The 57,671-nt window shown below is 42.0% G+C and carries 49 protein-coding genes and 1 pseudogene; 31 read left to right on the top strand and 19 right to left on the bottom strand.

What is annotated here, in order from left to right; all coding sequences use genetic code 11:
• Window positions 1–549: 549 nt before the first annotated feature.
• Both ACM5QX_RS20605 and ACM5QX_RS20600 read left to right on the top strand, forming a co-directional pair.
• Window positions 550–2,850 (top strand): NACHT domain-containing protein, encoded by a 2,301-nt coding sequence (locus ACM5QX_RS20605; protein ID WP_414755212.1) that lies wholly within the window; start codon window positions 550–552, stop codon window positions 2,848–2,850.
• Window positions 2,851–2,940: 90 nt separating this feature from the next.
• Window positions 2,941–3,396, top strand: coding sequence for a rhodanese-like domain-containing protein (locus tag ACM5QX_RS20600; RefSeq protein WP_011318713.1), 456 nt, complete (start codon window positions 2,941–2,943; stop codon window positions 3,394–3,396).
• 70 nt (window positions 3,397–3,466) lie between these two features.
• On the opposite strand, the gene ACM5QX_RS20595 is transcribed toward ACM5QX_RS20600, so the two are convergent.
• The 4 genes from ACM5QX_RS20595 to trpB form a co-directional block, all read right to left on the bottom strand.
• On the bottom strand, window positions 3,467–4,096 hold the full coding sequence (locus ACM5QX_RS20595) for a ribonuclease H-like domain-containing protein (protein WP_414755211.1): 630 nt from the start codon (window positions 4,094–4,096) through the stop codon (window positions 3,467–3,469).
• A gap of 82 nt (window positions 4,097–4,178) precedes the next feature.
• Window positions 4,179–4,730 carry a CAP domain-containing protein gene (locus ACM5QX_RS20590; RefSeq protein WP_041456159.1) on the bottom strand — a complete coding sequence of 184 codons (552 nt, stop codon included), beginning with the start codon at window positions 4,728–4,730 and terminating at the stop codon, window positions 4,179–4,181.
• A 361-nt stretch (window positions 4,731–5,091) separates the two neighbouring features.
• Entirely contained in the window at window positions 5,092–5,886 is a 795-nt protein-coding gene (locus tag ACM5QX_RS20585; RefSeq protein WP_414755210.1) for a CAP domain-containing protein, read from the bottom strand.
• Between the two features lie 287 nt (window positions 5,887–6,173).
• Window positions 6,174–7,415, bottom strand: a complete 1,242-nt coding sequence (trpB, locus tag ACM5QX_RS20580) for a tryptophan synthase subunit beta (RefSeq protein ID WP_414755209.1) — start codon at window positions 7,413–7,415, stop codon at window positions 6,174–6,176.
• 208 nt (window positions 7,416–7,623) lie between these two features.
• Between trpB and ACM5QX_RS20575 the strand changes: the two genes are divergently transcribed.
• Both ACM5QX_RS20575 and ACM5QX_RS20570 read left to right on the top strand, forming a co-directional pair.
• Window positions 7,624–7,971: a translation initiation factor gene (locus ACM5QX_RS20575; protein WP_011318708.1), complete on the top strand. Its 348-nt coding sequence runs from the start codon at window positions 7,624–7,626 to the stop codon at window positions 7,969–7,971.
• A 94-nt stretch (window positions 7,972–8,065) separates the two neighbouring features.
• Window positions 8,066–8,224: a YqaE/Pmp3 family membrane protein gene (locus ACM5QX_RS20570; protein WP_011318707.1), complete on the top strand. Its 159-nt coding sequence runs from the start codon at window positions 8,066–8,068 to the stop codon at window positions 8,222–8,224.
• A gap of 232 nt (window positions 8,225–8,456) precedes the next feature.
• On the opposite strand, the gene ACM5QX_RS20565 is transcribed toward ACM5QX_RS20570, so the two are convergent.
• Complete coding sequence (locus ACM5QX_RS20565) at window positions 8,457–9,242, bottom strand: fasciclin domain-containing protein (protein ID WP_414755208.1); 786 nt, start codon at window positions 9,240–9,242, stop codon at window positions 8,457–8,459.
• A gap of 617 nt (window positions 9,243–9,859) precedes the next feature.
• On the opposite strand from ACM5QX_RS20565, the gene ACM5QX_RS20560 reads away from it, so the two are divergent.
• From ACM5QX_RS20560 to ACM5QX_RS20545, 4 genes are all read left to right on the top strand, one after another.
• Complete coding sequence (locus ACM5QX_RS20560) at window positions 9,860–10,651, top strand: glutathione S-transferase family protein (protein ID WP_414755207.1); 792 nt, start codon at window positions 9,860–9,862, stop codon at window positions 10,649–10,651.
• A gap of 116 nt (window positions 10,652–10,767) precedes the next feature.
• On the top strand, window positions 10,768–12,507 hold the full coding sequence (locus ACM5QX_RS20555; RefSeq protein ID WP_414755206.1) for a helicase HerA domain-containing protein: 1,740 nt from the start codon (window positions 10,768–10,770) through the stop codon (window positions 12,505–12,507).
• A 543-nt stretch (window positions 12,508–13,050) separates the two neighbouring features.
• A complete protein-coding gene (locus ACM5QX_RS20550) occupies window positions 13,051–14,034 on the top strand; it encodes an RNA polymerase sigma factor, RpoD/SigA family (RefSeq protein ID WP_414755205.1) in 984 nt (327 codons plus the stop codon).
• Window positions 14,035–14,668: 634 nt separating this feature from the next.
• Entirely contained in the window at window positions 14,669–15,298 is a 630-nt protein-coding gene (locus ACM5QX_RS20545; protein WP_414755204.1) for a hypothetical protein, read from the top strand.
• Between the two features lie 192 nt (window positions 15,299–15,490).
• Here the strand turns inward: ACM5QX_RS20545 and cobO are convergent, their stop codons facing one another.
• Window positions 15,491–16,174 carry a cob(I)yrinic acid a,c-diamide adenosyltransferase gene (cobO, locus tag ACM5QX_RS20540; protein ID WP_414755228.1) on the bottom strand — a complete coding sequence of 228 codons (684 nt, stop codon included), beginning with the start codon at window positions 16,172–16,174 and terminating at the stop codon, window positions 15,491–15,493.
• Window positions 16,175–16,458: 284 nt separating this feature from the next.
• Between cobO and ACM5QX_RS20535 the strand changes: the two genes are divergently transcribed.
• Together ACM5QX_RS20535 and ACM5QX_RS20530 are read left to right on the top strand one after the other, a co-directional pair.
• Entirely contained in the window at window positions 16,459–16,854 is a 396-nt protein-coding gene (locus tag ACM5QX_RS20535) for a DUF6508 domain-containing protein (protein ID WP_414755203.1), read from the top strand.
• 368 nt (window positions 16,855–17,222) lie between these two features.
• Window positions 17,223–18,374, top strand: a complete 1,152-nt coding sequence (locus tag ACM5QX_RS20530) for a homospermidine biosynthesis protein (RefSeq protein ID WP_011318694.1) — start codon at window positions 17,223–17,225, stop codon at window positions 18,372–18,374.
• A 232-nt stretch (window positions 18,375–18,606) separates the two neighbouring features.
• On the opposite strand, the gene fabG is transcribed toward ACM5QX_RS20530, so the two are convergent.
• Window positions 18,607–19,302, bottom strand: coding sequence for a 3-oxoacyl-ACP reductase FabG (gene fabG, locus ACM5QX_RS20525; protein WP_414755227.1), 696 nt, complete (start codon window positions 19,300–19,302; stop codon window positions 18,607–18,609).
• A 492-nt stretch (window positions 19,303–19,794) separates the two neighbouring features.
• Between fabG and ACM5QX_RS20520 the strand changes: the two genes are divergently transcribed.
• From ACM5QX_RS20520 to ACM5QX_RS20475, 10 genes are all read left to right on the top strand, one after another.
• The gene (locus tag ACM5QX_RS20520) at window positions 19,795–20,349 is read left to right on the top strand and encodes a Dps family protein (protein WP_414755202.1); all 555 of its coding nucleotides are present in this window, start codon (window positions 19,795–19,797) and stop codon (window positions 20,347–20,349) included.
• A gap of 677 nt (window positions 20,350–21,026) precedes the next feature.
• Window positions 21,027–24,317, top strand: coding sequence for a carbamoyl-phosphate synthase large subunit (gene carB / locus ACM5QX_RS20515; protein WP_414755201.1), 3,291 nt, complete (start codon window positions 21,027–21,029; stop codon window positions 24,315–24,317).
• A gap of 925 nt (window positions 24,318–25,242) precedes the next feature.
• The gene (locus tag ACM5QX_RS20510; protein WP_041456716.1) at window positions 25,243–26,199 is read left to right on the top strand and encodes an RNA polymerase sigma factor, RpoD/SigA family; all 957 of its coding nucleotides are present in this window, start codon (window positions 25,243–25,245) and stop codon (window positions 26,197–26,199) included.
• Between the two features lie 383 nt (window positions 26,200–26,582).
• On the top strand, window positions 26,583–26,927 hold the full coding sequence (locus tag ACM5QX_RS20505; protein WP_414755200.1) for a DUF760 domain-containing protein: 345 nt from the start codon (window positions 26,583–26,585) through the stop codon (window positions 26,925–26,927).
• A 112-nt stretch (window positions 26,928–27,039) separates the two neighbouring features.
• Window positions 27,040–27,483, top strand: a complete 444-nt coding sequence (locus ACM5QX_RS20500) for a helix-turn-helix domain-containing protein (protein WP_414755199.1) — start codon at window positions 27,040–27,042, stop codon at window positions 27,481–27,483.
• The gene (locus ACM5QX_RS20495; RefSeq protein WP_414755198.1) at window positions 27,459–28,088 is read left to right on the top strand and encodes a transposase; all 630 of its coding nucleotides are present in this window, start codon (window positions 27,459–27,461) and stop codon (window positions 28,086–28,088) included. Before ACM5QX_RS20500 ends, ACM5QX_RS20495 begins: the two co-directional genes overlap by 25 nt.
• 252 nt (window positions 28,089–28,340) lie before the next feature.
• Window positions 28,341–28,766 (top strand): 8-oxo-dGTP diphosphatase MutT, encoded by a 426-nt coding sequence (gene mutT / locus ACM5QX_RS20490; RefSeq protein WP_414755197.1) that lies wholly within the window; start codon window positions 28,341–28,343, stop codon window positions 28,764–28,766.
• A gap of 82 nt (window positions 28,767–28,848) precedes the next feature.
• Window positions 28,849–29,307 (top strand): CBS domain-containing protein, encoded by a 459-nt coding sequence (locus tag ACM5QX_RS20485; RefSeq protein WP_010997954.1) that lies wholly within the window; start codon window positions 28,849–28,851, stop codon window positions 29,305–29,307.
• Window positions 29,308–29,391: 84 nt separating this feature from the next.
• On the top strand, window positions 29,392–30,054 hold the full coding sequence (gene nblB / locus ACM5QX_RS20480; protein WP_414755196.1) for a phycobilisome degradation protein NblB: 663 nt from the start codon (window positions 29,392–29,394) through the stop codon (window positions 30,052–30,054).
• Window positions 30,055–31,072: 1,018 nt separating this feature from the next.
• Window positions 31,073–33,556 (top strand): pre-peptidase C-terminal domain-containing protein, encoded by a 2,484-nt coding sequence (locus tag ACM5QX_RS20475; RefSeq protein ID WP_414755195.1) that lies wholly within the window; start codon window positions 31,073–31,075, stop codon window positions 33,554–33,556.
• A 164-nt stretch (window positions 33,557–33,720) separates the two neighbouring features.
• Here the strand turns inward: ACM5QX_RS20475 and ACM5QX_RS20470 are convergent, their stop codons facing one another.
• The 9 genes and pseudogenes from ACM5QX_RS20470 to rpaB form a co-directional block, all read right to left on the bottom strand.
• Complete coding sequence (locus ACM5QX_RS20470) at window positions 33,721–34,365, bottom strand: PEP-CTERM sorting domain-containing protein (protein WP_414755194.1); 645 nt, start codon at window positions 34,363–34,365, stop codon at window positions 33,721–33,723.
• Window positions 34,366–35,073: 708 nt separating this feature from the next.
• Entirely contained in the window at window positions 35,074–35,811 is a 738-nt protein-coding gene (locus ACM5QX_RS20465; RefSeq protein ID WP_414755193.1) for a PEP-CTERM sorting domain-containing protein, read from the bottom strand.
• A 171-nt stretch (window positions 35,812–35,982) separates the two neighbouring features.
• The gene (locus ACM5QX_RS20460) at window positions 35,983–36,105 is read right to left on the bottom strand and encodes a hypothetical protein (RefSeq protein ID WP_414755230.1); all 123 of its coding nucleotides are present in this window, start codon (window positions 36,103–36,105) and stop codon (window positions 35,983–35,985) included.
• A gap of 361 nt (window positions 36,106–36,466) precedes the next feature.
• Entirely contained in the window at window positions 36,467–37,753 is a 1,287-nt protein-coding gene (locus ACM5QX_RS20455; RefSeq protein WP_414755192.1) for a choice-of-anchor Q domain-containing protein, read from the bottom strand.
• A gap of 1,220 nt (window positions 37,754–38,973) precedes the next feature.
• Window positions 38,974–39,176 (bottom strand): annotated as a pseudogene (locus ACM5QX_RS20450) (hypothetical protein); the annotation flags it as partial.
• 290 nt (window positions 39,177–39,466) lie between these two features.
• Complete coding sequence (locus ACM5QX_RS20445) at window positions 39,467–39,985, bottom strand: DUF456 domain-containing protein (RefSeq protein WP_414755191.1); 519 nt, start codon at window positions 39,983–39,985, stop codon at window positions 39,467–39,469.
• 44 nt (window positions 39,986–40,029) lie between these two features.
• Window positions 40,030–40,683: a Uma2 family endonuclease gene (locus ACM5QX_RS20440; protein ID WP_414755189.1), complete on the bottom strand. Its 654-nt coding sequence runs from the start codon at window positions 40,681–40,683 to the stop codon at window positions 40,030–40,032.
• A gap of 156 nt (window positions 40,684–40,839) precedes the next feature.
• Window positions 40,840–41,487 (bottom strand): cofactor assembly of complex C subunit B, encoded by a 648-nt coding sequence (locus ACM5QX_RS20435; protein ID WP_011318679.1) that lies wholly within the window; start codon window positions 41,485–41,487, stop codon window positions 40,840–40,842.
• 60 nt (window positions 41,488–41,547) lie between these two features.
• On the bottom strand, window positions 41,548–42,276 hold the full coding sequence (gene rpaB, locus ACM5QX_RS20430) for a response regulator transcription factor RpaB (protein ID WP_011318678.1): 729 nt from the start codon (window positions 42,274–42,276) through the stop codon (window positions 41,548–41,550).
• 176 nt (window positions 42,277–42,452) lie between these two features.
• Between rpaB and radA the strand changes: the two genes are divergently transcribed.
• The 4 genes from radA to ACM5QX_RS20410 all read left to right on the top strand — a co-directional run bounded on the left by radA (window position 42,453) and on the right by ACM5QX_RS20410 (window position 46,571).
• Entirely contained in the window at window positions 42,453–43,976 is a 1,524-nt protein-coding gene (gene radA / locus ACM5QX_RS20425; protein ID WP_414755188.1) for a DNA repair protein RadA, read from the top strand.
• Between the two features lie 62 nt (window positions 43,977–44,038).
• Entirely contained in the window at window positions 44,039–44,773 is a 735-nt protein-coding gene (locus ACM5QX_RS20420; protein ID WP_414755186.1) for a Uma2 family endonuclease, read from the top strand.
• 10 nt (window positions 44,774–44,783) lie between these two features.
• Window positions 44,784–45,584 (top strand): Uma2 family endonuclease, encoded by an 801-nt coding sequence (locus ACM5QX_RS20415; protein ID WP_414755184.1) that lies wholly within the window; start codon window positions 44,784–44,786, stop codon window positions 45,582–45,584.
• A gap of 93 nt (window positions 45,585–45,677) precedes the next feature.
• The gene (locus tag ACM5QX_RS20410; RefSeq protein WP_414755183.1) at window positions 45,678–46,571 is read left to right on the top strand and encodes an SDH family Clp fold serine proteinase; all 894 of its coding nucleotides are present in this window, start codon (window positions 45,678–45,680) and stop codon (window positions 46,569–46,571) included.
• A 140-nt stretch (window positions 46,572–46,711) separates the two neighbouring features.
• Here the strand turns inward: ACM5QX_RS20410 and ACM5QX_RS20405 are convergent, their stop codons facing one another.
• On the bottom strand, window positions 46,712–47,413 hold the full coding sequence (locus tag ACM5QX_RS20405; RefSeq protein ID WP_414755182.1) for a peptidoglycan-binding protein: 702 nt from the start codon (window positions 47,411–47,413) through the stop codon (window positions 46,712–46,714).
• Window positions 47,414–47,667: 254 nt separating this feature from the next.
• Here ACM5QX_RS20405 and ACM5QX_RS20400 point away from each other — a divergent pair, with 254 nt between their 5' ends.
• The 7 genes from ACM5QX_RS20400 (at window position 47,668) to ACM5QX_RS20370 (ending at window position 56,228) form a co-directional block, all read left to right on the top strand.
• Window positions 47,668–49,086 carry a hypothetical protein gene (locus tag ACM5QX_RS20400; protein ID WP_414755181.1) on the top strand — a complete coding sequence of 473 codons (1,419 nt, stop codon included), beginning with the start codon at window positions 47,668–47,670 and terminating at the stop codon, window positions 49,084–49,086.
• Window positions 49,087–49,296: 210 nt separating this feature from the next.
• Window positions 49,297–49,758, top strand: coding sequence for a ribosome maturation factor RimP (gene rimP, locus ACM5QX_RS20395; RefSeq protein ID WP_414755180.1), 462 nt, complete (start codon window positions 49,297–49,299; stop codon window positions 49,756–49,758).
• A 158-nt stretch (window positions 49,759–49,916) separates the two neighbouring features.
• Window positions 49,917–51,194 carry a transcription termination factor NusA gene (gene nusA / locus ACM5QX_RS20390; protein ID WP_011318670.1) on the top strand — a complete coding sequence of 426 codons (1,278 nt, stop codon included), beginning with the start codon at window positions 49,917–49,919 and terminating at the stop codon, window positions 51,192–51,194.
• Between the two features lie 148 nt (window positions 51,195–51,342).
• Window positions 51,343–51,612: a YlxR family protein gene (locus ACM5QX_RS20385; protein ID WP_011318669.1), complete on the top strand. Its 270-nt coding sequence runs from the start codon at window positions 51,343–51,345 to the stop codon at window positions 51,610–51,612.
• Window positions 51,613–52,104: 492 nt separating this feature from the next.
• Window positions 52,105–55,221 carry a translation initiation factor IF-2 gene (infB, locus tag ACM5QX_RS20380; protein ID WP_011318667.1) on the top strand — a complete coding sequence of 1,039 codons (3,117 nt, stop codon included), beginning with the start codon at window positions 52,105–52,107 and terminating at the stop codon, window positions 55,219–55,221.
• A 191-nt stretch (window positions 55,222–55,412) separates the two neighbouring features.
• Window positions 55,413–56,024 (top strand): low-complexity tail membrane protein, encoded by a 612-nt coding sequence (locus ACM5QX_RS20375; RefSeq protein ID WP_011318666.1) that lies wholly within the window; start codon window positions 55,413–55,415, stop codon window positions 56,022–56,024.
• A 6-nt stretch (window positions 56,025–56,030) separates the two neighbouring features.
• A complete protein-coding gene (locus tag ACM5QX_RS20370; RefSeq protein WP_011318665.1) occupies window positions 56,031–56,228 on the top strand; it encodes a hypothetical protein in 198 nt (65 codons plus the stop codon).
• Here ACM5QX_RS20370 and ACM5QX_RS20365 read toward each other — a convergent pair.
• Together ACM5QX_RS20365 and ACM5QX_RS20360 are read right to left on the bottom strand one after the other, a co-directional pair.
• Complete coding sequence (locus ACM5QX_RS20365) at window positions 56,225–56,755, bottom strand: alpha/beta hydrolase (RefSeq protein ID WP_011318664.1); 531 nt, start codon at window positions 56,753–56,755, stop codon at window positions 56,225–56,227. The genes ACM5QX_RS20370 and ACM5QX_RS20365 overlap by 4 nt on opposite strands.
• A gap of 26 nt (window positions 56,756–56,781) precedes the next feature.
• The gene (locus ACM5QX_RS20360) at window positions 56,782–57,591 is read right to left on the bottom strand and encodes an SDR family oxidoreductase (protein WP_414755179.1); all 810 of its coding nucleotides are present in this window, start codon (window positions 57,589–57,591) and stop codon (window positions 56,782–56,784) included.
• Between the last annotated feature and the right edge of the window lie 80 nt (window positions 57,592–57,671).

Genomic DNA, 57,671 nt, shown 5'->3' with positions numbered 1-57,671 from the left:
TTCAGCGATTGTTATAGCCTATTGTTTATCTAGCGTTTTGCTGTTTGTTATGCTCCTACACAAGAGACAGCCGTTAAGGTGATTGTGTTATGAGCGCTTCTAGTAAGGAGCGTTGGTTGAAGTCTACCTCTAGTGAATACGTAGACTGACAATATCTGACAGGAATACATTATTTCTGTATTACTTAGCTACACCTAATTTTCCATTAAATTTATGAAAAGTTCAGCCATGATTATGCAAACAAAATGTATGACTTTTGTATAACCTTGGTATGTCTTTCTGCTTACGTGCTAAAATGACAAATCTTCACTGTTGAGAGAAGTTAATAGTTTTCAGTGTGTTTCCCAATTTGTAGAACTTCTCTAAATCAATCTAGTTGGCTTCCAAACAAAGCCACGCAACAATCCCATCCAAAAAATCCGTGATATAGCCTACTCTGATTTAACTCATAAAAAAACTACCTACGGGGAGATATGAGTATTTGTCCGGAGTGTGTCTGCGTGCAGCTACCAAAAAAATCGTATTTAATAACACATTTTAGCTGAGAGTATGACCAGCCAAGGACTGAGAGCTTCGCCTGAAGGTATTAGAGCCGCGAAAACAGCCCTAACCGACAAAACCTTGACTCAACAAAAACTAGCAGCTGCGTTAGGGATTACACGTCAACCAGTCTCCAAGTTTTTCGCGGGAGAGCCAGTATCTCGCAGCTGTTTTGTGCAAATTTGCCAACAACTAGGACTATCATGGCAAAAAGTTGTTGGTTTAGCGGAAGAAGCAATATCAGAGACTACATTACAACCCAAAGGAATTGACCTTGATGTGTTGGTAAGGGAAGTGCGCCAAAAGCGTCAGGAGAAAATTCAAGACCAGTGCTGTACTCTACAAATGTTAGATATTGCTCAGGCAATTCCCTTAAGTGAAATTTACACTCCTGTGAGTATTTTGGAGGAGATAACCAGTCAGCAGTGGCGGGAAATTTCTGACCTAATGAATGATTGGTGTCTTGAGTCTAACTTTCAGGGGTTTGGACAAGGAAACCATCAAAGAGCATTACCAGGGTTAGATGCCATATCGCGCTATTCAAAGTTGATGCTGTTGGGTAAACCGGGGTCTGGTAAGACAACATTTTTACAGTATCTAGCAATGGAATGTAATCATGGTAAATTACGACCTAATCAAGTACCTATTTTTATTAGGTTAAAGGAATTTGCTGAAGATACTCAACGTGAGAGTGAGTTAAATCTTCTACAGTACTTACTTCAAGAATTTCGTTGCAATGGAGTTGAAGAAGAATCAACTTTAGCAGTACTTGCTGGCGGTAAAGCACTAATTTTACTTGATGCTTTAGATGAGGTGCCATTGATTCATGTAGATAAAGTTATCAGAGAAATCCGCAAGTTTATTCAGACATTCTATAAAAATCAATTTGTAATTACTTGCCGAATTTCTGCCCAAAAATATAGATTTCAAGGTTTCACTGAGGTAGAAATTGCAGATTTTCAAGAACAACAAAGAGATTTTTTTGTCAGGCAATGGTTTATGGCAGTAGCTCATCTGTCAAGCAAAGAAGGTGAATCAACTTGCAATATATTTACCCAGCAACTAAACTTACCAGAAAATCAGCGTATCCGAGAATTAGCTAATACACCAATTTTATTACATCTTTTGTGTCTAGTATTTAGAGTTAAGATGCAATTTCCCTATAAGCCAGCAAACTTATATGAACAGGCACTGAATATTTTACTGGCTAGATGGGATGAAACTAGAGGTATCAAAAGAGATGATTTCTATGCACATTTAAATTTAGCAAATAAAAAAAAGCTGCTTTGTTACCTTGCTGTCCATACTTTTGTGAAAGGAGATTATTTTTTTACCTCAGATAAAATTCAAAACCTAATATGTGATTATTTATCCAACCAATCAAATACCATTGATTTACAGCAGCACAGTATAGCTGTTCTGCAAGGAATTGAAGCACAAGATGGTTTATTAGTAGAACGGGCTAGGGGCATTGATTCTTTTTCCCATTTGGCATTTCAAGAATATCTCACTGCGAAATATATTGTTGATGATGCTCAAAATTATAATTGGCAGTTATTAATTAACCACATAGGTGAGGAGCGTTGGCATAACTTATTATTTTTAATTGTCAGTATGCTAGACAACCCTGATGAAATACTGCAATTAATGAAAGATAAAATTGATGAACTTGTAGCTGCTGATGAAAAGATTCAAAGTTATTTAGCTTGGCTGAATCAAAAAACTAGTGAAGTTGTTAATTCACAGCAAGTATTTGCTGCTCGTGCCTTTTACATAATTTGTAGTTGCACTTTTACACATAGTGCCAATGATGTGTTAGCAGGAGATTTATTTAATAATCTATCTTTTAATTCTGAATTAGCTCTGGATCAGTTGCTTTTTAGTACTCTGAACTGTGTGAGTGAGCTAGAACTTGGTTTTGAACAAAATCTGCATCATGCTCATGCTTTTAATTATATCTACGCTCTCAATATTAATTTTGATGAAGCTATTAATGTAGTTAACGATGCTGAATTTAGAGAAGAATTACAAAAGCTAAAAAAAGGATTACCCAGCGCAGAAGGTAACATTGAAAAAGTAGTATATTGGTGGTATGAAAATGGTAAATTATGGAACCAGCAATTGAGAAGCAAAATAATTAAATATCGTAATATTGGTTATGACTGGCAATTTAATCAGCAACAGGTTCGACTATTACAACAATATTTTGCAGCTAATAAATTACTAATAGATTGTCTAAGATATGCCTTGGATAGTAGACTAAAACGAAAAATTGAGGATGAATTATTTTTAGTCTACCAAAAGAGATAAATAGACGATATTCATACCACAGCCAGAGAAAATGAGCGGATAAAGTTAGCTAAATTGCTGTTAATTCCATTAGCAGTTAATAGTTAGGTTATGACTAATAATCCATTAGGCCGTATTATTCCTCAGCAACCACCCATTGAACCACAATCTGATGTTCATGCACTCAAATCTCGTTTAGAGTGGGGCGAACCAGCTTTTACAATATTAGATGTAAGCGATCGCTCTACCTATAACAATGGACATATTATGGGTGCGATGGCAATGCCCATTGAGGACTTAGTAGACAGAGCCTCATCGTCCTTAGAAAAAAGCCGTGATATTTATGTTTATGGTGCAGGTGATGAGCAAACCTCCCAAGCAGTAAATCTCTTGCGTTCGGCTGGTTTTAACCACGTCTCTGAACTCAAGGGTGGTTTAGCTGCATGGAAGGCGATTGGTGGCCCTACCGAAGGAATTATTGAGTCCAGAACTCCCGCAGGTGCGGATGACTACAACGTTGTTTCTCGAATGCAAAATCATTTAGAGAATCAGAAGAAGGAAGTTTAGTAGTCATTGATCATTGGTCATTGGTCATTGGTTTGGACATTTGACTAATGACTAGTGACTAGTGATTAATTTAATGTTCAAACAAATCCTTGAACTGTAATAAATCTAGAGAAACAATTGTTGGTAGGACTTGAAAGCATTGTTGTGCTAGTTCCCAGCGTTCTTCGCGTTTGAGCATGGCGACTAACTTTTGCTGGGCGCTGAGTAAATAGCGGACATCATTGGCGGCGTAACTGAGTTGTGCTTCAGTCAAATTTGCAGCGTTTCCCCAATCCGAACTTTGAGCGCTTTTATCTAGTTCTACTTGTTCCAACTCATGCACCAAATCTTTAAGTCCGTGGCGATTGGTGTAAGTGCGGGCTAACTTACTGGCGATTTTGGTGCAGAAAATTGGCTGGACTTGAATATCCAGATGGTGACGCAAGGTAGCCACATCAAACCGAGCGAAGTGGAAAACTTTGAGGACGTTTGTTGCTTCTAGGAGTTTTTTGAGATTTGGGGCTGTGGTTTGCCCTCTGGCTATACGGATTGCAGTTACCTTACCCTCTGGGTTGCATAGTTGAATTAAGCACAGGCGATCGCGCTGGGGTAACAATCCCATCGTTTCTGTATCGACAGCGATCGCCTCTGATTGTAAATATTGGGCAACAGCAGCGTCACTAAGGTCGCGATCGCCAACTTGGAAATCTTGTAATGTCATGAATCACTCAATAATATATGCAGTATCTGCCGACGAGTCACCGACACTACACTATTATTGTCTAAAAAACCCACAATTCCATCTATCGAGTACGCAAGAAAATTTGTGTCAGATAAACTTCCCCTTGGGCATTAGTGGCAACGCCAATACCAGTCATATTGAAATTGCCTTTGATATTCTTTAAATGACCAGGACTATCTATCCAACCAATCACAGCTTCGTTTGCTGGATCGTCATATCCCCGATTAAAAGCCACATTTTCGGCAGCACTGTTGTAGCGAAGAGGAATAGCATTCACTCGTTGCTCAAATCCTTGATGGCTAAACGGAACTCTACCTCTAGCCATGTTTCGACTGTGAACTCTTGCTTGCTGAGTGATCCTCGCATTTAAGGTCAACTTTGGTAGTCTTCTAGACATCCGATACCGATTAATCTGCTCAAATACTGATTTTTCCAAAGCAGTAGTTTGAAAGGTTGTAGTAGTAGTGGTAGCAACCTGATGAGAAAAAATCGACAACGGTGAATCACCAGTGGCGTGTTTTGTAGAAGAGTGACCCGGTATTAGAGGAGCCATTAATCCTCCGGCAAGGACAAGCATACTTATAGCGATGCCAAAAGCAGGTTGTCGGGACATGAAGAATTACTTTGTGTACATACTTATAAGACCTATACTCTAACTTCTACTGTCTAAGTTATATAACAGGATACTTTTGCAGTTTAATCAGCCTTAAAATTGGGGACAAATTACTAAAACTGCACACGCATCTAACCGTCTAACGATTTCGTTCGCCATTTGTAGCATATAAAACCATCTTATGGTTAAAATTCGTCACCTACAAGGGGATGGAGTTTCCCGCCGCTTTGATAAATTTTTCTCAAAAAACATGAATTCGATGGAACCCCGCCCCATATTACTGTTCGCCCAGTGAGGAAAGAAATGAGGGTAATGAGGCAGTAATGATTTCTGACTCTCATCATCCCCCACCCTCAATGTTCTAAGAACGAATGAAAATTTGGGTGAAATAAACTACACCTTGACCGTTAACAGCAACACCAACCCCAGTCAAGTTGGCATTACCTTTAATATTGGCTAGGTGTCCTGAGCTTTTGAGCCAACTTTGCACTGCGCGTGTTGCTGGGTCTTTATCTTGGTTATAAGCAACGTTTTCACTTGCGGATTTGTTGGGCATATTCAGTGCTTTCACACGCTGATCGAATCCCTGGTGGCTAAAGGGAACTTGACCACTAGCCATGTTTTGGCTGTGAATCCTAGCTTGCTCGTCAATACTAGCGTTCCGGGTTAGTGCTGGTAAGTTCTGAGACTGTCTGTATTGATTAACTTGCTCGAAAACTGCCTGTTCTATAGAAGCTGAGTTGCTATTCGATTGTCCACCTGATGGACTGGGAGGGTTATTTTGTCCACCTGATGGACTGGAAGGGTTATTTTGTCCACCTGAGGGGCTGGAAGGATTATTTTGTCCACCTGATGGACTGGAAGGATTATTTTGTCCACCTGATGGACTGGAAGGATTATTTTGTCCACCTGAGGGGCTGGAAGGGTTATTTTGTCCACCTGAGGGATTATAGGGTCTTTGGGGGTAAGATTGCCCAGGATATCTTGCGGGAAGACGATTATATTGTCTCGGAAAACTGTATTGTGCGAGAAGGCGATCGCTGGAAATAGATGAAGACTTGGGTGCAGGAGGTTGAATTTGGAGAGAAACTGCACTCGCTCCACTGGTGAGAGCGAAAGTTCCTAACGCAACGGCGTAAATTGTTGTTTTAAGCATTGGCAATCACAGACGTAGTTGCTGAGAGTAAACTTCCAGTTCATCTAAACAAACCGCCTGGATTTGAACAAATTTGCTGTGGCTCTGTATATCTTTGGTTCTATCCTTATCCCTTTGAATATTCTCTGATAACTTTTAAATTCATAGATTTTCATCAATAAGAAGGCGATCGCACAGATCGCCCTCCCCTATAAGTCTGATTTTTCGCTAAATTTTCCCGAAAAATGCTGCAAAACAGCCTGTGTAAATTTATAAATCTTTAACAAAATATCTATCTTTAGATAGATTTATTGTGGGATTAAAAACTTAGCTACAGTTTGGACATCTTTATCACCACGTCCAGAGCAGTTGATAATAATGCGGGGGCTACCGTCAAGTTGAGGACAGAGGGTTTCTAAGTAGGCGATCGCATGGGCTGTTTCCAGGGCTGGGATAATTCCTTCCAAGCGGGATAATCGCTGGAACGCAGCCAAAGCTTCCTCATCCGTCACACTGTAATATTCTGCACGACCAACATCTTTCAAGTAGCTGTGTTCTGGCCCCACACCAGGGTAATCTAACCCCGCGCTAATCGAGTGCGCTTCAATTACCTGGCCATCCTCATCTTGCAGTAGATAGCTCATCGCCCCGTGCAATACACCAACTCTTCCTTTTGTCAAGGTAGCGGCGTGTTTTTCTGTATTGACACCCTCTCCTGCTGCTTCTACTCCAATTAACCTAATGGATGACTCATTCACAAACTCGTAAAATAAGCCCATCGCATTAGACCCGCCACCCACACAAGCCAAGAGAATATCAGGTAAACCACCCCATTTTTCCAAAGCTTGAGCGCGAGTTTCTTGTCCAATGACCGCATGAAAATCCCGTACCATCATTGGGTAAGGATGAGGCCCGGCGACGGAACCCAAAATGTAGTGAGTAGTTTCCACATTCGTCACCCAATCCCGAATTGCCTCAGATGTAGCGTCCTTGAGAGTTCCAGTCCCAGCCTCTACTGGACGAACTTCAGCCCCCATCAGCCGCATTCTAAACACATTCAAAGCTTGGCGTTCCATATCGTGAACACCCATATAAATCACACATTCCAACCCAAACCGAGCGCAAACTGTAGCCGTTGCTACACCATGTTGTCCAGCACCAGTTTCGGCAATAATGCGCTGCTTACCCATGCGCTTGGCTAATAATACTTGACCAAGGGCGTTATTGATTTTATGAGCGCCTGTATGATTTAAATCTTCGCGTTTTAAGTAAATTTGCGCTCCTGTACCATCTGGTCGGGCATAATGGGCAGTGAGGCGTTCTGCAAAATACAACGGTGTCGCACGTCCTACGTAATCCCGTAATAATTGTTGCAGTTCTGCTTGAAAACCAGGGTCATGGCGGTATTTTTGATAAGCTGTTTCTAATTCAGCCAAAGCCGGCATCAAGGTTTCCGGCACATACTTACCGCCAAAGCGCCCAAAGCGTCCTTGGATATCGGGAACCTGAGCATTTGAGGGGGTACTTGGGGAAAGGGGAGTGGTAGTCACGGAATGATTTTTGATGATGGGATAGACTTAATTATTATAGGAAAGTCTGAGGCACAGATAATACAGTGTAGCTTCACAAGAAAGACATTAAACTAGTTCGTAATTGCTAATTCTTAATTTGTAATAGATATATAGCCCAAGAATATACCCCAAAATTCCAAAACAACCGGACACTGACAAATCTAGTTTTTCGTATTCAGTAAATTCTATGTCTTCTTCCAATTCCAAATCTTCTGACAAGCGCTTTGTGTATCGTGAATTTGGCAACGATAACTCCGCTGCCTTAGAAAGACCAACTCCCGAACTACCTCCACAACAACAAAATGTCAGAGTGCAGGCTACTCGCGCTGGCCGCAAAGGAAAAACTGTCACTGTGATAACTGGTTTTCAAACTAAACCAGAAGTATTGGCAGATTTAGTAAAACAGTTAAAAACTCAATGTGGTACAGGTGGAACGGTTAAAGATAACGAAATTGAAATTCAAGGTGAACATAAACAGAAAATTTTAGAGATTTTGATTAAGTTAGGCTACAAAGCCAAAATTAGTGGCGGATGACTAGTTTTGTATGTGGTGGTTGGATGGGGGTTTTCATTCTCAAGCCATATGTTTTACGTTTCCTTAATAAGGGTTAACTAACAAGGAGGTCAATATGGATTTAATTCGGCTTTTATGCGCTATTTTCTTCCCACCTTTGGGAGTATTTCTACAAGTTGGTATAGGTAAGGATTTTTGGATTAATATACTTTTGACTTTGTTCGGTTATATTCCGGGAATTGTTCACGCAGTTTGGGTAATTGCCAAGAAGTAATTCGTAATTTAACTCTGTTCAATTAGGTTAATTAAGACATTAAATAATAACCCCCCTTCACAGTTACTTTTGAAGGGGGGTTTTTTACTGTTAGTTCAGCAAACACATTATGATAGGTCATAGATACCCGCTTTTTTAAACAAGTCGGGTATCTGGAGAATAACCTGTCAAAATTAATTCGTTGGAGTACTAGAGCTTTAATTTTTAGCCAATCATCTTGGCTACCAAAATTCTACAAATCAGCAGGCAAAATTACTGTATCGATCGCATGGATTACGCCATTAGAGGCTTTGATATCTGCTTGTATTACTTTCGCATCGTTGACGCTGACACCTTGCTTATCAACTTTTACATTAATTGTGCCACCTTCGACGCTTTTCACTTCACCAGATTTCAAATCAGTGGATAAAACATTACCAGGAACAACATGGTAAGTTAGCACCTTGAGTAATACTTCTTTATTATCTGGTTGTAATAATGCTTGTAGAGCATCTTGTGGCAATTTAGCAAATGCAGCATCGGTAGGAGCAAAAATTGTTAAGTTATCTTTGCCTTGTAAAGTTTCTGTTAGTCCGGCTGCTTGTAATGCTTTGTTGAGAGTGGTAAAAGAGTTATTTGATTGCACCAACGCTAACAGATTTTTCGAGTCTGTGTTAGTTGTTTCTGCTGCTGGTGGTTGTGTTGTAGGTGTTTCTGTTGTGGGTTGGGTTTCTGGAGGAGTAACTGGAGTGGGTGAAGTACGGCTACCACGGTTATAGGGAGGCTCGTTAAAAATACTTGGTCTAGGATTAGTACGTCCTGTATTTTGTGCTATCTGTTTCTTGTTGTTATCTTTTGTTATCTGGTTAACATTTGCTTGAATCCGTTGACCCCGATTGTAGTGAGCTTCTTGGAAAATAGTAGGATTGGGATTTAATACTTCTCTTGCTCCCGATGGTAAGGTAATTGAGAGGCTAACGCCTGCTAAAGTGACTACACCTACCAAGTTGGTCAGCAGCTTGCTTTGATTCACCCTCATAATTTTTGTTTGTTTTAATTGGAATTAGGTTACATAAAGATTTATAACATTTTCCAACCAACAAAATCTAACCACGGAAGTAAGATTTGTATTCAAAAATATGCTGTGTCTGGGAAAATCTGATAACTAATTTGTATTTAACAAAGAAATAATATATGGGATTCATCCTAGATTTCTGAAATATGCCTATGGGCATTGTCCATCGTATTACTTTTGTGGTGGGTAATTCCCAGCCCACAGATACTTAGATTTTGCAATAACCAAATAGGATTTATGTATAGCAGTCTGCTTTGATTTTTATTCACGCAGCATGGCTTAATTACACTTTTTCGATTTAGGTAATAGGTGAAGGGAACTATTTAGTTTTTTTCAGCACAAGCTGAGACTATAGCAGTAAAAACAAAATATAATTACTGTGCAAATGATGATTAAGTGCAAATAGGCGTTCCCAAAATAATATAGAACAAAAATTGATATTTGACAAAAATAAATAAGAAAAAATAGACTTTATCTCCCTGATAAATGAGGTGGGAAATTAATGATTTACACCGGAAATTTACTGAAAGTACAGTTACAATTAGGAAGTTGATTGATTACTCCGTAAAGAGAGATAAATTATGTTAGAATTATACCAGTGGGAATTCTCCCAATACTCAGAAAAAGTGCGGCTAATTCTCGATTACAAAGGATTAGAATATCGCAAAATTGAGGTTACCCCAGGAATTGGACAAGTAGAGTTATTCAGGTTAACTGGACAAAAACAAGTGCCAGTCTTGAAAGATGGTAACAGATATATTTCCGACTCAACAGCGATCGCCAAATATTTAGACTTAGAATATCCAGACCGTCCTCTTTTACCAACAGACCCCAAACAAAGGGGTTTAACTTTATTAATAGAAGAATGGGCTGATGAGTCCATCGGTATTAAAGGAAGAAAAGCATTATTTTCAGCTATCAGTCAAGACCAAAGTTTCCGCAAAGCTTTATTACCCACCTCCACACCAGACGTACTCAAAACCTTAGTTGAAGGCGTACCCACAGATTTGCTTACAGTCTTGGGTTTTGGCGTTGGTTACAGTCCAGATGTAGTTAAGTCAGCGATCGCAGATTTAAAACAAGACCTAGAAGCACTTACACTATTGTTAGCAGACAGTCCCTATTTAACCGGAGACGAACCCACTTTAGCTGATTTAGCCGTAGCTGGTTTATCAATACTGTTAAAATTCCCAGAGGGTTCCTATTTAGACTTACCCGCCAGTATTGCAGGTAAAGGTGTACCATCATTAGCCGATAACCCTGATTATGCAGCCTTTTTTGCCTGGCGCGATCGCATCTACACCCAATTCCGCAAACCATTAATTGGTAAACCACCCACCAGTGGCGCGCCTACGTCTATTCAAATTGATTAGGTAGTGGGGAGGGAAGTAGGGGGAGCAGAGGGGGCAGAGGGGCAGAGGGGCAGGGGAAGAATTACTATTGACTATTGACTATTGACCAATGACAACTGACAACTGACTAATGACTAATGACCAATGACAATCCACAACAACCATTAGGTTCAGTAATCCAAGGTTCTCTCACTGAGGGTTTAGAAGTGCGCTTACACCCGGATATTTCCGTTGAGGATATGCGGGTAGGTAAGTTTTTGGTAGTCCAAGGGATGCGATCGCGCTTTTTCTGTATGCTGACAGATGTAGCCTTGGGAACTGCTAACGCGCGCATTATTGCTAGTCCCCCCAGTTGGGAGGACACTTTTTTACGGGATGTTTTAGCCGGGAGTGGGACTTACGGAACGATTAACCTCTCACCAATGCTAATGTTCACCCCTGAATCTAATGAGTCTTTGACAGCAACAGATGGTAAATCTGTAAATCCTTTTGTCCCATCTTCCACGGGTTTGGCTTCTTTTCAACCCCAAACTAGTACGACGATGGAATTACTCCCCGTGAAAACTATCCCCAGCCACTTCAGCCAAGTTTATGAAGCCAGTGTGGATGATTTTCGGCGGGTGTTTGGTTGGGAAGACGACATCCAACGGAAAAACTTTTCCATTGGTAAACCCTTAGATATGGATGTCCCTGTATGTATTGATTTGAACCGTTTTGTGGAACGTAGTAACGGGGTGTTTGGTAAATCAGGTACTGGTAAATCTTTCCTCACCCGCTTACTGTTAGCTGGGGTTATTCGTAAGAATGCGGCGGTTAACTTGATTTTTGATATGCACTCCGAGTATGGCTGGGAAGCAGTAGCGGAAGGAAAGAACGTCAACACAGTTAAGGGACTCAAGCAACTATTTCCGGGGAGAGTCGAAGTATATACCCTCGACCCTGAATCAACCAAGCGCCGGGGTGTAAGGGATTCCCATGAACTCTATTTGAGTTATGAGCAAATCGAAGTCGAAGATATTAAATTATGTAGTCGAGATTTAGGCTTATCGGAAGCAGCCTTAGATAACGCCAACATCTTATACAGTGAATTCGGCAAATCTTGGATTGTCCAACTGCTGAATATGACTAATGAAGAAATTGAGATGTTTTGTGACGAGAAGCGGGGACACAAAGGCTCAATTATGGCGTTACAGCGTAAACTCTTACGCTTAGATGGTCTTAAATATATGCGGGCAGTCTGCCCCCAAAATTATATTAATAAAATTTTACAATCTTTAGAAGCCGGCAAAAACGTCGTTATAGAATTTGGTTCCCAGTCGAATATGCTCTCTTATATGCTGGTGACTAACATGATCACCAGACGGATTCATGAGCATTACGTCCGCAAAGCTGATAAATTCCTACAAAGTAAAAATCCTAGCGATCGCCCAACGCCATTAATGATTACAATAGAAGAAGCGCATCGCTTCCTAGACCCGGCGATCGTTCAAAGCACCATATTCGGCACAATTGCCCGTGAACTGCGTAAATATTTCGTCACCCTTTTGGTAGTTGATCAACGACCTTCAGGCATAGATAATGAAGTTATGTCCCAAATTGGGACACGCATCACCGCCTTACTAAATGACGACAAAGATATTGATGCCATCTTCACCGGCGTATCAGGGGCTGGTGGTCTCAGGTCAGTGTTAGCCAAGTTAGACTCCAAGCAACAAGCTTTAATTTTAGGTCATGCCGTACCTATGCCCGTGGTAGTCCGGACTCGTCCCTATGATTCAACCTTCTATGCGGAAATTGGCGATGCAGCCTGGGAAGAAAAACCAGACGCAGAAGTATTCGCAGCAGCTGAACTAGCCAAAGCCGATTTGGGATTCTAGTGTGAGAAGCAGGAAGTGGAGGGAGCAGGGGAAGACAATTGTACAGACGCGATTAATCGCGTCTCTAAGTAGTAAACTCTTGACCCATAGAGTTCGGTTATCTCCCTACTGGCAGGCAACAGAAGAGGGGATTTTCGCGTCACTATAGATATAGTTAGCTTTTCTAAGGAACTTAAAAATCTTTTTATAAAAAAAGCAATTTTACACTATAATCCATATCCTTCTTTTGGCTACTTTACTATCCACCTGATTTGTCTTAATATAAAACTAAGTGGAACTCATACTGACTTCGTATTGACCAGTTACTGCCAGTAACTGAAATAGAGAAAGAATTCTGGAAAATCGACCACTGTGCTTGTAAGACATTAAAACATTGTCGGATGGTAGGGGAACCTATCTCAAGGCAGCGCCTTCTAGAAAACGGATACATGAAATTGTTTAAGTTTGGTAGCGCCTTGAGTTCTGTGAGATGCGGACGATGTTTACTAGCTAAATTTGTTACTCAATATTGATTGTGTTTACGGAGTAGAGGACAACGCACCAATGCCTACTGTTAACACCCACACAGAAGACACAAATACCAAATTCACGGCTGATATGGTGCGAACCTATCTGCGAGAAATTGGTCGTGTACCCCTGCTCACCCGTGAGCAAGAGATTGTTTACGGGAAGCAGGTGCAGCAAATGATGTCGCTGATTGACGCTAAAGAGGCTTTAGCGAAAAAATTGGATCGAGAACCGAGTTTACCAGAGTGGGCTGACCACGTTCAAAAGTCTGAAACAGATGTGAAACAGACTGTAACTCAGGGTAAGCGAGCCAAGCAAAAAATGATTGAAGCGAACCTGCGTTTGGTAGTGGCTATTGCCAAAAAATACCAAAAGCGGAACATGGAGTTCCTAGATTTAATCCAAGAAGGAACTCTAGGACTAGAAAGAGGCGTAGAGAAGTTTGACCCGATGAGGGGTTACAAATTCTCAACCTACGCTTACTGGTGGATTCGCCAAGCAATTACCCGTGCGATCGCTCAACAAGGTCGTACCATCAGGCTACCTATCCATATTACCGAGAAACTGAACAAAATCAAAAAAGTTCAGCGCGAACTAGCTCAAACCTTGGGGCGTTCTCCTTCACCGGCAGAAATTGCCAAAGAACTAGAACTAGAACCTGCTCAGATTCGTGAGTATCTGAACATGGCGCGTCAACCAGTTTCTCTAGATGTGAAAGTTGGTGACAACCAGGATACAGAACTGCAAGAAATGCTCGAAGATGAAGGCCCATCACCAGAGTATTACACCACTCAAGAATTCTTGCGCCAAGACCTGAATACCCTCTTGGCAGAACTCACACCCCAACAGCGAGAAGTCGTAGCCTTGCGCTTTGGCTTACTAGACGGTAACGAATTGTCCTTGGCGAAAGTCGGTGAACGATTGAACCTCAGTCGTGAACGCGTCCGCCAATTAGAACATCAAGCACTAGCTCATCTGCGTCGCCGTCGAGCCAATGTCAAAGAATACGTCGCCAGCTAAATTATCAAGACGTAGCACCGCTACGTCTGTACAAATCTCCGCGCCTCCTGAACTCATTCAGGGGGCGATTTTTTTAGGGGTACAGGGGTATAATGCTGGCAACCCTCACACCCTTGCACCCCAGCCTCAACAAACAACCTGGGTGCGTAATACGAATTCTCTATGAAGTTGCGCCAAATAAATGATGTAGAGACGTTGCATGCAACGTCTCTACAGTACAGAATAGAGTGCATTTTCATCAAGAAACGATATAAGTCCTATTTTTTATAACGGACGAAAAAAGATTTTGACTTTTCCGAAATGAAAATACTTGCTGTTGTATATCTCTATGTACCTAGCAAGATGAATTTCTTTGACAGAGAAATTTCACAGCAAGACTTTAAACTTCATCAATGATTCAGGTGCAGTTTACATCACCTAATAGGATGAATCTGTTGGGGGAAGCAAAAGTTTCATAATCACTGATAGTTTAAGATAACTTGCGAAAAAATCTAGAAAACTTGCGTTTTTAAAAAATATTTTTTCTAGAAGAAATATATCAAACCTTTGACCGAGACTTAAAGGTTGCAAATTTACTTATGGTTTAAGACAAGTTGCAGAGGCAGTCGTATAAGTTTGTCACAGGAGGAGTCGGGTGCTTAACAATATTTCTAAATCTTCACCCTTGCGTCAGTTGAGAATCCCCGCTATTGGTCTGCTTTTTACCCTTTCTGTAGTGGGCGCAGAAATCAAGCCTGTACAGAGTAGGGAAGTATCGTCACTTACTTCTATAACCCTATCGACGTATGGCCAACCACATAGTTCCCTGACTCCTACCTTGATGAGCTTCAGCCCAGTTAATGAAGATTTAGCACAAACAAAGAATCAGAAAGCCGAAAAAGAAACAGCGATCGCACCGAAGTTTAGTTTACCAAAGAAAGATGGCATTTATCTTTATGGACAATCGCCACAACCAGACCAAATAGGACAAGGTTATGTTCTGTTTAAAAAACAGCAAGGTAGACTAGTAGGCGCATTGTATATGCCTAATTCTGAGTTTAGTTGTTTTCAAGGCAAACTTGATACATCTGGAGAATTGGCAATGACTGTTACCGCCACACCAGATGCTGGTATTTCACCTGAAGTAGCTACAGCTAGTACATTACCCAAATTTTCTGAAGATGAGCCAATGAGCTATGCGTACTCTCTAGCATTGCAAGATTATCATCCCATTAACAGAATAAGCCCTGGCGATCGCCGCATTCTACAAATGTGTAGTCAGTAGAGATGTTGTATATGATTAGGACTTACGCACTGAACCAAAAAACCCTTCTGAGGGTGGTCATTAGTCAATAGTCCACAGTCCAAAAGCCTTGATTTTGACTACTGACTACTGACTACTGACAAAAAAGCCGGAAAATTAGTCACACGACGTAAGTCCTAACAACGTCTCTACAAGATTTCCCTTTCTCAATCCCTAATACTCAATCCCCGGCTGCGCCTTGACGTTTTGATCACGGAATGGGTGCTTAATCAAGGTCATTTCTGTAACTAAGTCTGCGCGTTCAATGAGGGCGGTTGGTGCGCCTCTACCTGTAAGAATTACGTGTTTACTAGCTGGTTTACGTGCCAAGCCAGCCAGCACCTCATCTATGCTTAAATAGCCCATTTTCAGGGCAATATTAATTTCATCTAGTAGAACTAACTGGTACTTAGGGTCGAGGATGAACTCTAATGATTTTTCCCATGCGGCTTGAGCTTTGTCAATGTCGCGATCGCGGTCTTGGGTGTCCCAAGTAAAGCCTTCTCCCATTGCGTGAAACTCGATTTGGTCTTCCCAGTAGCTAAACACGCTTTTTTCTGAAGGTTCCCAAGCACCCTTGATGAACTGGACGATCGCTACTTTATACCCATGACCGAGCGATCGTAATACCATACCTAGTGCTGCGGTGGTTTTGCCTTTACCGTTACCAGTATTAACAATAATTAACCCTTTTTCTGGCACAGCTTGAGATATGCGGCGCTCTTGTACTTCCTTGCGGCGCTGCATTTTGGTGCGGTATTGTTCATCAGAAAGGTTTTGGGTTGATGCCATTATTTCATCAATGAGACGCTCAATTTCCTTATCTGATTCTAATGCTTCTGGTGTATCGCTTGTCATCAAATTCATCAGGAAATACAGAAAATAAATGTTACAACTAACAAACCCAAGAAAAACTTGTGTTTAGAACGATGAGAACTTGAGGGGAATTTGGCAGAGAAAAGAAAAAGACTTGGTGAAAAAGACTAATATTTTCACCTATTGATTTTGATACTTGGCTAAATCTTCTCCTATGGGCAATGTTGCGCGAATGATTTAGCCTTGTGATGTGTATAAGAATATATCTAGTAAATCTCTCTAATTGCTTTCTAGCACGCAATTTATACAGTCTTTAGTTTGTGGTTATGTCCAGTTTAGTTACGCTACAAAACATTGATAATGTACTCACTTTTCTAACATTATTTTCCAGTCAAAATTGCCAACTATATGACATCCAAACTGAACCTTTAACCTTAGACCCTTACTGCTATTCTAAGGAATTTCATAGATTCATAACAGCACTTTACGCAGGAAATTTTGTCATATCTTTTGATTGGACAAATTGGCAGGATGAAGCTAATCGTTTTGTAACTAATCCCGAACTATTAAATTTAGCTGATATTTCTACAATACAGAAATTATTGACTAGCCACGTTCGTAAAGAACGTTTTTGTAGTGGTCATTTAGCGCAAATGATAGATAATGGTCATTTGTTGACAATATTGCAGCGACTACAAGCAATTCGTATATCAAGTTATTAAATCAGGTGATATGCACCTAAATCAAATATTCTTGCGTCAGGGCTGTCCATAGTCAAGAGTCCAGAGTTAAAGGCTAGCTTGGACTTTGGACTTCGGACTTTGGACAACCTGAGTGCGAAATATACGATTTAAATGTGTAATAGCTTGACTCACCACTGTAGCAGCGTGGCAAACCTTAAATGTATAAGAAATATATGTAGGGTGGGCATTGCCCAGCACAACCATCATACGACACTACAGATACTGAAAATTTTGTTTTCCTATATTCTGCACAAAGCGCGAGTAATTTGTACATTCAGGCGATGCGAGAAATTGCTGAAACATAGTTAACATTAGATTCGGCGAGGTTACGATTCGGGAGTCTGAAAATGGCAAAACATTTGGGTAAGAAAATTGCACCTATACCGATGTCAACAGATATCAGTGTGGTGGATTTGATTGATAATTACTTCACCGCTTACAACTCAGCGCGTTTGCGGGAAGCCAGCCAATTATTGGCTTGTGATATCCTCAAAGATGGTGTGACTGTGGGTGTAAGTCTTTCCGGTGCGATGACACCGGCGGGTTTTGGCGTGTCTGCACTTGCACCGCTAATTCGTAATGGCTTTATTGATTGGATGATTAGCACTGGTGCAAATCTTTACCATGATATGCACTACGGGTTAGGTTTTGAGTTGTTTGCTGGGAACCCGTTTTTAGATGATGTCAAGCTGCGTGAAGAAGGGACTATCAGAATTTACGACATCATCTTTGGTTATGATGTGCTGCTAGAAACTGACGCTTTCATCCGCAAGATTTTGCAAGCAGAACCCTTTCAAAAACGGATGGGAACGGCGGAGTTTCATTATCTTTTGGGTAAGTATGTAAGAGAAGTTGAAAAGCAATTAGGGGTGAAACATTCCTGCTTGCTGGCTACAGCTTATGAGTATGGCGTACCCATTTACACATCTTCTCCTGGTGACAGTTCCATCGGGATGAACGTAGCGGCGTTGGCGTTGGAAGGTTCCCAACTAGTATTAGATCCAGCCATTGACGTGAATGAAACAGCTGCGATCGCCTACAATGCCAGAGAAGGAGAAGGTAAAAGTGCGGCTGTAATTCTCGGTGGTGGTAGTCCGAAAAACTTTTTGCTACAAACCCAACCGCAGATTCACGAGGTTTTGGGCTTAGAAGAACGGGGACATGATTTCTTTGTTCAATTCACAGATGCGCGTCCTGATACTGGTGGCTTATCTGGAGCGACACCAGCAGAGGCAGTAAGCTGGGGTAAGATCGACCCAGACGAACTACCCAGCACCATTGTTTGTTACACAGATAGCACGATCGCCTTACCGTTAGTAACAGCATACATCCTCAACCAATGCCCACCCCGTCCTCTGAAGCGGTTGTATGACAGACGCGAAGAACTATACGATAAACTCCGCACAGACTACCTAGCGGCGAAAGATCAACCAGTAGAGAAAGTAGCAACCAACGGAGAAGTTGCTACTTATCCCTGTGGTACACCTATTAGGCAATAGTAGGGAGTAGGAAGTAGGGAGTAGGACTTACGCAGTGATACGAAGAATCAAGGGTTTGGGCGAGGGTATAGGGGTATAGGGGTGTAGGGGTGTAGGTGTTCAAAACCCTTACACACCTACACCCTCATACCCTTATACCCCTTCTGAACAAATAACCTCTGTGCGTAAGTCCTGGGAAGTAGGGAGTGAGGAGTAAAAAATTGTTCTCTTACACCCTCACACCCCCAAACCCCTACACCCCTCCATATATCGGAATAGCCGCGCCGCGAATATCTTTGGCTTTTTCCGATGCTAAAAAGCAAATTAATTCACCCATAGACTCAGGCTTTACCCATTTGTCGGCGTTCTCTGTACCCATCGCTTGACGGTTAGCGGGGGTATCAATAACTGTGGGGAGGATGACATTAGCGGTGATGTTTGTACCTTTAGTTTCATCAGCGATCGCTTTTGTGAAAGCTACCACACCCGCCTTCGCCGCAGAATAGGCGGCTAATCCGCCTGATGGTTCCACAGCAGCCTTAGAACCAATGGTGATAATGCGTCCATAGCCGTGGTCTAACATACTTTTGAGGCTATATTTGCAAACCAGAAAGGTTGTATTTAAATTGATCTCAAATTCTCGTTTCCAACTGTAATAACTGTATTCATGGGTTTTGCCCATCGAAAAGCCACCCACAAGGTGAATTAATACATCTACCCTACCAATACGGGCGATGAGATTATCAACAGAAGATTCTTCTTCCAAGTTAGCGGGAAGAAAAGTGACTCTGGCAAAATCCGCCGGCGGGAGAACTTCCTTGAGACGTTCAACTTCCTTGAGATTGCGGTAAGTAATGGTCAGATTTGCACCTTGGGCGAGGACGACTGGTGTGACACCTAAGCCTAGTCCACCAGTACCGCCTGTCAGTAGAACTTGTCTACCTTTCATGATGTATGAATTCCAGAGAGCTTCATGATTCAAGATAACGCGTAGGCGTATCGCTTGCATCGGCGGAAAATTATGCGATCGCTTGCGGATAGAATGAAAACCCTTCTATACCTTGTCAGAGAAATTTTCTGATAATTTTTCCTGAGAACACCATTGTTTGCAAGTAGAGTGTGATGTCTAGGAAATGACAATTTTTCTGTTTTATTTCTAGTTTGTAGCCAATTTTTGCTAAATCAGACCACTCTCATCTACTAGCAAGGCGGAGCGACTCTGAGATAGCAAAGTAATGTTTAGAAATTCTTGCAATAAGAGTAGTAACTAAACATTAAATAATGAGTATAAATTCACCATACTAAAAGCTAAAAATTGGCATTTTGACAACAGAAAAATCAGAAATTTGTGCTATTGATTAGGCTTGCTTTAATTTTTTAGATGTTAATATGTAGTAACTAAGCAGTTAGCAAATATAACTGCCCAAAAGCGAGGAGAACAATGGCTGATACACAAACTTTGTTACAAAATTTTGGTCAGGTTTACGACAATCCAGTGCTACTGGATCGGAGTGTAACTGCTCCAGTCACAGAAGGACTAAATGTTCTTCTAGCTAGTTTTCAAGCACTTTATTTGCAGTACCAAAAACACCATTTCGTAGTTGAAGGCGCTGAATTTTATTCACTGCATGAGTTTTTTAACTCCAGCTACAATGAAGTGCAAGACCACGTTCATGAAATTGGCGAACGCTTGAATGGATTGGGTGGCGTACCGGCTGCATCTTTCAGCAAGTTAGCAGAATTAACTTGTTTTGAACAAGAATCTGATGGCGTATATTCTTCCCGTAAGATGGTAGAAAATGACCTAGCAGCAGAACAGGCTATTATCAACGTTATTCGTCGCCAAGCGTCTCAGGCTGAAAGTTTAGGCGATCGCGGTACACGCTACCTCTACGAAAAAATTCTGTTAAAAACCGAAGAAAGAGCTTATCATTTAGCTCACTTCTTAGCTAAAGATAGCTTAACCTTAGGATTTGTTCAGCCTGCTCAGAATTAACCTTTACTTAACCTAAAGGTAGTTGATTCTACAATAGATAGGAATTATCCTTAACAAGAACGGATCTTAAAAGAATATAAAAAATGGCAGAGAGTATTGGTACTTATCTGCCATTTTTTTGTTGATATGTAGAGTGGAAATTTCCCGGCGTATTATGGTTTTGGTAGGCAATATCTACCCTACGGAACTGGAAGATTTTTAAAAGTTATTTGTCTTTGTTTCATTAAATATGATGCAGTCGAGAAAATGGTCAGTAAGTTTGAGTCTATTGTATTCATCTAATTTACGTTATAAATGCCTGACCTGGGGATGATTGAAGTTTTTTCCCTATGTGATAAGTAGGGTAAAATATCACTACTTTTAAGCAAAGTAAATCGAAAAATTAAATTACTGAAAAAACTGATGAAATTTATGTTTCTCCGAAAGGGGTAGTATTGGGATACTACCAAAGGATGAATACATAACTCAGTGCTATGAGTGCAAAAAAGCACAGACGCTTTGAAATGATTAACCAGCGCACTATATAGAGATATGATCATTTTGACTTTTGCCTTGTTGTACTAGCTGGCAGCTATTGTGTTATCAAACCTAGAAAACTTGATAATAAACAACATGAATAGGGGGAAAGACCCTTAAAATAATCAGGATTTGTATTCTCGTACTCCAACCCAACGACTATGCCCCGCCGTCAAGACATCCAGAAGATATTATTATTGGGATCTGGCCCAATTGTGATCGGACAAGCCTGTGAGTTTGATTACTCCGGGACTCAAGCCTGTAAAGCACTGCGAGAAGAAGGTTATGAAGTAGTGCTGGTGAATTCCAATCCTGCAACTATCATGACCGATCCGGAAACAGCCGATCGCACTTACATTGAACCACTAACACCGGAATTAGTAGAAAAAGTCATTGCTAGAGAACGTCCAGACGCGTTACTACCCACAATGGGTGGACAAACTGCCTTAAATATCGCTGTTGCTTTAGCAAAAAATGGCGTACTGGATCAGTATAACGTTGAATTAATCGGTGCTAAGTTACCGGCAATTGAGAAAGCCGAAGACCGCAAACTATTCAATGAAGCAATGGATAAGATTGGGGTAAAAGTTTGCCCCAGTGGTACAGCCTCATCCTTAGACGAAGCTAAAGCGATCGCCCGTCGCATCGGCACTTATCCTTTAATTATTCGCCCTGCTTTTACTATGGGTGGTACGGGTGGTGGTATTGCGTACAACCAAGAAGAATTTGAGGAAATGGCGCAAGTCGGGATAGATGCAAGTCCCGTTTCCCAAATTCTTATCGACCAGTCCCTACTCGGCTGGAAAGAATATGAGTTGGAAGTGATGCGCGACCTTGCAGATAATGTTGTAATTATCTGTTCCATCGAAAATATCGACCCGATGGGTATCCACACCGGCGATTCTATCACCGTCGCCCCCGCCCAAACCCTGACCGATAAGGAATACCAACGGCTGCGGGATATGGCGATTAAAATCATCCGCGAGATTGGCGTAGAAACTGGTGGTTCTAATATCCAGTTTGCAGTGAATCCGGTAACTGGGGATGTGGTTGTGATTGAAATGAACCCCCGCGTTTCCCGCAGTTCCGCTTTATCTTCCAAAGCTACCGGCTTCCCCATTGCCAAGATGGCTGCTAAGTTGGCTGTGGGCTACACCTTGGATGAAATTAGAAACGACATCACCAAGAAAACCCCCGCATCCTTTGAACCGACTATTGATTACGTTGTTACCAAAGTTCCCCGCTTCGCTTTTGAGAAATTCCCCGGTTCCGAACCAGTGTTGACTACTCAAATGAAATCCGTCGGGGAAGCAATGGCTATCGGTCGAACTTTTAACGAATCTTTCCAAAAAGCCCTGCGTTCTCTAGAAACAGGTCGGGCTGGTTGGGGTTGCGACAAAGCCGAAAAATTACCTAGTGGTGAACAAATTCGCGCCCAACTGCGGACACCAAACCCAGACCGGATTTTTGCAGTGCGTCATGCGTTGCAACTAGGTATGAGTCCTGAAGAAATCTACGAACTCACCGCCATTGACCCTTGGTTCCTAGATAAAATGCAGCAACTGTTAGAGGTGGAAAAATTACTCAAACGCACACCTCTAAAACAGTTGACACGGGAACAAATGTATGCGGTCAAACGGGATGGATTTAGCGATCGCCAAATTGCCTTTGCCACCAAAACCACCGAAGATGAAGTCCGCGCCTACCGCAAAGAACTAGGAGTTACCCCCGTTTACAAAACCGTCGATACCTGCGCGGCTGAGTTTGAAGCGTTTACACCCTATTACTACTCTACCTACGAAGAAGAAACCGAAGTTATCCCCGCTAGCAAACCCAAAGTGATGATTTTGGGTGGTGGCCCCAACCGCATCGGTCAGGGAATTGAGTTTGACTATTGTTGTTGTCACGCCGCCTATGCACTCAAAGGGGCTGGATACGAAACAATCATGGTCAACTCCAACCCAGAGACAGTATCCACCGATTATGACACCAGCGATCGCCTCTACTTCGAGCCATTAACCAAAGAAGATGTCCTCAACATCATCGAAGCTGAGAACCCTGTAGGGATAATTGTCCAATTTGGCGGACAAACACCGTTGAAGTTAGCATTGCCTTTACAGGAATATCTCAGGCAGGTAGGGAATGGGTCATCGGTAATAAATGGGAATGAAGAAACAGCAATTACCAAAATTTGGGGTACTTCCCCCGACTCAATCGATAGCGCCGAAGACCGGGAAAGATTTGAGAAAATCCTCCAACAGTTGAATATTTCCCAACCACCAAACGGAATTGCCCGGAGTTACGAAGATGCGCTGATTGTGGCCAAGCGTATTGGCTACCCGGTGGTCGTGCGTCCCAGTTACGTCTTGGGTGGTAGGGCGATGGAAATTGTCTACTCCGATGCAGAATTGGAACGCTACATGACCTTTGCGGTGCAAGTAGAACCAGAACACCCAATTTTAATCGACAAATTCCTCGAAAATGCCATTGAAGTTGATGTGGATGCGATCGCCGACCATACAGGACGTGTCGTGATTGGTGGCATCATGGAACACATCGAACAAGCGGGTATTCACTCAGGAGATTCCGCCTGTTCTCTACCTTCGATTTCCCTCCCACCAGCCGTTCTCAATCAAATTCGTACTTGGACGGTACAACTAGCACAGGCGCTTTCCGTCGTTGGATTGATGAATATTCAGTTCGCCGTTGTTGGTGCTAGTTCTTACTCACCCCAAGTTTATATTTTGGAAGCTAATCCCCGTGCCTCTCGGACTGTACCTTTTGTATCCAAAGCCACTGGTATATCTTTGGCAAAATTGGCATCCTTGATTATGTCGGGAAAAACCTTGGAAGAGTTAAACTTTACCCAAGAAGTTATCCCTAGCCACATTGCTGTCAAAGAAGCTGTATTACCCTTTAATAAATTCCCCGGAACTGATACAATATTAGGCCCAGAGATGCGTTCCACTGGCGAGGTAATGGGAATCGACAGCGACTTTGGTCGCGCCTTCGCCAAAGCAGAATTAGGTGCTGGAGAACGTCTGCCACTAACAGGAACAGTCTTTGTCTCCATGAGCGATCGCGATAAATCCGCCGCCGTACCTGTAGTTAGGGAATTTATCGACTTAGGCTTTAAAGTAATGGCTACCTTTGGTACGCGTCGAGTTTTGTTAGAAAACGGCTTGAATGTGGAATTAGTCTTGAAACTTCATGAAGGCCGTCCCCACGTTATCGATGCCATCAAAAACCAAAAAATCCAACTGATTATCAACACACCTTCTGGAGAAGAAGCACAAACTGATGCAAGATTAATCCGCCGGACAGGTCTAGCGTATAAAATCCCCATCATCACCACTATCGCTGGGGCTAAAGCAACTGTCGCGGCCATCCGTTCTATGCAAAATACCACCTTGGACGTAAAAACCATCCAAGAGTATTGCCCGAATTTCTAGAACACCAATTCAGTTCCAGTAATCTTGAAAGAACCTCTCCACCTACCCCTCTCCTACGTTCGCGCAGCGTGTCGTTCGCGTTAGTGTTGCGTAGCAAAGACAAAAGAGGTGAGTTCGGCTCCCCCTTCCCTACGAGGGAAGGGGGTTGAGGGGTTAGGTACTTCATCAAAGACTTTCTCCCTGCCCCCTGCCCCCTGCCCCAATTCCTAACTTTCCCCAATCCCTAATCCCCAAGATCCGAAATCTGCATTAAGCAGTATTTACAAGGAAAATTAAGTAATTATTATAGAAAAATAATTATTGTTTTCATTGAGATATTTTAACAAATATGAGGCAATAGTAACTCTCTGCGGAAAAGCTAATCGAATATACTTCTAGAAAGCTAGGCCGCTAGCAACAGGATTCTCTCTTGCGTCTTGAAAAAGCCTTGTGTCAAGAGTTCAATTATTCCACTCAGTCGCGGAACAATCTCCTAGAAAGTTTTTGAAAGCAACTGCTGTTGCTAAATATTCCCATAAACAAATCTTAATCTGAAGGTGTTATCGAATGATGAATGTGCAAAATCGTCAAAATTTTTTGATTTTATGTAACAAAAGCTACATTTTACTGAATTTATAAAGTTTTCAGCCTTTAGATTAACCATTTTCTCTCATAAATGTTACAATTGTTAATACAAGGTTCAACGTAAAAATGTTATTTTCAATACCCTTTATCTAACTAAAGATAGTTGTGCGAAATACGGAATCTCTGTAACGTCTAGCAGTTAAAGACCTATTGAAACTCCTATAACAGCCGACATCATCGGATGTATAAACCCTAAACGATCAAACAACAACATCCCAGGTTAACTGGGTAGCAACGGCAAAGAGCATCTATTCAGTTAATGACCCTACCAACAGAAACATCATCACCAAAGAGTAGCGCCATGAAGACCGCTCCAACAGCCACAGACCTCGTGCGGACTTACCTGCGTGAGATAGGACGTGTACCACTTTTAAGTCATGAAGAAGAAATTCGTTATGGTAAACAGGTACAGCGTTCCACAACGTTGCAAGAAGTGCGAGAGGAATTGGCAACCCAGTTAGGGCGTGAACCAAGCATAGAAGAGTGGGCAAAAGCTGCCAATATCAATTCAGCAGATTTGCTGGGGGCGATCGCCGATGGCGAAGTTGCCAAACGCAAAATGGTAGAAGCCAACTTGCGGCTGGTTGTATCCGTTGCCAAAAAATATATTAAACGTAACGTCGATTTATTAGACCTCATCCAAGAAGGCAGTATTGGAATGCAACGAGGTGTAGAGAAATTTGACCCCACCAAGGGGTATAGATTTTCGACTTACGCCTATTGGTGGATACGTCAAGCCATCACGCGGGCGATCGCCGAAAAAGCACGCACTATCCGCCTACCCATCCATATCACCGAGAAGCTGAACAAAATCAAAAAAGCCCAGCGTCAGCTCTCCCAGAGATTGGGACGTGCGCCTACAGCAGGTGAACTAGCCAACGAATTAGAACTCACACCCAAACAAGTTAGGGAATATTTAGAAAAAGCCCGTCTCCCCTTATCCTTAGATTTACGCTTAGGTGACAATTACGACACCGAACTAGGAGAAATGTTGGAAGATCCAGGCGCTTCTCCGGAAGATTTTGTCATGCAATCTTCCCTATCCAACGACCTAGAGGTACTGATGGAGCAATTAACGCCCCAGCAGAAAGAAGTAATCACACTCCGCTTTGGCTTAATCGATGGGCAAGCCCTAACTCTAGCAAGAATCGGCGAAATACTTAACATCAGCCGCGAACGAGTCAGACAAATCGAGAGAGAAGCGCTTACCAAACTGCGTAAGTCTAAAGCCAACATGGGTGAGTATTTGGCCAGTTAGTCAGTTGTTAGTAGTCAGTTGTCAGTGGTCAGTTGTAAATCCTCTGTTTACAACTGACTTTTTACTATTTAGGACTTACGCAAGTGTCATAATCAAACTAACTGTAGGGTGCGTCAGCCCCAACAATTTCGTACACATTAAAGGATTTTCTACGTCTGACGCACCCTACTATTGTCCTAGTTGCGTGAGTCCTGCTATTAACTAACAGGTGAGAAAATCCCCTGCTTATGGTACGGTTACGCCCACTTTGATGTATGAATGAGTTTGTTACATTATTTGACAGGAACACCAAATGGTTAAAGCAGTCAGATAACAGACATATATCAATCATATATTTAAAGCCATTATCGTCACACCCACCAGTATTATTGCAGGAGGAAAAAGTGAGTAATCAATCTAACCGAGTTTCAGAATTTTTTAATAGCGACTCAGAAGCAGCTAATCTGCTGTGGCAGTATGTTAAGTCATTAAGTCCAGAGACAGTTACCCAACTTTCTAAACCCACATCACCAGAAGTTTTTCAGGTAATGGAACGGAATATCATCGGATTATTGGGCAACCTACCTCCAGAACATTTTGGAGTTACCATCACTACCAGCCGCGAACATTTGGGACGATTGCTAGCCTCAGCGATGATTAGTGGCTACTTCTTGCGGAACGCTGAACAAAGAATGAGCTTTGAAACAGTCTTACAAGGAAGTGAGAGTAACCACAACGAAGCTGAATAAGCTTATCTAGTTTGTAGTCAGCACCTCAGTGCTTAATTAAATAGACGAGGGATGATAAGTAGCTCAACCAAATAAAACGTAAAATAAGTGGCAGTGGATAGTAATCAAAAAAATGCCAGCAGCGCTACGAATAAAACTGAGTAAAGAAGAAGACAAAGCTCTTTTAGAGTTGAGCATGAAAGATGGAATACCGCATCGGGTAAAGCAGAGAGCGAGTGTAGTGAGATTAAATGCGCGTGGATGGAAAGTAAAGGAGATCGCTGAATATTGGAATTGGGCAGAGCAATCAGTGCGTCAAGCAATTCATAGATGGCAAAGTAGAGGAATCGAGGGGCTATGGGAGGCAGATGGACGTGGACGCAAGCGTCAATGGACGCATAGCGATTGGCAGCAGATGGAGCAATGGCTAGAAGAACCTCGGCGTTATAGTGCGGCGCAACTTCAAAAGAAATGGCAGCAGACTTGTGGAGTCAGTGTAGGAAAAGAGCAAGTGCGCCGATTAGTCAAAAAAAAGGGTACACATGGAAACGAATGCGCTCCAGCCCACCACCTGTAAAACAGGAGTATGCAAATGCCAAACGGCTAGATTGGGAAATGTTAAAGTTGTGGTCAAATCTAGGAATACTGCGGTTGCTTTACCTTGATGAATCTGGTTCATGTTGTCAAAGCCCAACTGAGTATAGTTATGCTCGTGGTGGAGTACAAAAGCGAATTGGGCAAAGAAAAAGACGTGGACGACGGATCAATATCTGGGCTGTATTGGAACCAAAGGTTAACTTTGACTACGCTTTGATGTTAGGTACGCTCAAAACATCTACTCATCTACAACTGATGGAATGGCAGGCACAAAAAGCCTCGCAACATCTTCAACAAACTGGGCAAATCACTGTCATGATGCTGGATAATGCCTCCGTTCATAAAAGCCATTTGGTACGTTCTCGAATTGACGATTGGCAACAGCAGGGACTATATCTATTTTTCTTGCCGCCCTACAGTCCTCAACTTAACCGTATAGAAGACGAGTGGTTACATCTCAAGCGTGATGAATTGTCAGGACAAGTTTTTGATGACGAATATGATTTAGCTTGTGCAATTATGGCTGGTGTTGAAGCTAGGGCAACACATCACGGTTATGTTGTTGAGCGTTTTCGCTTTAATTAGGTTGAGCTACTTAAATTCCCTGTTCCCTACGAGAAGCTGGCGCGAACTTACTTCATCCGTAGGGTCAACTACAAACAGGCAAATTATATGAACAGTATTTAAGTTATATTTTTAATAAGCAAAAACTCGGTAGATATCCAATAAATCTGCCGAGTTTTGTTTTTGGTCAATAGTCAATAGTCAATGGTCAATAGTCCATAGTTTTTCAGCCTACTCTCCTTCCTCTTCCTAGTTTCTCCATCACCAAACAATATGAACACAACCACTACTCCACCACACAAAATTATCGGTGTTGCCGTCATTTGGAACGACCAGCAGCAAATATTAATTGACCGCCGTCGTCCAGGGGGCGTGATGGGGGGTTTGTGGGAATTTCCTGGCGGGAAAATCGAACCAGGGGAAACCGTAGAACAATGTATTCAACGAGAGATTTATGAAGAGCTAGGGATATTTATTGAAGTGGGTGAATGTCTCATAACTATTGATCACACTTATACTCACTTGCGTGTTACTTTGACAGTGCATCATTGTAGCTTACTCAAAGGTATTCCTCAGCCTCTAGAATGTGATGAAGTTCGCTGGGTAACTGTAGATGAGCTAGGAGATTTTACATTTCCTGAGGCGAATAGCGAAATTATTGCTGCATTGAAGAGAGTTGGACAACTGACATTACCGTAACAATCTATTAACCAAATTCAGTAGAGTACCTGAATTTTCTACAATAATCCCAGAGACTTTGGAAAAGACTGTCAGTAAACCAATGCCTAAAACCGTTGCCGATGTAATGAGTCACAACCCAGTTGTTGTCAAGCCAGAAACGCCGCTACAAGAAGCTATCAAGATTCTGGCAGAACGACGCATCAGTGGTTTACCTGTTGTGGATAATGACGGTAAATTGTTGGGCATTATCTCAGAGACTGATCTGATGTGGCAAGAAACTGGTGTGACTCCTCCTGCGTACATCATGTTTTTAGATAGTGTCATCTATTTACAGAATCCTGCTGTTTATGAACGCGATTTGCATAAGGCTTTAGGACAGACTGTGGGCGAAGTGATGAGTAAAAATCCTGTTACCGTTTCCCCTGAAAAGTCTGTGAAACAAGCTGCTCAATTGATGCACGATCGCAACGTTCACCGTCTACCAGTACTAGATGATGCGGGTCAAGTGATTGGTATCCTCACCCGTGGTGATATTATCCGAGCAATGGCTACTAGTTAGTCAACAGTCAACAGTTTTTTACTTTGGACTATTGACTATGGACTAATAAGTTTTTTAAAACCCTTTGTAAATTAGGATAATTAAATGAGTATTACTCCTGAGTCTGTAAGAGAAGCACTCAGTTCAGAACATTTGGGCGATCGCTTGCGTGCGGTAAATCACATCCGGGAATTAGATAAAGCGATCGCTTTTGAATTAGTACAAATTGCTATTACTGACAGTAATTCCCGTGTTAGGTACTCAGCCGTAAGTCAGTTCGATACCCTCGGCACTCAGGATTTAGATTTATCGTTAGATATATTGCGTGGTTTATTAAGTGATCCGGAAGCTGATGTACAAGCAGCCGCCGCAGATTGTTTAGGTGCATTGAAGTTACACGTTGCTTTTGAAGACCTACAACAGCTGTATCACAATACTCCTGAATGGTTGGTGCAATTTAGCATTATTGCTGCATTGGGAGAATTGGGAGATCCGCGATCGTTTGAACTACTCAAAGAAGCACTATCTTCAGAGGTGGAATTAGTCCAAACTGCTGCTATTAGTTCTCTGGGTGAGTTGGGAGATTTGCAAGCAGTCCCTCTGTTAGTTCCCTACGCCAGCAGTTCCGATTGGCAAATTCGTTATCGAGTCACACAAGCCTTAGCTCGTTTGGGTGGTGCAGAAGCTAAATCTATTTTAGAGACTTTGGTTAATGATGAAGTAGAGGCGATCGCTCTAGAAGCTCAACAATCTCTACAATCAGTTTAATGGGCGATCGACGAGTCTATTGCGACCTTAGCCCAAGACTATTTTCTAGTAAGGATCAAGTTGAGACATAAGCCTCTTCCCTTGCAGGGAAGGGGTTCTCATAGGTATAGGTTTTTCATAAAGTGATGAGTGATAACTCTTGCACTAACGAATAATAGTTTCATCAATCCCTACACCCTTATACCCCTATACCCCTACACCCTAAACCCGTGTTTTGGGGTGTAGTGTAAAAAACCTACACCTGTCAGGGGCTAGGTTCGTCGAACTCACGTTCTGTTGGTGACGACGGAGAAGTAAAACCTCTATTCTTCCCTATCCCACCGCTAGGATAATGAGGCCAGAAGGTGGGGGGATATCAGTGATATTACTTAATTTCCTAAGCCGTAGACACAAAAAACCTCTGAAAATCACAGGTTTTTTAATTATTTCGGCAAAATATTAGTCCAAAAGACATTAAAACCGAGATTATCCGCGTTTGGTGTTATCATATCCCTGAAATATTTTTTAATATTTCCCCTGAATATCGAAAAAAAAGACTTGGATAGTTTATCCAAGTCTTTTTTGCTGCTAACTAAGTTCCCATCTACTACTCGACTCGGCTAAGGTTTCCCTATGTTACAAACAGCAAAAATTTCACGCATAAAAAGCTACTTATCTGTAATAAGTAATTATTCTTTACTTAAAAATATTTATTTTAACTTAATTACATATTTATTCTTAAACTCAGTGTTTGTACTGTAATTTTACATTGAGTTCACATTGGGTAAATGCACCCTAGCTAAATATGAAGATTTGAAAGCAACATTAAGTTGCACTCTATCTAATATTGGTTGGGATTGAACTTTTAAATATTCATCAGGGTGTGTTTTACCAAACAGTCTTGACTAGCAAATAAATAACAAATCAAAAAGTTTTTACAACATATCAATTCAAAGAAATGTAAGGATGCAATGCTTTGCGTCCCTACGGAAACTCATGGCGACTTTTTTTTTGAACCAGGTATAACCAGGCATAGCTTATGACTCTTGATAATGCAGGTAACACATTAACTACTGCTAGAAAGCTCACTGTATCTTCTAATATTCAGACTTTCGCAGATCGTGTGGATTCGACAGATCCTAATGATTTTTATAGTTTCAGTTTGTCCGCTCGTAGTAGCCTTAATATTGCCGTTGATGGTTTGAGCGCTAATGCAGATTTGCAGTTAATCAGAGATACTAACAGCAATGGTTTGGTTGATAGCGGCGAAGTTCTCAACACTTCTAACAAGACGGGAACTGGTAGTGAATCAATTCGCAGGACGCTAGATGCCGGAAAGTATTTCATCAGAGTCTATTCCAACACTGGCGATACTAACTACAATCTCAAGGTATTTGAAAATTTTGCCCCAACTTCACTAGAGTTTAAGCTAAATGAAAGCACTCTCAAAGCAACAGATATACTCAATATCAACAGTGGTTGGGTATCAGATAGAAATGGTATCAGCGACCTTTCTAAGGTGGATTTCCGTATACAAAGAGCAAACGGAAGTTGGATAGATGTAGCTGATGCTACTCAATTTACTGTCGATACTAACAATACAAATAAGGCCGGTTTTAGCTATAGTTTGTCTCTCAGCAGCTTGAATTTAGCTGCTGACACTTATACTCTCCAAGGCATAGCTTATGACAAGACTGGTGCCGTTAGTAATACAGTACGCTTAAATCTGACGATTGAGAATCCTGGACTCACATTAGCTAGTGCAAAGAAAATAACTTTATCTGCAAAAACCCAGACTTTTGCAGATAGGGTGGATTCAACAAATCTCAACGATTTCTACAGTTTCAGTTTGTCTGCCCGTGGTAACCTGAATCTCGTTGTTGATGGTTTGAGTGCTAATGCAGATGTACAGATCATCAGAGACTCCAACAGCAATGGCTTGTTTGATGGCGGCGAAGTTGTTACTGGTGCTTACAGAACTGGAAGCGGTAGTGAATCAATCCGCACAACTCTAGATGCTGGCAATTATTTCATTAGAGTCTATTCACACGGTGGCAATACTAATTACAAACTCAAGGTATTTGAAAATTTTGCCCCAACTGCACTAGAGTTTAAGCTGAATAACACCAGCCTCAAACCAACAGACACCCTCAGTATCAACAGTGCTTGGGTATCGGATAGCAACAGTGCGAGCGACATTTCTAAAGTAGATTTCCGCATTCAAAAAGCAGACGGAAGTTGGATAGATGTGGCTGATGCTACTAAATTTACTGCCGATTCTAGCAATGCAAATAAGGCAAGTTTCAGCTACAGTTTGTCTTTAAGTAGCTTGAATCTGGCAGTTGGCACATATACTCTTCAAGGCATAGCTTACGACAAGACTAATGCTGCTAGTAATACAGTCAAGCAGACATTTACAGTCACAACCACACCAACCACAACAGCATCGGCTACTGTTCAAGATTGGTTCAGTCAAAATCTTCTAGACCAACAACTCATTACATTAACACGCAACTTAGCAGCTGATGGTAACTTAAGTCGCCAGGATATGCTGGATATCTTCAGAAATGTGCAAGATGATTCTAAGGTAGATGCTAATGAAGTAAAAGACCTCAGAACATTGGTAGGTGCTAGCACTCGTTTTAGTATGCAAGACCCTGTGAAATGGCTATCCACACAGGTTGCTAATGGTGCGTCTGTAGATATGGCGGCTAGCGATTTTGAATCTAGTTTGGTTGGTCGTTGGTTTTTAGGCACAGTAGCACCAACACCTGTGTTTAATGGTAAGACTCTCACCTACACCCTGGCGACAGGTAATCTTTTTGGTAGTGCTAACGAAGCACGAATTGGTGATATTGACCAAGGACAACTAGGTGATTGTGCATTTTTAGCAGCTTTGGGTGCAACCTTTGGTCGTCAGTCTAATGATGCAGGCAATGCTTCTAGTTCCGTCATCAATAGTATGATTACAGATAATGGTGATAACACTTATACTGTGCGTTTTTACTCAACGACAATTTTTGACCCTGGTGAGGCACAATATGTAACAATTGATCGTCGTATCGCTACAAGTGTAGCTGCTAAAACTAATGGAGGTGTTCTCTGGGTAGCTTTAGTAGAAAAAGCTTATGCCCAATGGCGCGAATGGAGAGAAGGCAAGCCTGGTTATAATATCATTGGCAATGGAGATGCGCTTTCTCGTCCTCTTCAATTTGTGACTGGACGTGACTTTACTCCTGCTGATCCCACCAATATTAATTGTTTCTCTACTATCGAGACTGCTTTAGCTAATGGGAAAGCTGTAACAGCAGCCAGAATGGGTGATAGCACGAGCTATATTGTAGGAAATCATGCTTACTCTGTGACGAATGTTTACACCAATACTAGTGGTGAGAAAAGATTTGTGGTACGTAATCCTTGGGGCAAAGATGGCAAGACTAGGACTGGTGCTGACGATGGATTCATTGACCTATCTTTTGATGAGTTTAGCAAGGCTTTTAATTATGGAGTTATCATCGCTTAGGAAGATTGATTAAAAAAATACCAACTTTGGTATGTGAAACTCACGCAGTTAAAATTAAAAAAAATTTGATCTAACTGAGACTGCATTACTCAAGCTAGATCAGGGAATTATATAAAAGTTGCTTTTTATTTTTAAAAGCAACTTTTTTGAATTTAGGACATTACTTAAGCAACAGTCTTGCGACGACGAGACATAGCAACACCTACACCAACTAGCCCAAGTCCTAGCATGGTAGCGGGTTCAGGGGTAGAAACTCTTGGAGTACCAAAGTAGAAGCCTGAAAAAGTGGTTGAAACTGAACCTCCTCCTGCAAGAAGGGTCTCAATAGCAGCTGCTGTCAGGCCTCGACCGCCTGTTTGTAAAGTTAAAACCCCTTCCCCATCGGACTCTTCATTCGTGAGAGCGTTCTTAAATGTTCCTATAGTCGTAATATCGATGGCTACTAAGTTTGGAGCAGCTTGTCTGATATCGTATGAGGCAGTATTTGCAATAAAAGTACTACCACTAAGAGCACCACCCAATAAAGTTAGGAAAGGATTAACGATTGTGTTAGTACTAAAGCTGGTAATGTTATTGATTGTGCCACTTGTGAAACCGATAAAATTACCAGTGGATAAACTCTGATTGATAGTGAATGTTTTTGGCGCTACGAATGAGACAGAGTTTGATGTCAGGGTCGCGGAAACGGTAGGATCACTGGAAAAGGAGAATTCACCAACCAACTGAGCAGCTTGAGCAGCACCAGCAGAGGTAAATACACCAGCAGCAGCTACGGGTACAGTCGCTAATGCTGCAACTGCTCCTTTCAAAAAGTTGGATTTAGAAATGACCATCATAGGCTCCTAATAAAAAAGATGGGAAACGTCAGTGTTGTCTTGAGTATTAAGTAAACACGGGCAAGACTTAGATCACGTACTTTACACAGTAAATATATAAAATACGTTAAGGTACAGAAGATTACTTGATTTATTACCTAATAGTAGAATTACATAAGTACAACCGAGTGTGCAATATTCACCTATGTGACTTTACAAACTCTTTACTGTCGGTATAGATGTTCTTTGTATTTCTATTGGTGTAAAAATTTCTGCGGATAAAATTAAACCTCAAGCTAGCCTATGAAAACGATTTAATCAATCAACATAATTGAAAATTTCAATCATTATAAATACTCACTTTGGAAAATCAACTCTCCTAAGATAGGTATTTTTCAGACTTGAATACTTATGCGAAAATTGTAACTCCTGCAATATGCAAACACCCTTCAAATTAAATTATTTAAGTAGTTAATGACAATAATTAGTACACTAGTATTGGTCAGTAGCAAAACTCCGACTGCTGAATCTACTCACTAAATAATTATTGTTATTAAAAAAGCTTGATAATAACTTAATATTGATGAACTTAATAATAATTTGTATAAATTTTCAAAAGCTTTAATAATATGACTTCTCACGTTAGATAATTAAGAACAGAAATAAAGAGACCTGCCAACATTCCGTGAAAAGTCAGGTTTACTAAGCTACATTTTTGCGACGGAGAGAGATAGCCATTGCCCCACCTACTAATCCCAAACCCAAAATTGTGGCTGGTTCAGGAATCGTTCCGCACCTGCCACATACATTAGTAAAGAAGGCTCCAGAAAAAGTCAACCCGGAGATACCACTACCTTTGTTAAGAATTTCTTCAATATCAGTAATTGTGGTGTTGCCAATTGAGAAGGATATGATCCCAACACTGTTTGTGATCGCATTTGGATTATCACCTGTGAAAAAACCACTAAGCGAAACATCAACCACAACATTATTACCTACGGGAATCATTTTATATGTAGAGTTGGTGAGAGTGAAAGTGTTCTTTCCATCTGTCAAAGAGGTAGTATCAGTGTTAGGTAAAATCACACCACTGATAGGAAGTGAACCAAGGTCAATAAATAAATTGTCAGGCTTAACAGGCGTTCCAAAGGAAATATTATTGCGAATATTACCTGTATTAAATTCCGTGAAGCTTCCTATTAGAGGCTGAATAGCAATTGGTGTTATTGATTGAGGGAAAAATTCTAGGGAATTTTTTGTTAGTGTGACACTGCTACTACCAAACCCAACATTAGTACCAGGGCTTAATACAAATCCACCTTGTAGAAATGCTGCTTTGGCAGAATTCGCTGACATTGATATGCTAGCAGCAGCTACAGGTAAAGACACTAACGCGGCAACTGTCCCTTGCAAAAAGGTCAGTTTAGAAACAGTTATCATAGGCTCCTAGTAAAAATATTGAGAAGATGAGTTATTTACACTCACAATACCAGGTATTTTAAAATACAGTAATTTGTAAAGTATTTATTTATAAATGTTTGCTGTAAGAATCGTAAATCAGATGTCTAAGAACTCAAGGAAAACTACAACTGTAGCGATCGCCAACATTCCTTAAATTAAATTCCCTACAGGCGATCGCTCCCGTCGTTCACCTATTTGTTCACCCTCAGCCAGAATTTCTTGATAAATAACTGACTCACGCATCATACCCTCCCGGAATGTGCGTCTAACCAAAAGAGTAAGTCAGCCAAACTAGTAAAATCTAACAATCCCCGATTACGCGAACGGTGAGTTGTTGATACCCAAACAATTCAGAGTCATTTGGGGCATAAAAATATTCAGCATACTGTTCGTTACACCGAACTTGCATCTACAAAATTTCAGGGGCTTTGGAATGATTAATATTTAACCCCCTTGGTTAATTCTTGCCCATCTCCCCCGAAAAAAATCGCTCTCGAACTTAACCGAACCGTATTGGGATCGATAGGTTGCCAAATCAAAAGTTTGGCGACTCCTCCATTCATCCCACGCTGCCCTATCGGTTCAGGCGTGGGACTTCTGTCGGTTTTAGCTAAATTAGCCGTCCTGTTAAAAATTATCTGCGTAACTCAAATGCACCCATGTCAGGTCCTACGCCAAAAGGTCTTGCATTCTTGTCAAAATCAACACTAGCTGCACTTTGTGTAGTACCTGAATCAATGGCTGGACTACCAAGATTAAGTCGGAAGTTGGCTAGTTTAGGGTCAGTAGAAGCATTGATAAATAGAGGATTAACGTTGATGCGGTTATTTGCACCCAATTTGACATCAGAATGTCCATCGTTAACCAGAGTAGAACCAATGTATGACAAGTTATTGTCCCACCGATTGTTCGATGAATAATCATCTACAAATGTTTTCTTATTTGGACTACTGGAATAGGCTATGTTATTGTGAAAGTGGACATTACTGGAGAAATACGTAGTTAGTTCACCATTGAGGTGACCATCTAAATTCCCAGATCTTAAGTTTTTGAAAGCCGTATTATTCCTGACTACTACATTATCGCTTTCATAGACATGGATGCCTCTGCCACCGTTGTTAAAAACAATGTTGTTTTCAATTAAAGTCCAAGGTGTGTACCGTGGTCTAGGTCTCTGGCTTTGTGTTTGCCTAAAATCGTCGATAATAATTCCATTACCATCAGTAACAAAACTTCTCCCTCCCCAAGACAGGGTAACTTTATTTTCATTAGCGTAAGAAATATTCCCCCTAATGATGTTGTGAAATCCAGGGGCATCATCAAAGGCTTTGGCTTGATAAATAGAAATTCCCGAACACATATACCCAGACCGGAAGGCATTGCGATAAGAAATGTTTTCTTCAATGGTTAAATAGTCTGTTTCTTGAGCAGAAATACCGCCACATCCAGAATCATGGACTATATTGCGAATGATGTGTACGTGATGGTTACCTCTACCAACATTAATAGCAGACCCCTCTCCGCTTGAAGTCACATCAAAACCAATAACTTTGACGTAACTCCCCTCTACGCTAATACTGCCATCTTGAGTTCCTCTTACTTTCGGGGTTTGTCCTGGATAAGCCTGCAATGATATCCATTGATCTGGTGTTCCCGACTTCTTGACTGTAATATTTTCTTGATAGGTTCCGTTTTTTACGTAGACCGTATCACCAGCAGCTACTATTTGATTAGCTTTGTTTATCGTCTTAAATGCAGATGTTTGCGTTGTGCCAGAGTTATAATCACTCCCAGTACCTTGGTCTACGTAGTAGGTTTTGCCTGATATTTGCGCTTTGCCGATTTCCCCTGAAGACACTGCGGTGAAGGTCAAAGCAGTAACCACGACAAAGCAAATATTTCTGACTGGATTTTTAGTCATGACAATTTTAGGTGAAATAATGTGACTGATAGACAAGCCTGTTCCTGACTAGCTGACAAAGTTAACTCGAAGTCAGGAAGAAGGATTTAAAGCCAAAAGTTTGAGGGGTAGAAGAAGTTTTTGTAAAGAAAGTCTAAAGCAGAAACAATCACCTAAAAAACTAATGTAGTATCAATGAAAGTACAGCAATGTCTAATTAGTAGGAGTAATCCTCAATCCATAAACTGTTGCTCCTAAGGCTAGCTTATGGTCTGTTTTGGGTGTTGTAATTCTGGCAAAGAAACAAGTTCATACTTGTATCACCTAACCTGGTAAGTAGGTAATGCACGTTTACCTTGTACTGTTTTGTTTAGACTTATTCTCTCTAATCTGTCTTTACAGGTAAGACTAGACTGTTTGTGGTACTCACTAATATCTTCATCAGGTAAAAAAATGAAATGGCAAGATTTATTTTTAGTAACTTAGATGAAGATTATTTAAGGTGACGCTACAAACAGCATAGTTGCTACTAGACTATATTAGTAACAGTTTTTGAAGTGAATGCTTGATTTTTAGCACTCATCACTTCAATCTGTGCAAGCAGATTCCTTCTTGACTACAAAAAATTGAAAAGCTTGATAGCGTTGTAAGCAAACAAAAGCAAGTTGCTATTACGCGTACAAGAGGGTGAAATAAAAAATTATGAGTAGGTAATATCTCTATACTCTGTTATTTGTTATTGAACCCTCTACAGATATTCTTAGCCGAGTCAAATTCATAAACACTCCTCACTCTTCATAAAACAAAGCCGGAAAAAGCTAATTACTAGACATTATCCATAACAATATGTCTAGAAAGCTTATAGGGGAACAACCAAGAATTTAATCGAATTTTACAAACTAAAGTGAATTCAGTAACAATTGTTCATATTTACACACATTTCTTACGGTTTTTTTTAATAAAATTTACGTATCCTTCTGAGAAACTCTTTACTCCACACTTAGAGCCTGGAAATACTAAAAATAGTAAAGATTTATGCGATGTGGAAATTTACATACATCAAATTTGCCTAGACTTCAGATGAAGTCTAGGGCCAAATAATTATGAGAACCCTGACTTGGGCCGGTCTTATTAGATAATCATCTGAACGGAATAGTAGCGAAAGCCACTTCACCAACATAGTAACCATAAAAGCCCAAAACCACGCTTTCAAGGGGAGCATCCACTTTTGGTGGAAATACTTAAATAGCAAGTAAACCATTAAGATCAGCACAACAAAAAGAAAGGATGTGGTTGACACTCTCAACATTCCACTGTGCGCCAGAAATTTTTATCCTAGCTGCAATCGCTCAAAATGTTCTTTTTTACCAAACTCTTCGACTAAATTCCACACACCATCATGACCATCCCCTAAACAAACAAGTGGGTTAACGAGACGTTGACTGACACTGTTGGCGAATGCGAGAAATGCTTATCCAGAGCGGATGACTTGAGGAGTAAATCGATGAGGTTGTATCACCTCAAGCCATGTATTACAAAATAAAAAAATGCCCCTGACAATTGAATTGTTAGTAAATTCAGAAAACGCTTATGCGCTCTTCGTTAATTCAGCAATGAAAAGATTGAGAACTTTGACAGTTGTTTGAGGTGTTCCAAGAACCCAACTAGCAAAGTTAACGGGATATTTTTCTGACAACAGCTTGCAGAGATTATCAAATGACATTGATGATAATTTTAATTACCAAATACTTGTGGCCAGGTTGTAAATAAAAATACTGCAACTGTAGCGATCGCCAAAACCCCTTGTATTAAATTTCCTACCAAAGTACCGACAACAATACCAATACCAGCCTTCACAGCCAACCAAAATTCCCTTCGGTAAATATACTCACCAATGATTGCTCCCAACAACGGCCCAAATAAAATCCCCAATAGTGGCCCGCCAAAAGGTAAAGCGGGTAATAATCCGAAAAATCCCAAAAGCAAACCTACAAATGCGCCAATTTGACCCCACTTGCTAGCACCTGCTTGTTTTGCACCCAAGTACCCAGCTAAAAAATCAACACCAATACTCAAAATCAAGACAATAACTGTCACAATCAAGGGAATTTTAATCGCGGCAAAAGAACTACTCACAATTCCCCAAACGATAATGGCAATTAAAATTAAACTGGTTCCAGGGATAGCAGGAACTACTGCACCAACAACACCTACAAGCATTAAGGCAATAAGTAGCCAATAGAGAATTTGCATAATTTGTAAATCGTAAATCTGTAATAATTTTCAGGTAAGGTATGTTAAAGTACGGGTGGTTGAGCCGCAGAGATTTGCTGTCTTACCCAAGTGCGAAAAGCGCTTTTTGCTGCAAGCTGACCTATTTTTTTACTTTCTTGTATAAATCGGGGAATATCTTTTACCGAAACTGGCACAAAAGTGGGACTAAACTCAACTTCTATGTACTCATTACCTGAAAGACTATAAATTTGTAATACAGTTCCGTTGTATTTCCAAAACTCAGGAATAGCCATTGAGGCATAAAGAGATAATTTATTAATTTTAGGTCTAGAATAATCTACTTCTAGTACTAAATCTGGTGGTGGATCGTGAGCTAAATCAATATTTTCTTTATCTCTAATTAAAAATTCATTCTGAATATAATAACTACTATCTGGCTCTCCGCCTTTTTCTAAATCGTCTCGTGTTAATGTAAGTGAGCCTATACTTTTTACTTCTAAACTAAATTCTTCACACAGCACGATAATAAAGCCTTCTATCAGGCGATTAGAGTTCTCATGCGGCATGAGTGGAGTCATGATTTCTACTATTCCTCTGTCATAGGCAAACCTAGAATTTCGTTCATTTCCCATATCTGCTAGAATTGCCTTGAAGGTCTGCCAACTAATGTTTTTGAGCAAAGTTCTTGTTTCTGCCAGTGGTTGTGTTATTACCATAGCAATCAATCACCTAAGAGTAATTCAAGATTTAAACATAGGAATTACGCACCCAGATTTTCTGTTGAGACTGGGTGTAAGGGTGTTCTCCAAACCCTTGATCTTCCGTTTTCATGCGTAAGTCCTAAAATATTGGCAGCATAATTATTTCTGGCTTTATCCATGACTATTTTTGAGTGTCACTGCTAACTTATCAGCAATTCCTGCTATCCAGTTTTCATCTTGTTTAGTGTAACTTCTAGGAGCATTGGCCCCTAAAATTAATACACCTTCATTACCAATTGGTTGACAAATTACACCTTGGGTATTTTCTGGCAAATAATCAAATTCAATTCGTCCTGGGTAAACATTTAAAGCCACTAAATAAACAGGCTGTTGTTTTTCCAAAACTCGCTTCACAATCGCGCCTGGTGTGACTTCTGCCTTTGATCCCAGAATACCGCGACGTAACAAAACTTTGCCTTGATAGTAAACCACTAGCGATCGCGTTACTGTGTTAGTCAACAATAAATGAGATGCCCAGGCTAGTTCTGTTTTCACGGCTTCTGGTAAATCTGCTGATAAAACAAAACCTTCATCGCCAATGAGTTCTACAGAATCAGGCGATCGCGGCTGTACCTGCTGCCAAATTAAACCCGTTAAAATTAGTACAGCACTCAAAATCACCCCCAGCACATCACCACGGGCTTGAGAGTTTGTCAATTCTGGTGTCAATAAACGGTTAATCAGCAAAAGTATAGCGCCTAACCCACCTACTACAAAGGGTAAGCGCCGCAAAACTCGATTGGGATCAGGTTTGGTCATTAGTCATTAGTCCATAGTCAACAGTCAACAGTTAACAGTCAACGGTTAACGCTTGTTCCTCTATTCTTCTCCTGGCTCAATTATGCGTTGAAACAAATAACCAGTACCCCGTGCTGTGAGAATTAATTCTGGGTTACTGGGGTCATCTTCTAATTTTGCCCGTAAGCGGGAGATATGCACATCTACCACACGGGTGTCTACATGGCGTTCTGGAGTATAACCCCAGACTTCTTGTAAAATTTCCGAACGGGAAAAAGCTTCTCCAGAACGGCTGACTAGCAACTCTAGTAAACTAAATTCCATACCTGTCAAGCGGATACGCTCATCGCCTTTATAGACTTGGCGCTTGTTGGTATCAATTTTGATATTACCAACGTGAATTACCCCAGAACTGGGAATACCAGAAGCACCAGTTTTATCTACCCGTCGTAATACTGAGCGAATTCTTGCTTCTAGTTCTTTGGGTGAAAACGGTTTAACTACGTAGTCATCAGCACCTAACTCTAAACCAGTGATGCGATCGGCAACGTCCCCTAAGGCTGTTAGCATAATTATAGGGACATCCGATTCTTTACGTAATTCTTGACAAACACCATAACCATCCAGCTTTGGCATCATCACATCCAAAACCACTAAATCAGGGTCAGATTTGCGGAATGTTTCTAAAGCTTCTTCGCCATCCCCTGCTGTTACTACATCGTAGCCAATCATTGAAAGGCGCGTTTCTAAAATTCGGCGAATGCTAGCTTCGTCGTCTACTACCAGGATTTTTTCTTTATGACTTTCCAAGTTTCTCAATGCTCCTTAACTAAAATTTTCATGATTAATTTTTAATACCATAATATTAAGATATCATTCCTTCAAATGATTTGGAAAATGCTCTAACTCTTGCTATTAATCAGATTTTCAATTTGAGCAATACTTAAGGAAAAATTAAGATATTTAATATTAGTTAAGATTTAATAATGGCAAAGCCCAAAACCTTTTACATTTGTAACGAATGTGGAGCAGAATCTCCCCAATGGTTTGGTAAGTGTCCAGCTTGTGGTACTTACAATTCCTTAGAAGAACAGATTACCATTCAATCTTCCGTAGATGTACCTAAGGGAGGAGTTAGTGGTTGGCACGCATCCCAGAATAATGGTAAAGCACCTGTTAAGCCGGCAAAACCACGAGCTTCTTTAACATTTGACCAAATTACCGATCGCCAAATCGCTCGTTGGGAGTCTGGCTATGGAGAACTGGATCGGGTGCTTGGTGGTGGTGTGGTTCCAGGTTCGATGGTTTTGATTGGTGGTGATCCCGGTATTGGTAAATCTACCCTATTACTACAAGTCTCAAATCAATTGGCGCAGAGATATCGTATTCTCTATGTCACGGGTGAAGAATCTGGGCAACAAGTAAAATTAAGAGCTTCTCGCTTAGGTGTGGCAAAAACCCTGAGTGTTGTCGGAGATGATCAAAGGGAGGAATCAGAACAGACACCTCTAGTATCTATAGCTGATGGTGTGGGCGCAGATTTATATGTTTTGCCAGAAACAGATTTAGAAGAGATATTACGAGAGGTGGATTCTCTCAAGCCCAATGTGGCGGTAATAGATAGTATTCAAACCGTGTTTTTCCCAGCCCTGACCTCTGCGCCTGGTTCCGTCGCCCAAGTCAGGGAATGTACAGCCGCCTTAATGAAAGTGGCAAAACATGAAGACATTACCATGTTAATTGTCGGACACGTCACTAAAGAAGGGGCGATCGCCGGGCCGAAAGTTTTAGAACACTTAGTAGATACAGTACTCTATTTTGAAGGCGATCGCTTTGCTTCCCATCGGTTATTACGCACAGTAAAAAACCGCTTCGGTGCAACGCACGAAATTGGCATCTTTGAAATGGTACAAAACGGACTCCGTGAAGTTCCCAACCCCAGTGAGTTATTTTTGGGTAACCGTGATGACCCCGCACCAGGTACAGCCATCGTCGTAGCTTGCGAAGGTACACGCCCTATTGTTGTTGAGTTACAAGCCTTAGTCAGTCCCACCAGTTACCCTTCTCCCCGCCGTGCCGGAACTGGTATAGATTATAACCGACTAGTCCAAATTCTCGCCGTATTAGAAAAACGGGTGGGGATTCCCATGTCCAAATTGGATTCTTACGTCGCCTCAGCCGGAGGATTGAACGTAGAAGAACCAGCCGTAGATTTAGGAATTGCCATTGCGATCGTTGCCAGTTTCCGCGATCGCATCGTTGATCCCGGTACAGTCTTAATTGGCGAAGTCGGCTTAGGTGGACAAGTGCGATCGGTTTCCCAGATGGAACTCCGGTTAAAAGAAGCAGCTAAACTGGGATTCAAGAAAGCGATCGTTCCTAAAGGGCAAAAATTCCCCGACTTTGACATCGAAATTATCCCAGTTGCCAAAGTCATAGATGCAATCATCGCCGCTATCCCCCACCAAGAACTAACAGAAGAGGACTTCAACCTAGACGAAGATGAATAGGTAACAGGTGACAGGTGACCAAATTTCCTCTACACCCCCATACCCCTACACCCTTACTTCTTATGACATCCATCATCACCCCCAACTACCAAATCACCTGGGAAAAACTCCCTGATGATTACAAGCTACCCGATGAGCCAGTGGACAACATCAACCAACCATTTCTCGCCGCCGCACTTACCCAAAGCTTAGAACTTGCAGGAAAACTACCAGCTAACTCCCTCACACCCACAAATTACGGCATTTGTGCCACATTGAACGGCAAAACCGTTGTTAAAGCCCCAGATTGGGCATATATCCCCCAAATTAGCGTCAGTAGAGAGCAAGTTATTCGCAGTTACACCCCTCAACTAGAGGGAGACATCCCCGTAATTGTTATGGAGTTCCTGTCTGATAAAGATGGAGGGGAATATTCCAGTAAACCAACCTATCCCCCTGGTAAATGGTTTTTCTATGAGCGCATTTTAAAAGTGCAAAATTACGCCATCTTTGAGCCAGCTAGCGGAGAATTAGAAGTTTATCGCCTAGATCAAAATATAGATAGATATAGCCTACAAACCCCCAACGAAAATCAACATTACTGGATAGCCGAAATGAATCTTTACCTTGGCGTATGGCAAGGTATGCGGGAAAATCGTACAGGTAATTGGTTGCGCTGGTGGGATGAAACCGGACAACTACTACTGTGGGGTTCGGAGTTAGTAGAACAAGAACGCCAACGCGCTGAACAAGAACGCCAACGTGCTGAAAGACTAGCAGCGCAGCTACGAGCAGCAGGTATTGAACCACAAGAGTAGACTTTTGACTATGACTACTTTCTCCAACTACTTCCCCCAATCAGATCCGCCCCTTCCTCCGTGGGAAACCCTACCAACAATGTATGATTTACCTAGCGACAATCCAGAGGAGCCAGGTTTGCCAGACGACTTTCACTTTTTACAGCCCTTACTCTTATACTTAACCTTTCAGCCAATTAACTGGAATCCCGAATTAGTTTATAGTGCTGCTGACCTGAATCTTTATTACGATCTAGATCATCCACTATGGTATAAACGCCCTGATTGGTTTGGCGTTGTGGGAGTACAAAAAATGTACAAAGGCGAAGATTTGCGTTTAAGTTATGTCACTTGGCAAGAACCAGCAAATCCTTTCGTCGTGGTGGAATTATTATCTCCAGGTACAGAAGATGAAGATTTAGGCATTACTCAAAACCCAACAGCTAAACCACCTAGCAAATGGGAAGTTTATGAACGAATTTTGCGAATTCCTTACTACATTGTTTTTAGTCGCTACACCAATGAACTGAAAGCATTTCAGTTAGTAGGCGGTCATTATGAAGCGATAAATTTAACTGAGGGACGCATACTTATGCCAGAGTTGGGTTTAAGTTTGGGTGTATGGCAAGGAGCGTTTCGAGACATCAATAGATTGTGGCTACGTTGGTTCACCTTAGCAGGGGAATTGATTGCTGAGCCGACAGAAGAAGTTGTTGCAGCTACGGAACGAGCGATAATTGCGGAACAAGAAGCGGAACAGGCAAAAAGAAAAGCAGAACAACTAGCAGAACGCCTGCGACAATTAGGAGTAAATCCCGATGAGCTAGTGTAAACTGTGCTTCTCAGATAAACCTGTAGATAGAATTGCGATCGCCTAAAACTTGTCACAATATATTGCGATCGCTATTTTGGAATAATTAATTCTATGGGCTTCGGTATTGGTGATTTATTCTGGATTTTTCTTCTTCTTTCTTCTCTGCAACCACTCTGGCAAAAACGCCAAGTAGAATATCGCCGCGTCCGGGCTTTACAAGAATTTCAACAAGAACGTAAAAGCCGCGTAATTTTACTCATACATCGTCAAGAGTCTATTAGTTTATTGGGTATTCCCATCTCACGCTACATCACGATCGAGGACTCAGAACAAATACTTAGGGCAATTCGCCTCACACCCCCAGATGTACCCATCGACCTGATCCTACACACACCAGGGGGTTTAGTCCTAGCTACCGAACAAATAGCCAGAGCCTTAATTCGTCACTCTGCCAAAGTTACTGTATTTGTACCCCACTATGCCATGAGTGGCGGTACCATGCTTGCCCTCGCCGCCGATGAAATCGTTATGGATGCCAACGCTGTCTTAGGCCCGGTTGATCCCCAACTGGGTAATTTCCCCGCCGCCAGCATTCTTAAAGTTGTTAAAGATAAACCAATCGGGGAGATTGATGACCAGACTTTAATCATGGCAGACCTAGCCGGTAAAGCTATTCAGCAAGTACAACGCTTCGTGCGAACTCTGCTCAAAGATAATATACCCAAACAAAAAGTTAACCCTGAAAATATCGAATCCATTATCGAAGCCTTGACTACTGGTCGAGTAACCCATGACTACCCCATCACCGTTGAAGAAGCCACAGAAATGGGGCTGCCCATAACTGTAGGACTGCCCCATTCTATCTACGAACTAATGGATTTATATCCCCAACCCCAAGGAGGAAGACCAAGCGTTCAGTATATTCCCATGCCTTATGATGATCGCCGTCCAATATTACCCATACCAAAAGGTAGACCCCTCGAAGAACCAAATCAAAAGAATTGAGGTTTGGGTAAGCTATTCTGCTTTTAAGTTGCATAATCAATCGTGAGGGCTGTTGACCATTGACCGTTAACAGTCAACAGCCCTTATTAGTAGTTATGCAATTTAGGCGCGCATTAGCTTATAAAGGTTTTCTGGTCTTATTAAGGTGTAGTTGTCGGCGAAGCTGTTGGTGAGGGTGATGTTGTAGGTGTAGTTGCCGGCGAAGCTGTTGGTGACGGTGATACCGTTGGTTTAGCTGTTGGTGATGCTGTTGGTTTAGATGTCGGTGACACCGTTGGTTTAGATGTTGGTGATACCGTTGGTTTAGCTGTCGGTGATGCTGTCGGTGATGGTGACGGCTTCGCTGTTGGCTGAGTACTCGGTTTAGTGATGACTTTTTTAGCTTCTTCGTCTAACTTTTGACGGAGAGCTAAATTAGCAATACCAGTTGCTTCTAGCTTATGTTTTGTCTGAAATTCTTTAATGGCTGCTTCGGTTTTAGGACCGTAAAATTGGTCACGGGGTAAAGGGGGATTTGTTTTTAGGACTGCATTTAAGTTTGCTTGCAAGATTTGAACGATATTTGCAGCAAAATCTTGGGTTTTTGGTCCTGCGATCCCATCAACTGGGGTCAGTTTGTAACCTTTTTGAAATTCACTGATAGCTTTTTTAGTTTCTGCGTCAGTGAGAGGTGTATTTGTGATCTTGACATTATAGCCTAAACCTCGTAAAACTGTACGAAATTCCTGTGGCGTATAATTACGCTGACGAGCCGCAAAAGTTGTATTTGAAATTACGAAACTAGTACTAATTACGCAAGCGGTAGCAACTATTGCACTTGATTTTCCAAACCCACACCACATATTCAAAACTCCTTTGAGTTAAACCAAGAAAATTGATAGAGGTAAACAAGAGGATAATTCTACTTTGCTTTACGGTATTTGTCTAAATTATTCATAATTTTTGACGAATGACAACGCTTTTTAGTTTTAGTCTAGATAATACATAATAAAAAAATTTTCCTCAACCACAAGAAATATCTTAGTTAGATTACTATGCAATGTATAAGAATTAAAAATGGTTTAACTATGGTAATTTGTATAATCTAAAACTAAAAATGGCTAATCGAAAATTACCGAAAAAACAGAATTTATACTTTGAAAGATTGATGGCGTCCATCGCCACATTAAACTTATTCTTAGTTTTATTTGATTTAAGTTATGTGCCTTGGCGGGATTTTTACTTGCGGAAAGTGCCAGAAATAACTAAGATTTATGACCCCATTAAGGGTATTGAACAGCACAGGGAAACGCAAAATTATTTAAATAAAATCGACCTTTTAAAAGCACAAGTAAGTCAAACAGGTATCACATCACCAGAAGTAAAAACTCAATTACAAGAGATTAGTCGTCTTAGCAACGAGATGATTGAAGGTAACCCGTTTGCCGCCGTAGGTAAAAGTGGGACTTTAGAAAGAATCAAAAAGCGAATGCGCGATCGCATCGGCAATGATTCAGCCAAACAATCATTTGCTACCTTTTGGAGTCAGCCATACCTATCCCAAAAAGGCTGGATACAAGAAATTACCTTTTTTAACCAGAAAATCAGTCCTTTAATTGCTACAAATTATTACCGCCAAATCGGGGAAAACAACGAATTCATCAATTATTTTTGGCTGATAGATTTACCATTTGTTTGCTTATTTGGCTTAGAGTTACTAGGACGCGTAATCTACATCAGAAGTAGCCATCCAGGGTTCAGCTGGTTAAATGCTATTTTGTGGCGCTGGTATGATTTATTTTTATTAATTCCCTTCTGGCGCTGGTTGCGGATTATACCTGTAACGATTCGCCTAGATCATGCCCGTTTATTAAACCTGCAACCCATAAATAAACAAATTCACCAAGTAGTCGTCGCCAATTTCGCCGAAGAACTCACAGAAATTGTCATCATTCGCGTCATTAACCAGATTCAGGGATCAATTCAAAAGGGTGAAATTACACGCTGGTTGCTGCAAAATGACAAATTGCGTCCTTACATAGACATTAACGATATCAATGAAGTGGAAGCGATCGCTGGTCTTTTAGTCCAAACTATCGTTGATCAAGTCTTACCCAAAATTCAACCAGAACTAGTCGCCTTATTACAGCACAATATCAACAGTGCCTTTCACCAAGTCCCCATCTACAAGAACCTACAATCCTTACCCGGAGTTGGACAAGCCCAAACCCAAATCAGCGAACAACTAGCCACCCAAATCACCACAAATCTCTACAACGTCCTAGTCAGCGCTATCAAAGATCCCATCGGTGCAAAACTCTCCAGCCAACTTGCCCATAGCTTCACCCAAGCCTTAGGCAACGAAATACAGCAAAAACACGTACTCTCCGAAATCCAAAGCTTACTAGTTGACTTTTTAGAAGAAGTCAAACTCAACTACGTCCAGCGATTATCCCAAGAAGACATCGACCAAATCATCGAACAAACTAGACAACTCAAATCAATTCCCAATTCCATTGTGAGGAGTGGGGAGTAGGGAGAAAATTGTCCAGACGCGATAAATCACGTCTCTGAAGATTGTACAGACGCGATTTATCGCGTCTCTGACCAATGACTATTGACTAATAAAGAAATGCGCTACACTCATGTTAGCGGCGAACCATCATCGGTTCGTCACAAGACTTCTTGGAAGATATCCCTATCGCAGGAAGTGGGTTGATGCCCACTTTTTTTATTGTATTTGCACATGACTCATCCTTTAGTTCCACCAATTACAGATTTGGCAATACCAGTGGCAGAACAACTGGGATTGGAAGTCGTTGGTATCGTTTTTCACACCAACCAACGACCACCAGTATTACGGGTAGATATCCGTAATCCTCAACAGGATACTGGTCTGGATGATTGTGAGCGCATGAGCCGTGCTTTAGAAGCTGCCTTAGATGCAACGGAAATCATTCCAGATGCTTATGTCTTGGAAGTGTCAAGTCCTGGTATTTCTCGGCAACTGGTAACTGATCGGGAATTTCTCTCTTTTAAAGGGTTTCCTGTAATTGTTTCCACTTCCCCACCCCACGAAGGACAACAAGAGTGGATTGGTCAGTTGATTCGCCGGGACGAGACAAAAGTTTACATAAATCAAAAAGGCCGCGTCATTGAAATCCCTCGCTCCCTAATTACTAGGGTGTTGCTACATGACGGCGAATAGACGAGAGACGAGGGATTAGGGACTGGGAACTGGGGACTGGAAGGAGGTAAGGAAAGATAATTTTCCTCGCACTCCCTTGTTACCCTATCTTTTTATTTTCCCTATACCCAGGACTCAATACCCAATCCCCAGTCCCCAACATATAAAGGAGATTGCTTATGTCAATGGTTAGTTTACCAGGATTAAAAGATTTAATAGAAAGTATTAGTCGTGAACGGAATTTGCCCCGGTTAGCGGTTCAAGCTGCTATTAGAGAAGCCTTACTTAAGGGTTATGAGCGTTATCGTCGCGCTCAAAACATCGAGCGCAAACAGTTTGATGAAGATTATTTTGATAACTTTGAAGTCGAACTAGATATTGACGAGGAAGGATTTCGCGTTCTTTCCACAAAATCCATTGTTGAAGAAGTTAATAATTCTGACCATCAAATCTCCTTAGATGAAGTACAGCAAGTAGCTCCCGAAGCCCAATTGGGAGACTCGGTGGTACTAGATGTCACCCCAGACCAAGGTGAATTTGGGCGCATGGCTGCCATGCAAACCAAGCAAGTACTGGCGCAAAAACTGCGGGATCAACAGCGCCAGATGGTGCAAGAGGAGTTCCAAGACCTAGAAAGCACAGTTCTCCAAGCCAGAGTTTTGCGATTTGAGCGCCAATCAGTAATTCTGGCAGTTAGCAGTACCTTTGGACAACCAGAAGTAGAAGCCGAATTGCCCAAACGCGAACAATTGCCCAACGACAATTACCGGGCAAATGCCACATTTAAGGTTTATCTCAAAAAGGTTTCCCAAGGTCAGCAACGCGGCCCACAGTTATTAGTCTCCCGTGCTGATGCAGGTTTAGTAGTTTATCTCTTTGCCAACGAAGTACCAGAAATTGAAGACGAAGTGGTACGGATAGTTGCCGTAGCTAGGGAGGCAAACCCCCCTTCCCGCTATGTAGGCCCAAGAACTAAAATAGCAGTAGATACCCTGGATCGTGATGTAGACCCCGTAGGAGCTTGTATTGGTGCTAGGGGATCACGCATTCAGGTAGTAGTCAACGAATTACGCGGCGAAAAAATTGACGTGATTCGCTGGTCTCCAGACCCAGCAACATACATTGCTAATGCCCTCAGTCCGGCGCGAGTCGATGAAGTGCGCCTCATGGACCCAGAAACTAGACAAACTCACGTATTAGTTGCGGAAGACCAACTGAGTTTGGCTATCGGCAAAGAAGGACAAAACGTGCGATTAGCTGCCAGATTGACTGGCTGGAAAATAGACATAAAAGATAAAGCCAAGTATGACCAAGCAGCCGAAGATGCTAAATTTGTGGCGGCGCGTGCAAAATATCAACTAGAGGAAGATGACATCGAATCAGAGGAGCTAGACTATGAAGAAAATCAAGAAGGAGAATTAGAAGACGAGTCTTTTGACCCCAACGATGAAGAGTAATTTCTTAGCCTTAAGGATTTCTGGTAAGATAGACCATAGTATTAGTCTTAATTATTACTAAAAATCAGGCAACATCAAGATCAATCAGAGTTGGCTAGTCTAACTTGGTTGTCACCATCAATAGTTCTGTTAAAGTTACAGAAGACAGATGCAACCCAACTACCGACGTTGTATTAGTTGCCGTAAAGTAGGACTAAAACAAGACTTTTGGCGGATTGTCCGTGTCTTTCCTTCGGGAAAGGTACAATTGAATGAGGGCATGGGGCGTTCAGCCTACATTTGTCCGCAGATGAGTTGCCTACAAGCAGCTCAGAAAAAAAATCGATTAGGGCGATCGCTACAAGCATCGGTACCAGACACACTGTACCAAAAATTGTGGCAAAATCTAGCCCAAAACGATCCCCAAAATCAAAATTAGGCTAAAAAACATTCATGGTGGTAATTCCTCAGGGGAATCTGTGGTGACAGCCAAAACACTTGAGCTATGACCACACCCTCTGCAATTTTTGGGGTTAGTGCCAAAATAGTAAATGGGTGTAGTTAGCAAGCGGCTCTGACAAAATATTTAAGAGGAGCGAAGCATTACTCCCAACAAAATCACTCTCATTGTGTTGTGGAAGGCTCAGAAACAGCAAAACAAAAAACGACAAAATGGCAACCTGGTAGCGCTCAGGCGCAGTTCGGCATCAATGAACATCATAAAAATGCCTTATTTAACAAATTTTTAAGGATGTTCGCTAACCATCAATTTTGGTGGAGATGCCAGCATTAACCCGAAACATCTCTCTTTCCTGATTGGAGGCACCGGCAAAATCACCAAGGGCAACCTAAAACAGTAATCAAAGGATGGAGATGTCGCACTTCCAGGCAACCATCCGCAAAAAAACTGTAAATTAAAGGGGAAGAGTGGATGAACAACGGCAAAGTTAGAATCTACGAATTATCAAAGGAATTGAATTTGGATAACAAAGAGCTACTAGCAATTTGCGACCAGCTCAATATTGCGGTCAAAAGCCATAGCAGTACAATCTCAGAATCAGAGGCAGAAAGTATCCGGGCAGCTGCGGAAAAGCTTGCAGCTACAAATGGAACATCTAAAAAAGAATTAAACACAACCAGTCATAAACCAAATTCAGCACCTGCTGGCTCGCGCAACCGACCTGCGCCCCCACAAAAACAACAACAAATTTTGGAAATTCGTAAACCCAAAATATTGAGAAACACTACCTCCAACGCTCCAGAAGCGTCAGTTGCTAATAACCAGATTGCTTCTTCTGAAGCCAATTCTCCAGCACCTCCACGGCCCTTCGCTACACCAGTCTCGCCCATGAAGCCGACGGCACCATCTCGACCTGTACCACGGAATCTATCTGAGACCCCGCAAAAACCTGCTGCACCAGAAGCAGAGCCGGAAGCTCAATCACAAGCTCCAGCGAAAATCGCAGTAGAGAAGCCAGAAAAATCAGCTCAGCCCAGACCAGGTAAACCAGAGAGACAACCAAAACCCCAACTGGTAGCTCCTCCTAGCAGACCTACAGCAGAAAAACTGGATTTATCTGAAATAACAGGTGCGCCAGGCGAAAAACCAATTCTCAAACGCGATCGCCCACGGCGTGAAGATGAGCGCGACCAAGCTAAACCAAGAGTCGCCAAACCTGCACAAGGAGAAACCTCATCGGCTCCAGTACAAAAACAGGCTCGCCCTGCCCAAGGCCCCGTCAAACCAGAGCAACGTGTCAACAGACCAGGCGCTCCATCAGGTGACGGCATACGTCCTCAAAGACCAGTGCGCCCGTCAGTAGATGCCGCACCAGTTGCCACTCCACCTAGAGGAGTTCCCGGTGGTAGAGGAGAGGTAGGCGATACAGCTGCGATCGCCCCAGACCTGCTAGATTTGAAACGCCCGACACCACCCCGTCTCGCCAAAGGTGGTAAGAAGTGGCAGGAAGAAGAAATCATCGACGAAATCAAAGAAAAAGCTGGTAAGGCTGGCGTTAAAGGCAAACGCGTCAAGCCACTGGTGGAAGATGATTTTGAAGACGAAGATTTACTAGATGAAGAGGGATTAGAAATACCCGCAACCGTCCAAGTTAGTCTTTCCATCGCTCGTCCCCCCAAACCCAAAGCAGCCAGAGCAGCGACAGCAGCGACAGCAGCACCAATTAGTAGTCCCACAACTCGTGGTAAGAGGTCTAGCCATAACAACCGTGACCAAAACCGCCGCCAGGAAACAGAAGTTAAACGTGAGCGGCCAGAGAAAGTTGCGGTCACCGGGCCAATGACAGTGCAAGAGTTAGCCGACCTTCTGGCAGTTGCTGACACAGAAATCGTGAAAATCCTGTTCATGAAAGGCATGGCAGTGAGTATCACCCAAAATCTGGATATTCCGACAATTACCTTGGTGGGTAAAGAGCTAGAGATAGAAGTTGAAACTGCTGAACCAGAAGCAGAAGCCCGTAAAGTCACGGAAATGATTGAAGTTGGCGACTTGGAACATCTCCTGCGTCGTCCGCCAGTAGTGACAATCATGGGTCACGTAGACCACGGTAAGACTACCCTTCTCGACTCGATTCGCAAAACCAAAGTAGCAGCCGGTGAAGCAGGCGGGATCACCCAGCATATAGGTGCATACCACGTTGATATCGTCCATGACGGTAAAGAACAGCAGATTGTCTTCTTAGATACCCCCGGTCACGAAGCCTTTACAGCCATGCGAGCAAGAGGCGCTAGGGTAACAGATATCGCTGTCTTAGTGGTAGCCGCAGACGATGGTGTACGTCCCCAAACAGTTGAGGCAATTAGCCACGCTCAAGCAGCCGGAGTACCAATTGTTGTTGCTATCAACAAGATTGATAAAGAAGGCGCACAACCAGACCGGGTGAAACAAGAACTCACCCAGTATGGCTTGACCCCAGAAGAGTGGGGTGGTGAAACCATTATGGTTCCTGTCAGCGCCATCAAGGGTGAAAACCTGGATACTCTCCTAGAGATGATTCTCTTAGTAGCAGAAGTTGGTGAACTTTCTGCCAACCCAGACCGGAACGCCAGAGGAACCGTTATTGAAGCCCACCTGGATAAAGCCAAGGGCGCAGTTGCTACCCTGTTGATTCAGAACGGTACACTCCATGTAGGAGATATACTGCTTGCTGGTTCAGCATTTGGTAAAGTCCGGGCAATGGTTGACGATCGCGGCAGAAGAGTTGATATAGCTGGGCCTTCATTTGCAGTTGAGGTACTCGGTTTAAGTGACGTACCCGCCGCAGGTGACGAGTTTGAGGTATTCGACAACGAAAAAGAAGCCAGAGCGCTGGCATCAGATCGTGCCGACAAGCAACGTCTCTCTCGTCTACTACAAGGACGCGTTACCCTCACAACCCTATCTGCTCAAGCTCAAGAAGGCGAGTTGAAAGAACTCAACCTCATCTTGAAGGGTGACGTACAAGGTTCTGTAGAAGCGATTGTGGGATCACTCAAACAAATCCCCCAAAACGAAGTACAGATTCGGATGCTGTTAACTGCGGCTGGCGAAATCACCGAAACAGATATCGACTTAGCAGCAGCCAGTGGAGCTGTAATTATCGGCTTCAACACCACCTTTGCCAGTGGAGCCAGACAAGCGGCTGATGAAGCAGGTGTAGACGTACGAGAATACAACATCATATACAAACTGATCGAAGATATCCAAGGCGCATTGGAAGGTCTGTTAGAACCAGAGTTGGTTGAAGAACCCCTGGGTCAAACCGAAGTCCGCGCTGTCTTCCCAGTTGGTCGCGGTGCTGTTGCTGGTTGCTATGTCCAGTCTGGCAAACTAGTCCGCAACTGCAAAGTGCGGGTACGTCGTGCCGGTAAGGTGATCTATGAAGGCGTGCTTGACTCCCTCAAACGGATGAAAGACGACGCGCGTGAGGTCAACGCTGGTTATGAATGCGGTATCGGTGTTGATAAATTCCATGATTGGGCTGAAGGTGACATCATCGAATCCTATCAAATGGTCACAAAACGCCGTACCCTGGCACTAACAAGATAGTGCTGAGTAACGAGTGCTGAGTGGTAAGTAATTTAAGAGTAAAGAGTTGAAAACAGTTTTTAACTGCGACAACTCACAACTCATACCAGTCAGAAACAAGCCTGGGAGAGATTTAAACCTGACTTTCTTGCTGGTATCCAAACTTAAAATTCAACACTCAGCACTCAAAACTCAAGACTCAGGACTCTTTTATGCGCTCATTTCGCTCTGAACCAATATTGTGGATTCACGTCGCTGGATTGGCGACACTACCAATTTTTTTGCTGTTGTGCTTATTGTTCCTTTCTGTTGGTGAGCCGCTTTTGCCAGTCTGGATGGAACTTTTGTTAGTGGCTGCTGCTGGAGTTATTCCACTTTTGTGGATGCAGTTGCGCCGACCTTTTTATATATTTGCCATTTTGGGAATTGCCCTCAAGCCAGAGAATCTGACTGAGCAGCAAAGAAAAATCCTTTGTTTAATTAATACCAAGTTAAATCGTGTGCTGGCTCTATTGTCAGCAATTTTATCTATTTTTGTATTGTGGCAGCTATATCAAGCTGCGCCTTTAGTTGTTAACATGACAAGTCAATTACCCCAATGGCGCATCTTGGGGTTAGCACTTGCGGCTTTAACCTTTTTGGCAAGTAATTTGTTTCTGCAAATTCCCGTGAGCGTAGCGCGGGTTTTGGTCACAAATGACACAGAATTTGCAGCGATAGAACCATTACCTTTAGAGAAGATTAACCAGGATTTCACAATTTTAGGGGTGCGGGTTAATAAAATCTTGCCCCAGTTGCCTGTCGAAGTTAAAACTGAGGAATGAGGGACTATGGCTAAGATTACAGCTACCAGTAATTATCAATTTTCTCGTGATCCTGATATTTGGAGCAATCTCCAATATGCGATCGCCGCTAGTTCTGGTTTCCAGCGTTGGCAGTTAGAAAGTAATATTCAACTGAAAGAATTGCGTTTAGAACAGCAAGTACAACGTTATTTGCGGGAAACTTTAGAAACTTTAGCTTATTAAAAACCGAATAAATTCTCTAACCTAGCTTGTAAGCTACGAAGTTGACGGTAAGCATTCCCCAAACGCTCTCCGTCAACTTCTACGTTGGGCGTAGGATAATTTTGGATTATTTCTATCAAAGTCATTTGTCCATCGCCACTAGCGGAAAGTGACAAAGCGGAACGCAAGGCTTGTCTATCAGCACTGCGGGATGGTGTATGAATAACTTGACTTAGCTCATCAAGAATAATGTTACCTACAGGACTGTTTAACACCCGATCTAAAAGTACAGGGCTGACTTTGACTGGTGTTGTTAAATATTGACGAATTACTTTAGGGTCTTGTCGAGCTAAAGCTAAATTAATTCGTAGTGAACTTGAAAGTGCGCCAGTTTGAGCAAAGGTCGATAATTCTTCTACAGCAATGGTTTCACGGAAGACATTATACTTCAGTACTACTCTTTCAGCAGCTAAAGCAGAGTTGCTAGCCAGTAGAATGCAGACACTCACTACTAATATTGAGGTGCGATACAGCCTGATAAGACTCATATTTTCTGAAGTTTTATACTTGGAACTCAAGCTGACCAAGGTTCTCTAAAATCAGCGTACAGCGTCAGACCACCATCGACAAACAGAGTTTGTCCCGTGATGTATGCTGCTTCATCCGATGCTAAAAATGCTACTGCTGCCGCCATTTCCTCGGAAGTACCAGCACGCCCCATCGGAATATGACTTTCCACAACTGCTTTCTTTTCGGGGTCATCAGTCCAAGCTTCATTGATAGGTGTAATTGTCGCTCCAGGCGCTACAGAATTGACACGAATACCCCGATGAGCATATTCCAAAGCTAGAGTTTTGGTCATATTTTCCATTCCACCTTTACTGATGGAATAGCTGACATACATTGGTCGAGGGATAATTTCGTGGACACTAGAAATATTAATAATTACCCCTCTACGATTTTGAGTCAGCAGGTGTTTAATGGTTTCACGCGCGCACAAGTAAGAACCCCGCAGGTTAACTCCAATTACTCGATCAAAATCTTCTGCTGTGATTTCGTGGGATAGACATTCAGTTTGAATCCCGGCGTTGTTGATCAGAATATCGAGACTACCAAACTCCTCAACTACAGTGTTTACCATCTCTATCACATCTGATTCCTTAGAGACATCACTCTGTACTAGTAAAGACTTAACACCGCAGTTTTCTACATTTTTACAAGCCTTTTGCAAAGCGATTTCCTCAGTTTCTTCAGCACCTGAGGGACTTTTGCGGTAATTAATAGCTATGTTACAACCTTCTTGAGCAAGACGGATAGCGATCGCCTGTCCAATACCGGAACTAGCACCCGTGATGAGAGTGTTTTTGCCTTTTAATCCGTTCATAATTTTTTAAAGCCGGTAAATAGCCATAGCCCTCATTTGTCACTCTAAGCAGAGGAAAATACAAAATCAGAGTGAGTCAG

Source organism: Anabaena sp. CCY 9910 (assembly GCF_963920875.1).
Classification (GTDB): domain Bacteria; phylum Cyanobacteriota; class Cyanobacteriia; order Cyanobacteriales; family Nostocaceae; genus Trichormus; species Trichormus variabilis.
This window is presented reverse-complemented; position numbering and strand designations above follow the sequence as displayed.

Coding starts and splice junctions, on each gene's coding strand:
- ACM5QX_RS20605 (WP_414755212.1), top strand. CDS start 550: ATGACCAGCCAAGGACTGAGAGCTTCGCCTGAAGGTATTAGAGCCGCG.
- ACM5QX_RS20510 (WP_041456716.1), top strand. CDS start 25,243: ATGAAGACCGCTCCAACAGCCACAGACCTCGTGCGGACTTACCTGCGT.
- ACM5QX_RS20535 (WP_414755203.1), top strand. CDS start 16,459: ATGTCCAGTTTAGTTACGCTACAAAACATTGATAATGTACTCACTTTT.
- ACM5QX_RS20485 (WP_010997954.1), top strand. CDS start 28,849: ATGCCTAAAACCGTTGCCGATGTAATGAGTCACAACCCAGTTGTTGTC.
- ACM5QX_RS20475 (WP_414755195.1), top strand. CDS start 31,073: ATGACTCTTGATAATGCAGGTAACACATTAACTACTGCTAGAAAGCTC.
- radA (WP_414755188.1), top strand. CDS start 42,453: ATGGCAAAGCCCAAAACCTTTTACATTTGTAACGAATGTGGAGCAGAA.
- ACM5QX_RS20570 (WP_011318707.1), top strand. CDS start 8,066: ATGGATTTAATTCGGCTTTTATGCGCTATTTTCTTCCCACCTTTGGGA.
- ACM5QX_RS20595 (WP_414755211.1), bottom strand. CDS start 4,096: ATGACATTACAAGATTTCCAAGTTGGCGATCGCGACCTTAGTGACGCT.
- ACM5QX_RS20520 (WP_414755202.1), top strand. CDS start 19,795: ATGGCTGATACACAAACTTTGTTACAAAATTTTGGTCAGGTTTACGAC.
- ACM5QX_RS20370 (WP_011318665.1), top strand. CDS start 56,031: ATGGCTAAGATTACAGCTACCAGTAATTATCAATTTTCTCGTGATCCT.
- ACM5QX_RS20415 (WP_414755184.1), top strand. CDS start 44,784: ATGACTACTTTCTCCAACTACTTCCCCCAATCAGATCCGCCCCTTCCT.
- ACM5QX_RS20565 (WP_414755208.1), bottom strand. CDS start 9,242: ATGAGGGTGAATCAAAGCAAGCTGCTGACCAACTTGGTAGGTGTAGTC.
- ACM5QX_RS20590 (WP_041456159.1), bottom strand. CDS start 4,730: ATGTCCCGACAACCTGCTTTTGGCATCGCTATAAGTATGCTTGTCCTT.
- ACM5QX_RS20375 (WP_011318666.1), top strand. CDS start 55,413: ATGCGCTCATTTCGCTCTGAACCAATATTGTGGATTCACGTCGCTGGA.
- carB (WP_414755201.1), top strand. CDS start 21,027: ATGCCCCGCCGTCAAGACATCCAGAAGATATTATTATTGGGATCTGGC.
- infB (WP_011318667.1), top strand. CDS start 52,105: ATGAACAACGGCAAAGTTAGAATCTACGAATTATCAAAGGAATTGAAT.
- fabG (WP_414755227.1), bottom strand. CDS start 19,302: ATGAAAGGTAGACAAGTTCTACTGACAGGCGGTACTGGTGGACTAGGC.
- nusA (WP_011318670.1), top strand. CDS start 49,917: ATGTCAATGGTTAGTTTACCAGGATTAAAAGATTTAATAGAAAGTATT.
- ACM5QX_RS20440 (WP_414755189.1), bottom strand. CDS start 40,683: ATGGTAATAACACAACCACTGGCAGAAACAAGAACTTTGCTCAAAAAC.
- ACM5QX_RS20530 (WP_011318694.1), top strand. CDS start 17,223: ATGGCAAAACATTTGGGTAAGAAAATTGCACCTATACCGATGTCAACA.
- ACM5QX_RS20550 (WP_414755205.1), top strand. CDS start 13,051: ATGCCTACTGTTAACACCCACACAGAAGACACAAATACCAAATTCACG.
- ACM5QX_RS20410 (WP_414755183.1), top strand. CDS start 45,678: ATGGGCTTCGGTATTGGTGATTTATTCTGGATTTTTCTTCTTCTTTCT.
- ACM5QX_RS20560 (WP_414755207.1), top strand. CDS start 9,860: ATGTTAGAATTATACCAGTGGGAATTCTCCCAATACTCAGAAAAAGTG.
- ACM5QX_RS20495 (WP_414755198.1), top strand. CDS start 27,459: ATGCGCTCCAGCCCACCACCTGTAAAACAGGAGTATGCAAATGCCAAA.
- ACM5QX_RS20435 (WP_011318679.1), bottom strand. CDS start 41,487: ATGACCAAACCTGATCCCAATCGAGTTTTGCGGCGCTTACCCTTTGTA.
- ACM5QX_RS20500 (WP_414755199.1), top strand. CDS start 27,040: ATGCCAGCAGCGCTACGAATAAAACTGAGTAAAGAAGAAGACAAAGCT.
- ACM5QX_RS20400 (WP_414755181.1), top strand. CDS start 47,668: ATGGCTAATCGAAAATTACCGAAAAAACAGAATTTATACTTTGAAAGA.
- ACM5QX_RS20600 (WP_011318713.1), top strand. CDS start 2,941: ATGACTAATAATCCATTAGGCCGTATTATTCCTCAGCAACCACCCATT.
- nblB (WP_414755196.1), top strand. CDS start 29,392: ATGAGTATTACTCCTGAGTCTGTAAGAGAAGCACTCAGTTCAGAACAT.
- ACM5QX_RS20365 (WP_011318664.1), bottom strand. CDS start 56,755: ATGAGTCTTATCAGGCTGTATCGCACCTCAATATTAGTAGTGAGTGTC.
- ACM5QX_RS20575 (WP_011318708.1), top strand. CDS start 7,624: ATGTCTTCTTCCAATTCCAAATCTTCTGACAAGCGCTTTGTGTATCGT.
- ACM5QX_RS20405 (WP_414755182.1), bottom strand. CDS start 47,413: ATGTGGTGTGGGTTTGGAAAATCAAGTGCAATAGTTGCTACCGCTTGC.
- ACM5QX_RS20465 (WP_414755193.1), bottom strand. CDS start 35,811: ATGATAACTGTTTCTAAACTGACCTTTTTGCAAGGGACAGTTGCCGCG.
- ACM5QX_RS20585 (WP_414755210.1), bottom strand. CDS start 5,886: ATGCTTAAAACAACAATTTACGCCGTTGCGTTAGGAACTTTCGCTCTC.
- ACM5QX_RS20420 (WP_414755186.1), top strand. CDS start 44,039: ATGACATCCATCATCACCCCCAACTACCAAATCACCTGGGAAAAACTC.
- ACM5QX_RS20455 (WP_414755192.1), bottom strand. CDS start 37,753: ATGACTAAAAATCCAGTCAGAAATATTTGCTTTGTCGTGGTTACTGCT.
- ACM5QX_RS20445 (WP_414755191.1), bottom strand. CDS start 39,985: ATGCAAATTCTCTATTGGCTACTTATTGCCTTAATGCTTGTAGGTGTT.
- ACM5QX_RS20385 (WP_011318669.1), top strand. CDS start 51,343: ATGCAACCCAACTACCGACGTTGTATTAGTTGCCGTAAAGTAGGACTA.
- mutT (WP_414755197.1), top strand. CDS start 28,341: ATGAACACAACCACTACTCCACCACACAAAATTATCGGTGTTGCCGTC.
- cobO (WP_414755228.1), bottom strand. CDS start 16,174: ATGACAAGCGATACACCAGAAGCATTAGAATCAGATAAGGAAATTGAG.
- ACM5QX_RS20360 (WP_414755179.1), bottom strand. CDS start 57,591: ATGAACGGATTAAAAGGCAAAAACACTCTCATCACGGGTGCTAGTTCC.
- ACM5QX_RS20555 (WP_414755206.1), top strand. CDS start 10,768: ATGACCAATGACAATCCACAACAACCATTAGGTTCAGTAATCCAAGGT.
- rimP (WP_414755180.1), top strand. CDS start 49,297: ATGACTCATCCTTTAGTTCCACCAATTACAGATTTGGCAATACCAGTG.